This is a genomic window from Pseudomonas sp. NPDC096917 (assembly GCF_044762555.1).
In the GTDB taxonomy this organism is placed as follows: Bacteria; Pseudomonadota; Gammaproteobacteria; order Pseudomonadales; family Pseudomonadaceae; genus Aquipseudomonas.
The window spans coordinates 425,500-483,170 of record NZ_JBIWEO010000001.1 but is presented as its reverse complement, the minus strand read 5'-3'; the positions used below and the strand labels follow the sequence as shown (position 1 = coordinate 483,170).

The following is a 57,671-nucleotide window of genomic DNA, read 5'->3' as shown; positions in this document are numbered from 1 at the left end:
TGCCTGATGGGTTTGCTGGCGGTCAAAGAGGGCCGGGTGCAATGGGAAGGCAAGACCATCACCACGCTCAAACCCCACCAACGGGTGCACGCCGGTATCGCTTACGTGCCCCAGGGCCGCGAGATTTTCGGGCGCCTGACCGTAGAAGAAAACCTGCTGATGGGCCTGTCACGCTTCCCCGGCTCCGAAGCCAAAGAGGTGCCGGCGTTTATCTACGAATTGTTCCCGGTATTGCTGCAGATGAAGCACCGGCGCGGCGGCGACTTGTCCGGTGGTCAACAGCAACAACTGGCCATTGGCCGCGCATTGGCCAGCCGCCCGCGCCTGCTGATTCTCGACGAACCCACCGAAGGCATTCAACCCTCGGTGATCAAGGAGATCGGCGCGGTAATCAAAATGCTCGCGGCACGCGGCGACATGGCGATTTTGCTGGTGGAGCAGTTCTACGACTTCGCCGAAGAATTGGCTGATCACTACCTGGTGATGTCGCGCGGTGAAATCGTGCAGCAAGGCCGTGGTGAAAATATGCAAACAGAGGGTGTGCGCGGGCTGGTGACGATTTAATCTGTCACTCTTTCCGGGTAAAAAGTCCTACATATGAACGTGCCTGCCAACACCGCGCTGTTCACCCCCAACTGGCATGCCGAGCTGGAGCTGGGCTATGGCCGCTTCGGTGACAGCACACGCCCGACCCTGCGCCGCCACTTTGGCCCGCTGCGGGTGCAAAAGCACCTGTACGCCGAAGGTCCGCAGGTGTGCCAGCACATCATCGTGCACCCGCCCGGCGGGATTGCGGGCGGTGACCGGCTGGACATCCGCGCCAGTGTCGGCCCCGATGCCTGGGCGCAACTCACCAGCCCCGGCGCGGCCAAGTGGTATCGCGCGGCGGGCCCAGCCTATCAAACCGTCGAACTCAAGGTAGCGGCCGGCGCGACCCTGGAATGGCTGCCACAAGAAACCATCGTCTTCAGCGCGGCCCAGGCCGAAATCAGCACCCGCATTGAGCTTGAAGGCGATGCACGGCTGTTTTACTGGGACATGGTGGCGTTAGGCAGACTGGCCAGTGGCGAGCGTTTTGAGCGCGGGCACTTTCAGTCTGGACTGGCTATTCGCCGCGACGGCCAATTACTCTGGCATGAGCGCCAGCGCATTGTCGGCGACGACGGGCTGCTGGACTCGCCCATCGGGCTGGACGGCAATCCGGTGTTTGCAACGTTGTTGGTCACGGGGGAAATCAGCGCTGAGTTGCTGGAAGCCTGCCGCAGCTTGCCGAACCCGGTGCGCGGGGATTTGACCCAATTGCCGGGGTTGCTGGTGGCGCGGTGCCTGGCGGGCGAAACCTTGCAGGCGCGTGGCTGGCTGATTGATTTATGGCGCTTGCTGCGCCCGGCATTGCTGGGACGCGAGGCGCTGGCACCGCGAATTTGGAGCACGTGAGAGCAATACCCGCTCTCACAGGTTGAGTCATCACCACTTTTTAAAACTTTTCAAACACGGACGCCACCATGGACCTGACTCCACGCGAAAAAGACAAGATGCTGATCTTCACCGCCGGCCTGTTGGCTGAGCGTCGACTGGCCCGGGGCGTGAAACTCAATTACCCGGAAACCATCGCCTATATCTCTGCCGCCCTGCTCGAAGGCGCCCGCGATGGCCGCACAGTGGCGCAGTTGATGTACTACGGCACAACGCTGCTGACGCGTGAGCAAGTGATGGAAGGCATCCCGGAAATGATCCCCGACATTCAGGTCGAAGCCACTTTCCCGGATGGCACCAAACTGGTCACTGTCCACCAACCCATTGCTTGAGGCGGCACCATGTCTTATGTCATTCGTGATGCCGTCCCGGCTGACCTGCCGGCGATTCGCGAGATTTACAACGATGCGGTGCTCAACACCCTCGCCATCTGGAACGAGCAAACCGTCGACCTCGATAACCGTCAGCAATGGTTCAACGCCCGCCAGGCGCAGGGCTATCCGATTCTGGTGATTGTCGACGCCGCCAATATCCCTCTGGGTTACGCCTCGTTTGGTGACTGGCGACCCTTTGAAGGGTTTCGCCACACGGTCGAGCACTCGGTGTACGTGCACCCCGAGCAGCGCGGCAAGCGCCTCGGCCCACAGTTGCTGGCCGAACTGATCAAGCGCGCCCGAGCCTGTGACAAGCACGTGATGGTCGCGGCCATCGAAAGCGCCAATGCCGCCTCGATTCACGTGCATAAACAGCTGGGCTTCGTCACCAGCGGGCGCATGCCGCAGGTCGGCATCAAATTCGGTCGCTGGCTCGACCTGACCTTTATGCAACTGATGCTCAACCCCGGCGCACTGCCACCTCAGGAGCGCGGCCAATGAATGCCGAACACGTGATTCAAGTCACAGCCTCGACCTTTGCCCAATACCGTGAAGACTTGATCGTGTTGCTGCTCGACGCCGTGAAGCAGGGTGCTTCGGTCGGTTTTATGGACGACCTGGATCGGCCACAGGCCAATCGCTACTTCGACGAAGTGTGTGCACAACTGGATCAAGGCAACCTGCTGTTGTGGGTGCTGGTTGAAGAGCAGCGTGTGCTGGCCAGCGTGCAATTGGCGCTGTGCCAAAAGACCAATGGCCTGAACCGCGCCGAAGTGCAAAAGCTGCTGGTGCTCAACGAAGTGCGCCGCCGTGGCTTGGGCCAAGTGCTGATCCACGCCCTGGAGCAAGGGGCACGCGAGCAAAAACGCGGCCTGCTGCACCTCGACACCGAAGCCGGTTCACCTGCCGAAAACTTCTACAGCGCTTTGGGCTACACCCGCGTCGGCGAATTGCCCAACTACTGCCAAAGCCCCAACGGCCATTACAGCCCAACGGCCATCTACTACAAAACCTTGAGTGAGCCGCAATGATTCCTGGCGAATATCGGATTGAAGCGGGCGAGATCGAACTCAACGTCGGTCGCCGCACCCACAGGCTCAGCGTGTCCAACCGGGGCGATCGACCGATTCAAGTCGGCTCGCACTACCACTTTTTCGAAACCAACGACGCCCTGATGTTTGACCGTGGCGACAGCCGCGGCATGCGCCTCAACATCCCGGCGGGCACTGCGGTGCGCTTTGAACCGGGTCAGACCCGCGAAGTGGAACTGGTGGAACTGGCTGGGCTACGCCGAGTGTTCGGCTTTGCCGGGCGCGTGATGGGCAATCTGGATTGAGCCGCGCACGCAGTCGCTGACGAGGGCTGCGAAGGGTTGCACCGCAACCCGTTTTCCCAAATCCCTGACATATCCCCTCGCAGCCTTCGGCAGCGACGACAAAGCGAGTGACGCTTAGGAACACACCATGAAAATTTCCCGCCAGGCTTACGCCGATATGTTCGGCCCGACTGTAGGTGACAAGGTTCGTTTGGCCGACACCGAACTGTGGATCGAGGTCGAGCAAGACTTCACCACCTACGGTGAAGAAGTAAAATTTGGCGGCGGCAAGGTGATTCGTGACGGCATGGGCCAAAGCCAATTGCTCGCCGCCGAAGTGGTCGACACGCTGATCACCAACGCCCTGATCATTGATCACTGGGGTATCGTCAAAGCCGATGTGGGCCTCAAAAACGGTCGTATCCACGCCATCGGCAAAGCCGGTAACCCGGACATCCAGCCCAACGTGACCATCGCCATTGGCGCCAGCACGGAAGTCATCGCCGGTGAAGGCATGATCCTCACCGCAGGCGGCATCGACACGCACATTCACTTCATCTGCCCGCAGCAGATCGAAGAAGCGCTCAACAGCGGCGTGACCACCATGATCGGCGGCGGCACCGGCCCCGCCACAGGCACCAACGCCACGACGTGCACCTCCGGCCCGTGGCACATGGCGCGCATGCTACAAGCCGCCGATTCGTTCCCGATGAACATGGGCTTCACGGGCAAGGGTAACGCCAGCTTGCCTCAGCCGCTGATCGAGCAGGTCGAAGCCGGGGCCATCGGCCTCAAGCTGCATGAAGACTGGGGCACTACGCCCGCCTCTATCGACAACTGCCTGAGCGTGGCTGACCTGTACGACGTGCAGGTGGCGATTCACAGCGACACGCTGAACGAGTCGGGCTTTGTCGAAACCACCCTGGCCGCCTTCAAGGGTCGCACCATCCACACCTACCACACCGAAGGTGCGGGCGGCGGGCATGCCCCGGACATCATCAAGGCGTGTGGCTTGACTAACGTGCTGCCCAGTTCGACCAACCCGACCCGGCCCTTCACCCGCAACACCATCGACGAACACCTCGACATGCTGATGGTTTGCCATCACCTGGACCCCAGCATTGTCGAAGACGTGGCGTTCGCCGAAAGCCGCATTCGCCGCGAAACCATCGCCGCCGAAGACATCCTGCATGACCTGGGCGCATTCTCGATGATCAGTTCTGACAGCCAGGCGATGGGCCGTGTGGGTGAGGTGATCACCCGCACCTGGCAAACCGCCGACAAGATGAAGAAACAACGCGGCCCCCTGCTCGAAGACGCTCCCGGCAACGACAACTTTCGCGTCAAGCGTTACATCGCCAAGTACACCATCAACCCGGCGATTACCCACGGTGTGAGCCATGAAGTGGGCTCGATTGAAGTGGGCAAGTGGGCCGACCTGGTGCTGTGGCGTCCGGCGTTTTTCGGGGTTAAACCGACATTGATTCTCAAGGGTGGGGCGATTGCGTCGAGCTTGATGGGCGATGCCAACGCCTCGATTCCTACCCCCCAGCCGGTTCACTATCGACCGATGTTCGCCAGCTATGGCGGCTCGCGGCATGCCACCTGCCTGACGTTTATCAGCCAGGCGGCATTTGATGCGGGGGTGCCGGAAACTCTCGGGCTTCAAAAGCAAATCGCCGTGGTCAAAGGCTGTCGCGACGTGCAAAAAACCGACCTGATCCACAACGGTTATTTGCCCAACATTGAAGTCGACCCACAGACCTATCAGGTCAAGGCCGATGGTGTGTTGCTGTGGTGTGAGCCGGCAGACGTGCTGCCCATGGCGCAACGTTATTTTTTATTTTGACCTACTCACCTGCAGGCGTACTGAGGAGTAACTCCTGCAGGCCTATTCAAACGTCCGAATCTGAATCGCTATAACCCCAGATCGAATCCAGCGACGGCCTGCTGACGCTGGCTGTCAAGTCATACATCACCTCGCGCTCTTCAGCGACCAGCGCGTCCATGGCGATGTCGTAGACCATGTTGGACATCAGCCTGCCCGGCGCGACCTCATCGCTAGACTTACCCAATAACCGGCCAGCGGCTTCGATGGTGGTGCGTAATTCGGCCCGCTGTTGCTCCGTTAAACCCACCCCTTCTACCCAGTCACGTTGTGCAACTTGCAACTCGGTCAAGGCGAGTATTCTCTCCCTCACCGAGGCGAAAGCCGACGCATGCGCTCCTTTCACATACTCAGTCCATATGGGTTGGTCCAGCAACTGATCAACCAGGTCGCCCTCGTCCAGCGCTTTCACGCGTACGTAAGCACGCTCTACCATGGCGGGGGTTACATCAGCCTCCGGGAACGCCATTTCGGGGTATTGCCAAGGCAAATTCAGTCTTTCAGCCAACTGAGCGGTGTAGGTCAGGTAAATTTCCACCTCGTCGATGTCGCGCACTCGCCTGCCCTGACTATCGAGGTGGATAACCCGTTGACCGCTTGCATCATATTCCGGGTGTTGACGCCCCTGGGCTTCAAGCTCCCGCACGCGCGCCCTGGCAATTCGTCCCAACTCATCCAGACGAACCTTGCCTTTGGCCAGGGCCAAAATTTCTCCTCCCACCTCTGCTGCCGGGCCGCTATAGGCCTCATGCAACAGGACCTCGACCCCCATGGCATTGAACAACTGCGCTCCCGCATCCACGCAGAAAAAAGGGGCTGCGGCCATCTCGAACAAGGTGTCGCGCAGTTCAGCGCTTTGCGTTATCGCTTCCAGCATGCGCCAGACTTTGCCCCTAAGGTCTTGCTTGAACGCATCCGTGCGCAGCTCAAAGTGGCGGGCTTGATCGCGCAGCACATCGAAAAAGGGACCAGAGCCCGGTTGCTCCTCGACAAGGTTCCACAACGCCTGATGCGTGGCCACCTGATCGGGCGACAAGCCACTGATCCAGTGACGGCTATCACTTTCAACGCCCGCAGGAAGAAGTCGGGGCCGCTCTATACCCACCGACTCGCTATACAGGTTGTAACGTTCAAGCACCTCACGGGACACGTCATCGACGCTCAAATAAGTTCGCGCAACGGTCGCCGCTTTTTCCGACCCCGGCGCTACATCTGGAATATGACTGAGCGGGTTCTTGTCCAGATACAGCCTGAACTCCCGCGCGCGCGAGTGAGCCAGGAGCCCCACAGGCCAGCGGTCAAGGTTGCAATGGGTCAAGGTCAGCCGCGACAGGTCAGGCATACGGCTGATATCCGGTGGCAAGCCCAGGGGGCAATTCTCAAGGTTCAACTCACGCAGCCGGGTCAAGCCTCGTAACCGGGCGCCCGTCTGCGGGGTCAGAACAATCGCGCTGCCTTTGAGATTGAGCCTCTCCAGAAAGGACATGTCCGTTATGGCCGACGGCAAATGAGTCAAAGACGCCCCGGCCACGTCCAGTTCCCGCAACTGTTTAAAGTGGGAGAGGAACACGCCAATCGCGTCGGTTACGGCGGCGCCTGACACATTCAGCTTGCTGACATGGCTAAAGGGAGTGCCAAGCTGTGGCAGGCTTTGCAGAATCGGCCCCATGCCTTCAAGCGAAAAACTCAGATGCTGGCCCAGGTATTGCCCTGCCGAGTCAAAGTGCTGCGTGCCTGAGCGACGCCAGGCATGCTCAAGGCGCTCGCGCACTTGATGCCTGAGCCGCAGGGTGCGTTGCTGTATCGGGTTGGGGTTAACGCTGACTGGCTCACCGTCGATGGGTGAATAGACCCATTGCCAAAGCGTGGTGTCCAGGGATTCGAACTCCACTTCCAATGCTTGAAGCCGCAGGGGCGCGCCTGCACCGTGAAGCTGAAAAAAACCAGTGATATCGCCGTAGGTGAATGCAGGATAAAGCCGTCCCAATCGAACCTTCATCGCAGCGGCTTGAGCGTCGTCCTGAGCAAGCACGCCCGTACCACTGAGCAAATACCCCAACTTGCCACTGACCAAACGCCGAGGCGGCAGAAAAAAGGGGCGCGACTCAGGCTTGATCTTCAGCAGCCGTTGTAGCTGGGCACGGGGTAGCGCGTGGCGCGTCAAAATTTTCTTTAACTTAAGATCTTGATTGACGTGGGGCACCCCAAGCGCTTTTCGATAGTTATCTGGAAGGGCGTGCTGCAGGCTGCTGTAAAAATCGCACACACTGCTCAGATGATTGCCCTCTTCATCCAAAGCCCGGTATTTGCCATCCGATATTCTGGCCAGCACTTTTCGATGGTTGCTGTCCCTCGAGCCAATGCTGGCACGCAGAGCACCTGTGAAATCACCCTCGCGTACTTCCAGACGCAGGTCTCTTCTCCAGCCCGGCAAATTTTTCAAGGTATTCAAGACCAGAATTTCAGTGTCGGCCTTTACCAAGCCATCCAGAAACAAACCTAAATAAGCAGTGGATAGCCGGGTATTGCGCTGTAAGGTTCGGGCCAGTTCAAGCAGACGCAACGGCACCCTGCCCGTCGCCAGCCGTTTGATTTCGTCAGCACTCGCCTGCGCCAGCAGTCGACGAACCACTGTGGTCGAGAGGCTGGGAAATAGCCGCTTAATCAATTCAATCGCGGGTCGCGCAGGATCGCCTGCGGTTATCGGGGCCTCACTCAAGCTGGCAAACAGGCGCTGAATATTGTTTTCCATGTGCTCGCTGAGCAGCCCTTTGAACATGTTCAAACGATCTTCGCGAGTATGCGGTGCGCGATTGCCCATCAGGGTTTCAAGTTGCGGCAGGCTCAAAGCGTCAACCACGCGCGCCGGCAGTTCGCCTGCCATCAATTGAGTCCAGTTGAGTGTGAGCACATCCGCTTGCGCAGCTTGAGCGCTGCCATAACGCGTGACCTGGCCGTTGGGTTGAAGTGGATCAAACACGTCGATGGCTTTGGACGCCGGCCATCCCGGCATTTCAACCGTAAAAGCGGCCGCATAGCTGCAGAGTTCAAAGGACATACGAGTAGCACGGACTTCCTGGACCGCCTGTCTGGCCTTGGCGTAAGCCTGATACTGGCGCAGGTTTTCCAACAGCAAGACCGGTATCGGCTCACCCTCGGCATACATGCGCCGCAGATCAGCGCTTCGCACCTCACACACGTTGAGCATCAGCTCCAGCTCTTTGTCCAGCAGGCCTGTGGTTAATGGGCCCAAACGACGTTTCAGCGTGCGACGTTTCCAGGTCAGAGGTTGTTCGTCTTCAGCCACCCATACCCCATGCCCGCTGTGTTTGAACTCGGGCTTATACGCATCCGGCTCAAAGGGATGAAGGGCGCTGTAGTGCCCGGTAACGGGGTTGGACTCCAGCACATAGGTTTTACCGTCCAGCGGTAGCACCTTCTGCCCATTGAGGGTGTAAAGCCCCGACTCATCGGGCAAGGCGTCAGGAGAAATACCAATAGCGTGCTCATAGGGCCGCAGGTCAGTGTTCCAAAGCCTTTGCTTGCCGTTGGGCAAGGTGATTTTTTTGAGGTTTTCGATAATCGGCGATGCGACGTGAAAGACGCCGGCACCGATCACCAGGGTCGCTAAATTTTGAAGCACATCACTGATGTGCGCCCAAGCGGCGTCCCTCTCTCCATCAGCCCACTCATGGATTCCCTCGATGATTTCGTCCAGTAATTGGCTCACCATCACCACCATCATGACGTCCCCCAAGGGCGGAATCACCATAGACACCAGGTTGAGTGCAAACAGTCCGATGTTCAGGTAGTGCGTCGTACGCAACGAGTCGTTATTGGCATCAGCCAACGCAGTGGGCACCGCAGTGGCTGGCGCATTGGCAAAAGCCAGGGTGCGCATTTCTTTGAGCCTTGCGCTCCACAGATCAAGATCTACCCAGGGATCTTCGCCGTTCATCGTGGTGGCATTGACCTTGATGGACGGATGTTCAGCCTGAACGCGGCGTTTATGGACTTCAGGGTTGGGCGGTACGTAAATCGCCAGCGACACTTGCGGTGCTAATGCGCGGACCCAGAACTGGGTGTTTTCGGAACCTAACCACTCCACCAACCAAGGTTGATCAGGGGCGTCCTTGATCAGCTCGGTCAAGCGCTTGTAGAAATAAGGCCGATCACTTTGCTGGATAAACCGGCTAAGAAACGCCTGATAGGGGGTGAAACCAGTCTGCCTTAACGTCGTACTGCGCTCAGTGAGCTTGCGCACCAGCTCGTCGCGAAAATCATCATAAGAGGCATACCCCTTCAGGGGATGCTCAGGGTCGCCTGGAATCCAGGCAATGAGGCGCGTGGCGTATCGGTTTTTTTCACTAAAAGAAAACACCACACAGCCATGCAACAAAATCCCCATCACAGTGGGCGTTCGCATCCACACGTGCTGTTCGCCCACTTTGATGTTGCGCTCACCGTCGATCACTCGCTGCATCAAGCTATGGCTGCTGGCGTCAATATCGCCTTTGAGCAAGGCAATGTACGCATCCAGCTTGAGCATGGCTTTTTGCTGGGTGATGTAGCGGTGCTCCAGAATGCCTTGAGGCACGGGATCCTGGGGGGACAGGTGCGCTTGAAGATGCGCCAGGTAGTGAGCGCCAATATCAAGGTCACGACACAGTTGGGTAAACGCCTCTATCGTAAGCGAGGTACTAAAAGCATTAAATCGCCCCTGTGCATCAGGCCGAGTGATAAAACCTGAACCGTCAGCAAAATAATGAGCGTGCGTTTCAGAGCTCTCGAAGTTGTGCAGCGCCGCTTGCAGCAATGACATGGTACGCACGCCGTAGCCACCCGTTGTGACCCCAAAGACATCCACCGCGGGCGTATAAAGCCTTATATACACATCGTTTACGGGCAGGTTATAGCCTGCGGTTTTTAGTGCGGCTTCTAGCAAAGGTCGCGCAAAGGCTTGAGCCGGTTGCAGCCCTATCAAGTGCTGTTCCCACTTGTTATGAGAGACAAATTTGAGTTCGAACAAGGATTTGAGCTGCGCTTTTTGCGTCTTGGTCGAAGCGGTGTACCAGTCGATAACATCGGGCTTGATGTTTTTGAGCTGGGCCTTTCGCTTAATGCTGGCATCGATCAGCCATGGGGGAAATGAGCGTTTGAGGAAGGCATCATGACGCCCTTGGCGCGCCGGCTGCATAAAGATGGGTGACGCAGGAGGATTTGAATCAGTCATGGTTGACCCTCGAAATGTCTGAATCCTCAGCTTATCGAGGGGCAATCCATGTAAAGCGTTATCTATGTAGTGAAGTGGGAACGAGCAGGCGCCGATTCTTGCATTCGCCGTCGCAGCGGCCGCCAGGTGCTGCCTCTGCGCGATTCAAGCCCTTATTCGCGAGGCTTAATCACCTTATCAGTCAGAGATACCCTCAAGGCCTTTACCTCCCCATCTAGAGCGGTCAATTTCGCATAGTAATCATCATCACTGAGCACCTCACCCGGGGCCGCTTTGAGTGAAAGTGTGGCTGCGTCCGCCTGTATCTCCTGGCGCAGCACCGCCTTCTTTTTCTCGGACAACGAAGCGCCCTGCTCGACCAGTTTTTCTTGCGCGACCTTTAAATTAGTCAATGCGTCTATTTTCTTTTTCAAAGGCTCAAACGCAGAAGGTTCGGAACGTTCCAGAAAATCCATCCACATGGGCAGCTCAACCAATTGATTGCGCAACCCTGTCCCTTCTTCCAGAGCCCTTACGGTGCGGTATGCGGCCTCGATCATCGCGTCGGTCACAAAACTTTCAGGGAATACCATATCGGCGGTTTCCCAAGGTAGATCCAGCCTCTCTGCCAGTGAGGTGGTGTATTTAAGGTATATCTCGACTTCATCGATGTCCCTCACTCTGACTCCGTCACGCAGGTTAGGCTCAGGGTCGCCGTTCTCATCATAGATCGGCAGTCGATAGCCCTGATCCTCGAGCTCTTTAATCCGCGCGCGGGCAATTTCCCCTAATTTATTAAGGCGTGCCTTACCTCTTGCCAGGTCAAAGACCTCCAGTCTGACCAACCATGGCTGGGGTGCCCGGTAGGCGTCATCCAACAACACCTCGACACCCAAGGCATTAAAAAGCTGTGCGCCGGCATCTACACAGGTGGCGGGAGCCTTGGCCATCAGGAAAATCCTGTCGCGAAGCGTCTCGCTATCATCCAACGCGTTGAGCATCCGCCAGACTTTGCCCTGTATGTCCAGAATGGCCTTGCTTGGACGATATTTGGCGTTATCCGCCTGCTGCCTAAAGAGATTGAACAGAGGTTCTGAACCATGTTGATCCTCTATGCGGTTCCATACTTCTTGATTCGTCTTCACCTCTTCGGGCTTTAACCCACGCAGCCAATCTCCACTGCCCCCTTCATGAGCCGGGGGTAATTGGCGTTCAGGATCAAGCCCAAGGGCCTCCCTGTAGAGTTTCAACTTCTGGACAACTTCAAATCGCAAGTCATCGTAATTCACTATCGCTCGGGCCAAGGTGTTGGCTTTATGGGAGCCGGGCGCTACATCAGGGATCGTCGAAATGGGGTTGTCGTCCAGGAAAAGCTGAAATTCTCGCGGCCGTTCAGACGCCAATAACCCTTTAGGCCACTCACTGACCCTGCACTCTCTTAGGTCCAAACCCATCAGTTTTGGCATTTTACTGATGTCCGGGGGCAGGTTGATGAGGTTCTTCTGCAGCGTCAAATATTGCATAAGGTGCAGTCGACTCAACTGGCTCACAGACTCGAGCGTCAGCACGATGTGGTTGGACGACAGATCAAGCCTTTGCAAATGCCGCATCTGCCCGATCGCAGGGGGAAGGAGGGTCAATTCGCCCCTCGTGATATCCAACATTTTCAGTCGGCTAAATTGAGAAATAAAGCCATCAATGCCATCTGTCGCGCCTATATTGTCCAGGATCAATTGCGACACATGACCAAAGTCTGCTGTCAGGGGCGGTAAGGACTCCAGTACAGGCCCCATCCCCGGCTCCGTGAATTTCAGCGCCTGGCCTAAATAGCGGTTCCTTGCCGTGTCTATATGCGCGGCCCCTGATCGATGCCAGGCTCTTTTGAGCATGCTCTTCACCGCATGTCTATGTTTGAGGACAACACGCTGACGGTCCCATACACTGGCGTCTTCCCCTTCCCCTGGTTTTACCCCGTCAATATCCGAAGTGATCCATCGCTCGAGAGTGGTATCCAGGTCATTTAACTCTTTCTCCAACGCCCGAATACGTACATCAGGCCTTTCCCCTTCCTGGGTCATAAATTTCGATACTGCTTGATCACTAATCCCTGGGTACAGCTTCTTGACCCGGACTTTCAGGCTCTCTTCATGGTCGAGGGTATTACCCACTGCGCCACGGCCACTGAGCCCATAACCCAATCGACCATCTGGCCAGCGCGGATCTGGCCCAAAAGCAGGAGGATTATCCTGCGTGATGCGTAACACATTGCGCAGATAAGGGCGCGGCACTGGGTGCTGCTGGATCTTTTCTTTCAACGCCCCCCATTCACCCACGCTGGGCACCCCCAACGCTTTGCGGTAAGCATCCGGCAAAGCATGTTGCAGGCTGTTATACAGATTACCCTCGGCGGACAGTATTTCGCCCCTTTGATCATGCGCAACGTAGCGGCCCTCCCCGGTTCGGACCAGTACCTTTTTGTCACTCGCGTCACTCTGCCCGACACTGGCCCTCAACCTGCCACTGAAGGTGTTATTACGCACCTCAATACGCAGATTGTTTGTCCAGCCAGGCAGATGTTCGAGCGAGTTCAACACCAGATTTTCGGTATCGGCCGTTATCAAGCCCTCCAGATGCAACCCTGAATAAGCGGAAGACAATCGCGCTTCTCGCTGCCATCGGCGCCCAATCTCGAGCAGGCGCAGAGATATCCTTCCCTCTTTAAACCGAACAGTTTCTGCGGGACTGGCTTCAGCCACTAGCCGTTGCGCCATAGCCGTCGTCAGTCTGGAATACATCCGCTTGATCAGTCGCAGGGTTTCGCTGGCCGGCATGCTGTCCAGCACGGGCTCGTCATACAAACTGGTGAACAGGCGATGGATATTTTTTTCCATGTGCTGGGCCAGTTGCTTTTGGAAATCAAGTGCTCGCTGGCCCGCGTCAGAGGGCGTCTGCGACCCCAGCATCGCCTCCATTTCCGGCACACTCAGTGCCTTTGTCACCTGCTCCGGCAACTTTCCGGCCATCAACTCTTCTCGGCTGATAGTGATGACATCAATGCCCGTCGCGCTGGCACTGCCGTAACGCTTGGCTTTGACTTGAGGTAAAGCCGCGTCATAGACATCGAAGGCTTTGCCCGACGGCCAACCCGGCATCTCGGCGGTAAAGATGACGCTATACGTACACAGCTCCGGTGAAAGGCGCCCCGCCCGCGTTTCAGCAACGGCCTTCATCGCCTTGGCGTATGCCTTGAACTGGCCCAGGGTGTCCACCAACTTGCCGGGTACGGGTTCGCGCTCGACGTACATGCGCCGCAGACCACCTTCCTCAACATCACAGACCTTGAGAACGTGATTGAAATCGGTGTCGCTAATATCGGCGCTCAATGTCCCAAGGCGACTTTTTAGCTTCGCAAGGTCCCAGGTCAGCGGTTGTTCGCCCTCATGCACCCATACGCCATACCCCAGATGGGTGAACTCAGGGTTGTAGGCATGTGGGTCAGTGGGGTGCCGGGCGCGGTAATGATCGGAAAGGCGGTCGCGTTGCAGCACATAGTTTTTACCTTCGAGCGGTAGCACCGTTTGCCTGTTGACCGTGTACAGACCCGACTCATCCGGCAAGTCGGTCTGAGGAATTTCAATCGAGCGCTCATAGGGGCTCAGGTCCGCGTTCCACAGTTTGAGTGAGCCATCGGCAAACACGATCACTTTGAGCCGTTCAATCACCGGCGAAGCCACATGAAACACACCCGCGCCAACCGCCAGGGTCGCCAGGTTTTCCAGCACGTCGCTGAGGTGAGCCCACGCCGCCTCCTGATCGCCCTGGCTCCACTCAACAAACCCCTCCAGGGTTTCGTAGAGCAATTGCCCTGCCATCACCACCATCATGATCTCGCCCAATGGCGGAATAACCATCGCCACCAGATTGACTGCAAACAATCCGATGTTCAGGTAGTGCGAAACGCGTAATGAATGGTTATTGGCATCTGCCATCGCGGTAGAAATGGCCATGGTTTGCGCATCGGCAAAGGTTTTGGTGCGCATCTCTTTGAGCAGTTCGCTCCACAGATCAAGGTCGACCCAGAGGCCTGCGTCGTTCATCGTGGTGGAGTAGACATTGATCGACGGATGGTCTTTCAGAACACGTCGTTGATGGCGCTCAGGGTTGGCCGGGACGATCAGCGCCAACGACACTTGCGGCGCCAGAGCATGGATCCACCATTGCGTTTTTTCGGAACGGAACCACTCCACCCCCCAAGGCTGATCAGGAGCGTCCTCGATCAGCTCGGTTAGGCGCTTGTAGAAATAAGGGCGGTCACTTTGCGTGATGAATCGGCTAAGAAAATCTTGATACGGCGTAAAAGTAGTCTGCCTTAACGTTGTGCTTCGAGCCGTGAGCTTGCGCACCAGCTCGTCACGAAAATCATCATAAGAGGCATACCATTTGAGGGGGTGCTCGGGATCGCCAGGAATCCAGACAATGAGATCAGTGGGGTATCGGTCTTTCTCGCAAAAAGAAAACTCCACGCAACCATGCAACTTAATCCCCATCACACAGGGGGTGCGATACCACAGTTGCTGCTCATCAATTTGTATGTTGCGCTCACCGTTGATCACGAACTGGATGGCTTCATAGTCCTGGCGAGAAATATCCTTTTTGTACAAGGCAATCTGCGCATCCAGCTTGAGCATGGCTTTTTTTTGGGTGAAGAAACGGTGCTCCAGCACGCCTTGGGATACCGGTTCGTCCGGGGCCAGGAACGGTTTGAGATACGCCTGATATTGAGCGCCAATATCGAGATCACGGCACAGCTGGGCAAAGGTCTCGATTTTCAGTGAGGTGCTATAGAGCTGAAATCGCCCCAGGTGATCGGGGGGTGTAATAAAAGTTGACTCTGGACCAAAGTAATTCGCTTCAGTTTCAGGCTGTTCAAAATTGTGCAGTGCCGCTTGCAGCAATGACAGGGTGCGTGCGCTGTACCCTCCAGTCTTTACACCAAAGGCATCTACAGCGGGCACATAGAGCCGCAGGTACACCTGCGTCACGTCCAAGGTTAAGCCTTTGGCTTTTAGCGCAGCGTCCAGCAGCGGCTGCGCAAACGCCTCAAGGGATTGCACTTTACTCAGGTGCTGATCCAGGGCGTTTTGCGACGTCAATCGCGCGTCAATTAAGGGTTTGAGGTATTTTTTTTGCCCCGGGGTCATACTGGCATACCAGCTTGGTATGCGGGGTGAGAGGCTTTTGAGCGAGGCCCGTCGCTCAGCACTGGCATCCAGCAAGGACGCAGGAATGGCTTTTTTCAAAACATCATAATGGTGCCCTTCTGCGATAGGCGTGGCGCCGTCAGGCAAAATACGACCTGTGGATTCAGACATGGAAATCTTCTCGATAAATGATGAAGTCATCAGGTTATCGAAGCGCTTGAAGCCTCTAGCGGTATCTATATATCCGCTCTAAGAGGTCTGCGGAGGAGCGGTTGTATTACAAAATCACGTTAAAGGCTAAGATGCGCCACCTTTAAGACCACTGCTCCTGGAGCACGTACATGGCTATTCGCCTATCACCCTTCATCGTGCAAAACGTTGACCGCATCGTCGATGAATGGGAGCGATTTGCCGAAACCATCTCGCCCGCCGCACAGACGATGGACAGCGAAGCCTTGCGCGATCATGCCAAGGTCATTCTGCTGGCGGCAGCGCGAGACATGAACACCGCGCAAACAGCCAGCGAGCAACAGGCCAAGGCTGAGGGTGAAGATCTTGATAAAACGCCCGCGCTGGACATAGCCGCCGCCAGTCATGGCGAACTGCGCCACACTGTTGGCTTCGATCTGGTGCAAATGACGGCCGAATTTCGCCATTTGCGCGCCTGTGTGATCCGTCTGTGGGTCGACAGCCTGCAGGCGCCGGAGCCCGCCCACTTGCAGGACATGATTCGCTTTAACGAGGCCATCGATGAAGCGCTGGCCGAATCCACCGCGGCCTATGCCGAACAGGTCAGTCGTTCGCGCGATATATTTCTGGCCATTTTGGGCCACGACCTGCGCGCGCCGCTGCAGGCGGTGAGCATGTCCACTGAAATGCTGGTGCGTAAAGCCAAGCTGGACGCCGATGCCTTGAAATATGTGAGCGCAATCAAAAACGGTACGCGGCACATGGGCTCGATGGTCAGTGATTTACTGGCGTTTGTGCGCAGTCGCCTGGGCAGCCAATTGCCCATCGAGCCGGTGCCTATGGACTTGGGAGACGCTTGCCGCGCGGCCTTGGCGCAAGCGTGCGCCGGGCAGCCGGACTGCGAGCCGGTACTGACCATTGACGGGCCTGTCGAGGGAGAATGGGATCGCGGCCTGATCCACCAACTGCTGCAAAACCTGATAGGCAATGCGTTGCAACATGGCAGCCAGAGCCGTGTAGTGACCCTGACGCTGACCGGAGGCGCCCGGCAGGTGCTGTTATCGGTTCACAACCGCGGAATGCCCATCGATGAAGACTCGCTGGCCACCCTGTTTGACCCGTTGGTGCGCAGCCCGAGTGAAGACCCCAGCCTGCCGGGCACCTCCACCAGCCTGGGACTGGGGTTGTTCATCGTAAAAGAAGCGGTCAACGCCCACGGCGGCACTGTCGACGTCACCTCCACCGAGGCCGAAGGCACGACTTTTACTGTGATGTTGCCAAAACACGCATCACCACCTGGTCGCTGACGAGCCGAGTGGGCTGCGTCAGCGACCGGCCGCTCATATCTGAGGGTTACTGCCCACAAATCGCCCCAATTGCTGCTTCAAATGACGGTTTTCAGCACGCAGTTGCTGCACCTGCTCCAGCAGTTCAAGCGCCAGTGCAACGCCTTCCCATTCCAGATCAAGCTCCTTATGCAGCTTGGCTGCACGCTTTGCGATGACCAGTTCGTAGTCTTCAAAACGCCACGCATCGGGCGCGTGGCCCTGAGGTTCGATAATTCCGTGTTCGACGATCTCTATCACGTAAGTGGCCGGGATATTGGCCTCTTCGCAGAACCTTTCCATGTCCAGCTGAACGATCAGGGTGCTGCTCATGATCAATTACTCCATTGGGCTCTCGGATCAAAGGCTGCTTTATCAGCAAGCGCTTCCCACAGGGCTTTGGTCGATTCGTCAGTGTGTTTAGGCATGACCACTTTCAATTGGGCAAACAAATCGCCGCGTTGACCTTTTTTGTCCGCCAGGCCGTGGCCTTTGATGCGCAAACGCTGGCCGCTCTGGCTGTCCGGACGAATGGTCAGGTTGATTTTGCTGGTCAGGGTCGGCACAGCGACCTTGGTGCCCAGTGCCGCTTCCCACGGTGCGAGCGGCACAGTAATCACCAAATCGTGCCCTTCGACGTCAAACTTCGGATGCGGGGCAAAACGAATGATCAGGTAGAGATCGCCATTCGCGCCGCCACCCACGCCCGGACCGCCCTGACCTTTCAGGCGAATTCGCTCGCCGTCAGTCACGCCTGCCGGGATTTTCACGTTCAGGGTCTTGCTGACACCACCTATCTGGAAGCTGATTGGCTTCGATTCGCCAGACAGGGTTTCTTCAAGAAAAATCGGCAATTCCATTTCAACATCCTGCCCACGACGGCCCGCACTGCGGCCAGATTGCCCACCAAAGCCGCCGCCGCGCGATCCGAAGATCGAGCTGAAGAAGTCTGAAAAATCGCCTTGATCCTCGAAGCCACCGCTCGAGTGCCCCTGCCAGCCTGGCGGCCCCTGGAACGGTTGGCCATGCTGACCGTATTTGCGCATTTCATCGTATTCAGCGCGTTTATCGGCGCTTTTAAGCGCCTCATACGCTTCGTTGACGTCCTTGAACTTCTCTTCGGCGTCTTTTTCTTTGCTCACATCCGGGTGATATTTGCGCGCGAGCTTGCGATAGGCGGTCTTGATCGCCTTATCGTCAGCCGTGGGCTCGACACCCAGAATCTTGTAATAGTCTTTGAAGTCCATGTAAGGATCACCATCCGTTATCAATATCGCGCAGCTTTGGGCATCCCAGAATGCTCTGGATATTCAGCCTGATGATTGACCGATCTCAATCCTGTGACTGAACAGCGCTACAAAAGTTTATCGGCAGCCTACGGGCCTCACTGAATCGCCTTACAACTACCAAGCCATGTCTGGAAGTTTGGGGATGAAGGATAGTCTTTCAAGTGGATTAAAACCTGCGAATTATCGAATAGTGGCGCTTCGATTATGTGACTGACTGGCATACACTGCGCGGCCGTTTTTTAACCGGAACTCGAAAGACATGAAAAGCGCCTCTCCAGCACGTGCCTGCGGCATTGACTTTGGCACGTCCAACTCCACCGTCGGCTGGCTGCGTCCAGGCGTGGAAACGCTCATTGCGCTCGAGGACGACAAGATCACCCTGCCCTCCGTGGTGTTCTTCAACATTGAAGAACGCCGCCCGGTGTATGGCCGTCTGGCGCTGCATGAGTACCTGGAAGGCTACGAAGGTCGCCTGATGCGCTCGCTCAAGAGCCTGCTGGGTTCCAAGCTGATCAAGCACGACACCAGCGTCCTGGGCACAGCGATGCCGTTCAAGGACTTACTGGGGCTGTTTATCGGCCAACTTAAAAAACGCGCCGAAACCACCGCCGGTCGCGAGTTTGAAGAAGTGGTACTGGGCCGTCCGGTGTTTTTCGTCGATGACGACCCGCTGGCAGACCAGGAAGCCGAAAACACCCTGACCGACGTGGCCCGCGCCATCGGTTTCAAGGAAGTGTCGTTCCAGTACGAGCCGATTGCGGCCGCCTTTGACTATGAGTCGACCATCGAGCGTGAAGAGCTGGTACTGATTGTCGACATCGGCGGTGGTACGTCCGACTTCTCGCTGGTGCGCCTGTCACCCGAGCGTCGCGGTCAGGACAACCGCCAGGACGACATCCTGGCCACCGGCGGCGTGCACGTCGGCGGGACCGACTTCGACAAACAGCTGAGCCTGCAAGGCGTAATGCCGCTGTTCGGTTACGGCAGCCGCATGAAAAGCGGTGCTTACATGCCGACCAGCCACCACATGAACCTGGCGACCTGGCACACCATTAACTCGGTGTATGCACAGAAAACCCAGATCGCGCTGAACAGCATGCGTTACGACATCGTCGACACGGGCGGCATCGACCGCCTGTTCAAGTTGATCGAACAACGTGCCGGTCACTGGCTGGCGATGGAAATCGAAGAAACCAAAATCGAACTGACCCACAACGAAAGCCGCCATGTACCGCTGGACCGGGTTGAGGCAGGACTGAGCGTTGAGCTGAGCCGCGCGTTGTTTGAAGCGTCCATCGACAACCAGCTCGAACGCATCCGCAACAGCGTGACCCAGTTGCTCAACAGCGCCGGCGTGGGTGTCGAGCAAGTCGACACCGTGTTCTTCACCGGCGGTTCGAGCGGTATTCCGGCCTTGCGCCAGAGCGTCTCGGCCATGCTGCCAAACGCCCGCCATGTTGAAGGCAACATCTTCGGCAGCATCGGCAGCGGCTTGGCGATTGAAGCCAAAAAACGTTACGGCTAACGCCCTCTGTAGCCGCTGGCGCAGCCTGCGCCAGCGGCTACACGGTTTAATGTTCGCCGCTAGACAAGCTCCACCTGCTTGAGCTCGCTTTTCAAATACGCGTAATAGATCGGCCCAGCCACCACGCCCGGCAGGCCGAAGGCTGCTTCGAACACCAGCATCGCCAACAACAACTCCCAGGATTTGGCACTGATTTGCCCGCCCACAATCTTGGCGTTGAGGAAGTATTCCAGCTTGTGGATAACAATCAGGTAGCCCAACGCAGCCACCGCCACCCAGATCGACAGCGATAACGCGACGATAGTAATCAGGGTATTGGAGATCAAGTTGCCAATCACCGGCAGCAGGCCCAGCAGGAAAGTCAGCACAATCAGGGTTTTAGTCAGCGGCAGGTGCACGCCAAACAGCGGCAGGATCAACGCCAGAAACACCCCGGTGAACGCAGTGTTGAGCAACGCGATTTTGATCTGTGCAAACACGATATTGCGAAACGCTTGCACCAGCAGGTGCAAACGGTCGAACAGTGCGGCCGACAGCGGCTTGCGGCGGCTGATGTCGGGGATGCGCTGCAAGGCAATAATCGCCCCCAGCACCATGCCGATGAGCAAGGTCACGAACATGTGCGCGGCGTCTTTGCCCACCAGTTGCAGGTCGCTCAGGTGCTTGCTCATCCATTCGCTGAACGCGATGCGGAACTCAGCAGCGCTGGCAGGCAGGTAGCTGTCCAGAAACGGCGGCAATTGCCCACGCGCACGGTCTACCACCACCATGAATTTATTCAACGAGGCGCCCGGATTTTCGGCTTCATGCAGCAAAAAGCTGATGGCGCCGGCAAAGATCAACGCCAGGATGCTGACCACTAGAGTGCCCAGCAACGCCACGGCGAGCCAGCGCGCACGCCGCCCGGCAATCAAGCGCTGCAGTTGTGGGGTGAGCATGTTGACCAGTTCGTAAACCAACAACCCCGCCAGCAGACTGGGTAACAGGCGCAGCGGAAAAACCAGTAACAGCCCAACCACCATGAGGATGTAGCTGGCAAACAAAATGTGACGCTGAGAAAACGATGGCATACAGCCTCAAACCAAGCAGCGCGAAGGGATTGGCAGTCTGCCAGCCTTCGGCGGGGATCACTACAAATTGTGACTGAAGGAGAATCTTGCCCCGTGCGAGCTGCCGCAGGCTACGATCTTTTGACGATCAAAAGATCGCAGCCTGCGGCAGCTTCCAGGGTGTCGAGTTATTTCTTCTTCAGGCAATCACTCATGAAGGCTTTGCGCGCGTCGCCTTTAAGGGCTTGGGTGGTGGCGGTGGCGTTGCAGCTTTTCATCCGTTCTTGTGGGGTCATGGCCGCCGCAGGTGTCGCTTTGAGGCAATTGCTCATGAAGGCTTTGCGCTCATCGCCCTTGAGGGCCTTGGCGCTGGCGTCCGCATTACAACGGGTCATTTTGTTTTGTTGGGCGGTGTCGGCAAACGCGTGAGAACACAGCAGCAAACCCACCATCAGCAGAGGAACGCGCAGCATCTTCATGGAGTTTTCTCCTTATTGCCGCACCGATTGGCGGCGGTCGCCCTTCAGTGTAGACAAACTCTGTTACATCAACCGCCAGGCGTTCAAGGGTGTCGCGCTTGCCGACGATACTGCTCTGGCGTGCACCCGGCCTGGCGCTGAAACATCGCAATAAACGCCGATGAGGTGCTGTAGCCCAAGTCAAAACCCACCTCTTGCACGCTGCGGGTGAACTCTAGCGCTTCAATTGCGGCCAAAAACCGCAGGCGCTGGCGCCATTCGCCAAAGCTCATGCCCAATTCGCGCAAAAACAAGCGCGCCAGGGTTCGCTCGCTGACATGCACCTGATCGGCCCACTGCCCCAGCGGCCGGTTGTTACCGGGCTGGGCTTGCAGGGCTTCAAGCACCCGTTGAAGCCCCGGATGGCTGGCATAGGGCAAATAGCATTGATGCACCGGTGCCAGACGCAGTTGATCGACGAGCACCTGCGCCAAACGAATGTCGGCCTCGCTCTGTGGGATGTGAATATCACGACGCGCAAAGTCGCTGAGGATGCTCTTGAGAATGTCGCTGATGGCCAGCGTGACGGGCTCTCGTGGCAAATGCTGGCAATGCACGGCATCGAGGTAAACCGAGCGGTAAACAATCGCCTTGGCGTTGTAGGCGCTGTGCTCGGTATGGGGTGGCACCCAGACCGCGTACTGGGGTGGCGACATAAAGCGCCGCCCTGCTACCTCAAAGCGCATGACCCCACTGGCCACGTAGTCCAGCGCCCCCCAGGCATGCTGGTGCGACACCGCGTGGCTGTCAGCATCAAATTCGGCGTAACGGAAGTAAACCGGTGCGGGCAAGCCGTCGAACTCGGGAACGCTGATCAGATTTTTGCGCATGCTGTCTGGATTCACGGTGAGGTTGGCTGGATCGAAGTATAGGCTTGCAAACAGACAGACGGATAATCACCGCTCTCTAACCTTGTGGTCGTTTCTGATGCAATACGCTTACCCGCTGCTGGCCATTTTCATCTGGGCTGGCAATACCGTGATCAACAAACTGGCGGTCGGCGCCATCTACCCCACCGAGATCAGTTTTTACCGCTGGCTGCTGGCGGGCCTGTTGTTTACTCCGTTCCTGCTCAAACCGGTGATCGCCAACTGGCCGGTGATCCGCCCTAACCTGGGCAAGATTTTCACCCTCGGCCTGCTCGGCATGGTGATTTACCAAAGCCTGGCGTACTTTGCCGCCGCACTCACGTCGGCCACCAACATGGGCATCATCCTGTCATTGATGCCATTGATGGTGCTGACCCTGTCGATCATCAGTCTGGGGCAACGCCTGACCGCCGGGGCGCTGGTCGGTGCCGTGCTGTCGTTTGCCGGGGTGCTGGTGGTGGTCTCGAACGGCAGTTTGGGTGTACTGCTCGCCCACGGCTTGAACCTGGGCGACGCGATGATGCTGATCGCTACCCTGGCCTATGCGATTTACAGCACGTTGTTGAAAAAGTGGCAGTTACGCCTGCCGCCATTGCAGATGCTGTACCTGCAAGTGCTGGTGGCGATTGTGGTGCTGTTTCCGTTGTACCTGATGTCGCCCAAGGTCGGCCCCAACCTGCACAACATCGGTTTGGTGCTGTATGCGTGCGTGCTGGCGTCCATGCTCGCACCGCTGGCCTGGATGAAGGCCGTCGCGGTGCTGGGTCCGAGCCGCACCTCACTGTTTTTCAACCTGCTGCCATTGATTACAGCGCTGATTGCGGCGGTGGTGCTCAACGAACACCTGCACGCCTACCACTTGATTGGCGGCGCACTGACGTTGGGCGGGGTGATTCTGTCGGAACGTTGGCGCACGCCGCTGCGGGCAATAAAGGATTAACCCCAGGATCGAGATCGCTTGTACACGCCAGACAAAATTAGATAAAACTTTCTCGGCGCGCAGAACTCACAACTAACGAACTGACCTCGCCAACAGAGCAAGGCAGCCACTGGATTAGTGAGGAAAATGAAATGACCGAGATACAACTGACCGATAAAAACACCCTGCGTGAGCGCGCTCGCAAGAACGTCGAAGACGGTGCTGTGACCCAAGGCTATAGCGCTGACCGCGAAGAAATCCTGCGTCTGCTCAACGAGTCATTAGCCACTGAACTGGTGTGCGTGCTGCGCTACAAGCGCCACTATTTCATGGCCAACGGGCTCAAGGCCAGCGTCGCCGCCGATGAGTTTCTGGAGCACGCCAACCAGGAAATGGAACACGCCGACAAACTGGCAGAACGCATTGTGCAACTGGGTGGCGAGCCGGAGTTCAACCCCGACCTGCTGTCCAAAAACGCTCATGCGCAGTACGTGGCGGGTACAACCCTAAAAGAAATGGTTTACGAAGACCTGGTCGCTGAGCGTATTGCTGTCGACAGCTATCGCGAAATCATTCAGTACATCGGTGATAAAGACCCGACCACACGCCGGATTTTCGAAGACATCCTGGCCCAAGAGGAAGAACACGCCGACGACATGGCGGATATTCTGCAAGACCTCTAAACCCAACCCCCCTGTAGGCGCGAGCAAGCTCGAGCCTACAGGTGCGCGGCTATTTCATTTCACTGTCTTGGGCACTTTGCCCTGTTGCATTTGTTGCAGCAGCGGCGCGCATTGGTTGGGCTCTCCTGCACTCGGGGCAATCAAGGCCAACAGACCCGCCGCCGGGCCGGCAATCACGCCCAGTGCAACCATCCCCGCACCGCGCAACAACAAGGGCACCGCCTGTACGCCGGCATCGGGATGTGCAAACGAGCCCCGCACGTACAGCGGGGATCGCAGTGATAACAAGCGCAGGCCTTTGGACTCAGGGGTGATCTTGAGGTCCAGCTGTTCGGTGGCGAAGTTAGCCGTGCCGTCGATGTAGATGATGGCGTTCTCGGTATCGAACACAAACAGGCGGGTACTGGCCAGGCCGTCTTTAATCCCGAAGTCAGCCGCCGCGCAGTTGATCTTCACGTCTTCGTCACCAAAGATTTTGCCCACCACGTAATTGCCGACGTTCAACCCGGCAATTTCCATCAGGCTGCGGCTGATCGCGCCGTCATTGATGATCATCTTCAAATCGCCGTTGGCGGTGCCCAGCAGCTTGGCCACCGAGTTGCCGGTACCGGCAATCGTGGCATCGCCATTGAGCTCACCGAAGCTGGTTTTCATCGGTTCAAAGGTCGGGAACAGCTGCTTGAGTTTGAAATTGCGCGCGGTCAGCTTGGCCCGGCCCTTCAACGGCGTGTCGCGGCCATTGAGGTTGATTTGCGCATCCAGTTTGCCGCCTGCCACGCCAAAGCGCAGCGGTTCGAGGCTCAATTCGCCGTCCTTGAGCACCAGGTGGGTGTAGAGGTCGGTGAACGGCAGTTCCGCGCTCTGGACAATGCGTTTGCCGGTGAATTCAACATCGGCGTCCATGTCGCGCCAGCGCTCTGTGCGGAACTCTTCAACGGGCAGCACTTTGTTCGCCGGTTGCTTGCTTTCGCCACCCCGAGCCTTTTGCTTGGCGTTGGAGTCCGCGCCAATCAGCGGCGCCAAGTCGACCATCAGTAACTGGTTGGAAACCAGCTTGCCGGTCAACATGGGCCGTGGCTTGCTCGCCACATACCCCACGTTGCCGTGAATATCACTGCTGCCGATTTTGCCGTTGAAGTTGTCGTAGGTGAACGTCGCACCGCTGGCCTCGCGCAGTTTGGCGGTCAGGTGGCCATCGGTGGTGTAAGGCGGCGAATCAGGCAAGGTCACGCCTGTCAGCGGGTACAAATTGCTCAAGCTGCTGCCGGCCAGTTTCAAGCGCAGGTCCAGCGCCCCCAGATTCAACGGGTCGGTCAAGGTTCCGGCCAGTGCCACTTTGGTGTCGGCAATGTCCACCTGCGCTTGCAGCGGGAACGGCTGAGTCGCGTCCTGCAACGCCAGCAAGCCGCCGATTTTGCCGGAGCCATTGAGTTTCTGACCGTGGTACTCGCCTTTGACCTTCAAGGCAAACGCATAGTCTTGAGGGGCCGAGCCCTTCTCTTGAGCCTTTTTCGCCTCGCTTTCGCCGACGATCTCGCTAAATGGGATGGGCTTGCCCAACGAGTCAATCAGCACATCCAGCCGGGTTTTAAGGGTTTGGTCATTCAGCGTCACATGGCCCTTGTCGAAACCAATAGCGCCTATATCGACCTTCCAGTTAGACGGCTCGGCGTTTGGATCTTTGGGGTCGAAGGTAAAGGTCCAGTTCGCCCGACCATCGGCCAAACGCTCAAGATTGGCGCTGGGCTCGGTGAGATTAATCCGCGGGATGACCACGGTCTGGCTCAGCAGCGCCAGCGGCGACAGGCGCAATTCCACCTGCTTGAGGCTGGCCATTTGCGGGGTTTTCAACCACTCAGGGTTGCCCAGGGTCAGGTCTTGCGCAATCACGTGGGGCCACGGCACCCAGGCACGCCAGCCACCTTGATCCTCCTCTCGCTGCCAGCGCACGGCCAGATCCCCGTTGATGGCAAACGGGCGATGCAGAATCTCGGACACTTGGCTATTGATGGTCGGCTTGAGGCGGTTCCAGTCGAAGGTAGACAGGATCACCACCAACACGACCACCAGCAGAACAAAAATGCCGACAATCCAGGCCAGGGTTTTACGGGTGCGCGTCATGCTGCGGCTCCTTAAATAACGACTGAACGTCCTGATGGCTATGTGGGTACGACTGGCGAAGGCAGCTCAAGGTTTAACTCAAAAGCTGTTTTCGTGGAAAAAACTCAGGGTTACCAACACCTACCCCCGCTCTCTTATAGACCCTGCCCGCGCCAAACGCGCCCTGAGCGTGCAGCTTCACGCCTCCAAGACCCGCTGACTAGAGCCTTCAACCCGGAACAATCAATTTTGTCGATTATCACCATTGCCCGTATGAACTTTGATATCAATTTTCCAAGCGTAGCATTACCAACATTCCTACTTAGTTGCACTGCTACGGAGCACAACACCATGAAACGTCCTGTCCTGTTTGGTCTTTCCCTTTCCCTGATCGCGTTTAACGCCTTCGCAATGCCTGCGGACGATGAACCAACCCCGATGGTACAACCGGCTTCAAGCACGTTGAGCCAGCCGCTTGATTCGGTTGCCGAAGACGGTGCGCAACGTACGCTCGATCAGCAAAACCGCGTGGCTGAAGATGGTTACGATCGCACCCAACGCAATGCCAAAGTGGTCGCTGAAGGGGGCGCGGATCGTCTGGCCGAGCGCAATCAACGTGCGAGCTAATGCCCTACGTGCAGCCGCTGCGGCCAGGCGGCGATAAGGGCCGCAGGCCCTTCAAGACCCTGGGGCTGCTACGCAACCCATCGCAGCCTTCGGCCGCGGCTACACATGACTGAATGCTCAGACCGTTCGACGTTATCAAAGCCGATTTGCTAGAGTGCCCCGCTGTACTTGTCTGGAACATCAGCCCCCATGCTGCCTCGCGCCGAACAGAAGCAACAAACCCGCCTAGCGCTGATGGATGCTGCCCGCCACTTGATGGAATCGGGTCGCGGCTTCGGCAGCCTGAGCCTGCGTGAAGTGGCTAAAACCGCTGGCATCGTGCCCACCGGGTTTTATCGCCACTTCAGCGACATGGACCAACTGGGCCTGGCGCTGGTCAGTGAAGTCGGCCAGACCTTTCGCGAAACCATTCGCCTGGTGCGTCACAACGAGCTGTTTATGGGCGGTGTGATCAACGCCTCGGTGCGTATCTTTCTCGACGTGGTCGAAGCCAACCGCTCACAGTTCTTGTTTCTGGCCCGCGAGCAGTACGGCGGTTCACAGCCGGTTCGCCAAGCCATTGGCGCACTGCGTGAAGACATCACGTCAGACCTGGCGACCGACCTCGGTTCCAAGCCCAAGTTGCAGCACTTGAACCACGCGGGCCTCACCGTGATCGCCGATCTGGTGGTTAAAAGCGTGTTCGCCGCCTTGCCTGACGTCATCGACCCGCCTGCCGAAGCGCTGCCCGAGTACCTGCAGCCGCAAGCCAAAATCAGCCAGCAACTGCGCTTTATCTTTATCGGGCTCAAGCACTGGCAAGGCTTGGGCAGCACTGAATAATGGCGCGCGCACCCCTTTGGTGCGAAGCCGTCATGACCCCGCACTTATTTAGAACATCTTGATCTTTGTGCACCGTGTTTGGGCCTAGCGTTTGCTGCCTGCCCAAGGTTGGCAAGCCCCTTGCTGTGCCTCACGTATTGTTCATTGCAGGAAGCCTTCTAATGTTGGTGATTCATCGCAGAGTCGAAACCCACCCCGTGTGGAGCGCCGAGCTTCACCTCAACTTTGAAGCCCGCAGCAAAAGTCGCCTGCGCTGCTTCAGCAGTGAAGGCGAAGACGTGGGCCTGTTCCTTGAGCGCGGCCAGCCGCCCCTGCACGATGGCGAGTTTCTTCAAGCCCAGGACGGGCGCATCGTGCGCGTGTGTGCCAGCCCCGAACAGTTGCTGCACGTGACCTGCCTCAACGCCTTTGAACTGACCCGCGCCGCCTATCATCTGGGCAACCGCCATGTGGCCTTGCAGGTCGGTGATGGTTGGCTGCGCCTGCTCGACGATTACGTGCTCAAGGCCATGCTGGAGCAGTTGGGCGCGAGCACCGAAGCCATTGAAGCACCGTTCCAACCTGAACACGGCGCCTATGGTGGCGGGCATCATCACTCACGCGCGGGTGAAGAAGACTTCAACTACGCCCCCCGCCTGCATCAGTTTGGTGTGCGTTTGTGAATCCGGCATGGGCGCTGTTGCGCCTGGCAAGCCCGCAGTTGCCGATTGGTGGCTACAGCTATTCCCAAGGGTTGGAAATGGCCGTCGACAATGGCCGGGTGAGGGATCCGGCGACGGCTGCGCGCTGGATCCGCGATCAGTTGCTGCTCAATCTGGCGCGTTTTGAAGCACCGTTGTTGCTCGCCCATTGCCAGGCCGCGGTCGACCAGGACTGGGGCGCCTTGCAGCGCTTATGCGACGAACACCGCGCCAGCCGCGAAACCCGCGAACTGCATCAGGAAAGCCGGCAAATGGGCTATTCCTTGCAGCAGTTGCTCACCGGTTTACCCGAACTGGACGACCCTGCCCGCCTGTTTCTCAGCCAACAAAACGAGCCGCATCTGGCCCTCGGCTGGGCATTGGCTGCCCGGGCTTGGGGCATCAGCCCGCAGGATGCGCTCGCTGCCTGGCTGTGGAGCTGGCTGGAAAACCAATTGGCAGTGTTGATGAAAACCTTGCCACTGGGTCAACAGGCCGCTCAACGCATGACCAGCGAATTGTCACCCGCCTTGCAGCAGGCACAACAACACGCCAGCTCTCTCGACTTATCCCACATGGGCAGCGCCGCTTTCGGACTGTCTTTGGCAAGCATGGCTCACGAGCGCCAGTACAGCCGCCTGTTTCGTTCCTAGGAGAATGTAATGAACACACAACCTTTGCGTGTCGGCATCGGTGGCCCCGTGGGCTCCGGCAAAACCGCGCTGACGCTGGCCCTGTGCCTTGCGCTACGCGACAAGTACAACCTGGCCGTGGTGACCAACGACATTTACACCCGCGAAGACGCCGACTTTCTGGTGCGCAACGAAGCGCTCGCGCCGGAACGCATCATCGGCGTCGAAACCGGCGGCTGCCCGCACACGGCGATCCGTGAAGACGCGTCGATCAACCTTGAGGCCGTCGACCAATTGAATCGACGCTTTCCTGGCCTGGACCTGATTCTGGTCGAATCGGGTGGGGATAACTTGTCAGCCACCTTTAGCCCGGAGCTGTCTGACCTGACGATCTACGTGATCGACGTATCGGCGGGCGATAAATTGCCGCGCAAGGGCGGGCCGGGGATCTGCAAATCCGACTTGCTGGTGATCAATAAAATCGACCTTGCACCGCTGGTTGGCGCCTCGTTGGAGCTGATGGACAGCGACACCAAACGCATGCGTAACGGCAAACCGTTTGTGTTCAGCAACCAAAAGACCGGACACGGCCTGGACACCATCGTCGCGTTCATCGAGAAGCAGGGGTTGTTGATTTAAAAACGAACCTGTAGCCGCTAGCGCAGACTGCGATAAGGGCCCAAGGACCTTCGCTTTTGTTTAAAAGCAGGGTCGCCGCGCAACCCATCGCAGCCTGCGGCAGCGACTACAAGTTTTGCGTGTATCATGTCGCGCAAACGCCCCAGCCGTGACGACGCCCGCCGATGCCTGATGTAACCCACTCCGCCCTTTCGCCTGAACTGACCGCAACCTTTGCGGCCGTACAGCAGCACTTCCGTCAGGTCATTGTGCCGCTCTGGCAAGGCCCAGGCTGGAATGCCGAACTGGCGCTGCCTTACGAGGCGCTCAGCCCCACGCATCAACCGTTGCCGCCCCAGTGCTATCGCGCCATGGCCTGCGCCCGTCAGTTGTATGTGTTTGCCAGTTTGATCGACGACCCGGCCTTCCCCGATGCCGCCGAGCGCGCTGCAGCGCTGTTCCGCTCGTTGCAGGGCCGTTTCCACGACGCCGAATACGGCGGCTGGTTCTACAGCATCGACCCGCAAGGCGCGCCGCTGGATCAACGCAAAGACCTCTACACCCACGCCTTCATCATCTTCGCCTGCGCCCATTACTGGGCCAAAGTGCGCGAGCCGTTGGTGGAGTCGGTGCTTAATGCCGCGCTCAACGTGGTGGCCGAGCGGTTCAGTGATGGCAACGGTCTGTATGAAGCCAGCCTCAATCAGGACTGGTGCTCACTCAACAGCGGCCCGCTGCAAAACCCGCTGATGCACTTGGCCGAGGCCTTTTTGGCCACATTGTCGGTGCGCGACGATACCCCGACGCAAGCCGCCTTGCTGGCGCTGGTCGAAGGCATGCAACAGCGCTTCATCGAGCCTGTGCATAAAGTGATGCTCGAGAAACCGCACGGGGCTGTGGATAACTGGTTTGAGCCAGGCCATCAGTTTGAATGGTTGTTCTTGCTGGCGTCCTCGCCCCTGCTGCGCCAGACCGCCTTGCATGGCTCGCTGGATCGCGCCTTCGGCTTTGCCGAGCAGGTCGGGGTTGACCCGCAGACTGGGGCGGTGTGCGGCATGCTGGCCCCGGACGGCACTTTGCGTGATGGTACCCAGCGCATCTGGGCTCAGGCCGAATACTTGCGTGCCCTGACCTTGCGCCCCGATGGCGAAGCGCGTGTGCAACGCCAATTGCTGGCGTTGCAGCAGCGCTTTTTGCACGCGAGCGGCTGGTACGAATGCCGGGATGGCGCGGGTAACGTCAGCCGCGACGACATGCCGTCGACCACGCCCTATCATCTGGCCACCTGCTACAGCGGCTTGATGCAGTATTTCAGAACCTGACATTCATCCGTGGGAGCAGCCTGCGGCCGCTCCCACGGGGGTTAATTGCCCGCGCCTACGCAATCCACTTGCGGTCCCCGGTAAAACTGATAGTCAGCCAACGTGCGCTGTCAGCTGCGCCCAACATCCCCGAGATTTCTTCACGCAGCGCATCCAGGGTCTTGATGCTGACCAGTGGATAGCCCGCAGGCAGCATAATGTGGATCTCGATAAACCGGGCTCGCCCGTGCTTTTGCACATAGGTTTTGTAGCCTTCAAAGCCATGCCGCGCCGAGATGTGTTCCAGCACATCGCGCACTTTGTCATCCAGCGCATCCGGGGCAATGCCCAGTACGTCACGCAAGGCAGGCTTGAGGATCTTGAACGCCGGTGCCAGCATGCTGACTGCCAGCAAGATCAAGATCACCGGGTCAACATACGCCGCCCACTGTGCATAACCCTGCTGTTTGAGCACCAAAGCGCTGACAAAACTTATCAACAGCCCCACCGACAACATGGCGTCGACCAGCCAACTGATGTTGTCGAACTGGATCAAGGTGGATTTGAGTTTTCGATTTTTTCGGCGAACCCAGAAGTAGTAGCCGAACTCGATGACGGTAAACACCGCCGCGTAAACGATCACCAACCCCAACTCAATATCGCGCCCGCCATTGATGATGCCGAACACGCCGTTGAGGAAGGCGTAGATGGCAATCAACAACAAAAAGCTGCCTTCGATCAGTAGCACCATAGGCTCAAGGTGCCAGAAGCCGAACTGGAAACGCCGGTTGCTTTCTTTGGCTATCAGCTGCGCCGTGATCAGCATCAGCACTTTGATAAAGGTCGCGATCAGCGAGAAGAAGCCATCGAACAAGATGGACTGGGAACCCGAAATAAAGCCGGTCACGATGCCTGCAACGGCCACCGCGAACATTAGAACAGTCGATTGTTTGAGCAGTTTTTGCTCACCACGGTTACTCACAAAAACTCCTTTCAGCCCGATTGAATGCGACCTCCTCAAGAGGTCGCGGGTAGGCTGGCAGGCGCCAGTTTACTCTTTGGCGTGGCGTTCGATGGCGAAACCGCTCCACGATTGAGTGACGGGCATCAGTTCAAGGCGGTTAATGTTGATGTGGGCCGGGGTGTTGAGCACCCAGAAAATCGTTTCGGCAATGTCTTGCGGCTGGATCGGCTCGGCGCCCTGGTAGGTCGCATCGTAACGGGCTTTGTCGCCGCCGAAGCGCACCATGGAGAATTCGCTTTCGCACAAGCCCGGTTCAATGTTGCTGACCCGTACGCCGGTGCCCTGCAAATCGCAGCGCAGGTTGAGCGAGAACTGCTTCACGAAGGCCTTGGTGCCGCCATACACGTGGCTGCCAGGGTATGGATAGCTGCCCGCGATGGAGCCCAGATTAACGATGCCGGCACCGCGCCCGTAGGCAATCAGGCGTGGCAGCAGCAAGCGTGTGGTGAACAGCAGGCCTTTGATGTTGGTGTCGACCATGGTTTCCCAATCGTCGAGGTCACACTTGGGCGCCGGGTCTGTACCCAAGGCCAACCCTGCGTTGTTGATAAGTCCACGCAACTTGCTGAACGAAGGCGGCAGGTTGGCAATAGCGTGTTCCATCGCGGCACGATCACGCACATCCACGACCAGGCCATGCACTTCGGTGTGTTGGGATAACTCTTCGCACAGCGCTTTTAAACGATCCTCACGACGGCCGGTAAGGACCAGTTTCCAACCGGCTTGCGCAAACTTGCGCGCACACGCCTCGCCAAATCCTGCAGTCGCGCCGGTAATAAACAACGTGGAAGTCATCGCGTTCTCCTTGGCTGGCGGGATTGAGCCGCCGACGAATAAAATCCACAGCAGAATGCACGGCTCCAAAGCCAGCATCAAGGCCGGACACCTGTACGAAAAATAACCAAAGCTGTGCAGGCCAGGCTGGGCATGGGCTAGCGCGGTTTACACTCACCTTATCCACAGGGCCGCCCACAGTCTTTGGGGGCAACTCAAAATGCCAAGAGCCTTTATAAGCAAGGCTTACAGCGCAGCTTGAAGGTTTTTTAACTTGACCGGGACATACCAAGCATGCAGGCGCCCCAAAAAGGTGCGAGCGGCTAAATCAGACAGATAGCCAGAGGCCAGTCACTGCGCCGCCTGGCGCGTTCTTTCCAGAGTTTAACCACAGACTTATCCACAGGTTAGTCAGACCAATTTATCGTCACTAAAAAAACAATAAACCTGTTGACAAGTTACGCGAACCGCCACGCATAAATCGCTGATCAAAAAACAACCATAGCGCTGAAAGGCTTATAAACAAAGGGCTACAGCCAACTACTCCCACGTTACCCACAGCCACCTCCACAGCAAACGGGGACAAGTCTAAACGATGACAAAACAGTGATTTGCAGCGTCTTTATGTCGCGCTTTCGCAGGGTTGCAATATTGTTTTCCACAATTTGCGGGGATCACCCGTGGGAGCTGCCGAAGGCTACGATCGTTTGATTTTTAAGCTCAAGAGATCGCAGCCTTCGGCATTTCCCACTGAGTGGTGCAACTGCTTAATGGCCACCCAGATAGGCATTGCGCACTTCTTCGTTGCTCAGCAGTTCCTTGCCGGTGCCGGTCAGGCGAATTTCGCCGTTAACCATCACGTAGGCTCGGTCCGACAGACGCAACGCGTGGTTGGCGTTTTGTTCGACCAAAAAGATAGTCATGCCGGTCTTGGCCAGTTCACGCAGGGTGGCAAAGATCTGTTTCACCACAATCGGCGCCAGCCCCAAGCTAGGCTCGTCCAGCAACAGCAATTTAGGCCGACTCATCAACGCCCGGGCGATGGCGAGCATTTGCTGCTCGCCACCCGACATGGTCATGGCCCGCTGGGTACGGCGCTCCTTAAGCCGCGGAAACAGCTCAAACATGCGCTGCATGTCTTCGCTGGCATGCTTGTCGCCTATGGGAATGGTGCCCATCAGCAGGTTTTCTTCGACGGTCATGTCCGGGAACACGCGCCGCCCTTCCGGCGACTGGGCAATGCCGTTGGAGGCGATGTAGTGCGAGGACTTCTGGGTGATGTCCACGCCCTGATAAATGATGTGCCCACCACTGGCCCGAGGTTGACCGAAGATCGACATCAGCAGCGTCGACTTGCCCGCGCCGTTTGAGCCGATCAGGCTCACGGTTTCGCCTTCCTCAATGTGCATCGAGACTTTTTTCAGGGCCTGAATCGGCCCGTAGTGCACATCCAGCTCCTTGAGTTCGAGGATCGTGCTCGTCATATCAGCTCCTCTTCGTCTGCGCCAAGGTAGGCGGCGATCACTTTCGGGTCGTTGCGAATCGCTTCTGGCCCTCCCTCGGCGATCACGTTGCCATGGTCGAGCACCACGATGTGGTCGGAAATACTCATGACCATGCCCATGTCATGCTCAATCAGCACCACGGTCAGGTCGTGCTCGTCACGCAGCAGGCGAATCATCGCGCTCAGGGCTTCGGTTTCCTGAGGGTTAAGACCCGCTGCGGGCTCATCCAGGCAGATGATCTGCGGGCGCGTGCACATGGCCCGGGCGATCTCCAGGCGCCGTTGCTGGCCGTACGACAACTCACCGGCCAAACGGTTGGCACAGTCCACCAGGTCCACCACCTCCAGCCAGTAAAAGGCGTGGTCCAGCGCGTCGCTTTCGGCCTTGCGATAACCCTTGGTGTTAAGGATGCCCGCCACCATGTTGCGGTTGACCCACATGTGTTGTGCCACCAGCAGGTTTTCCAGCACCGACATTTCCTTGAACAGGCGAATGTTCTGGAAGGTGCGGGCCAGGCCTGCGCGGTTGACCAAGTGAGTGCCGCCGAACATTTTGTAATACAGCCGGCTGACGAAGGCTGTGGGCGACACGAAGTCAGTGAGCTTGAACGGCTCGCCCAGCAGTTTGATCACATTGGTATGAGTACCACGGGCGGTGATTTCGATCTTGCCGCCGGTCGCTTTGTAAAAACCGGTCAGGCAGTTGAACACCGTGGTCTTGCCCGCGCCGTTAGGGCCGATGAGGGCAAAGATCGAATTACGTTTGACCTTGAGGCTGACATCACTCAGGGCTTTGATCCCGCCGAAGTGCATCATCAGCTTATCGACCGAGAGCACCACGTCTTTATCCATGGAGGGATTGTTCATGGCGCGACTCCCTTGCGTGGTGTGACCCCGACACGGCTAATACGGATCAGACCTCGGGGTCGCCAGATCATCATCAGCACCATCAATACGCCGAACAGCAACACCCGGTATTCGGCAAAGCTGCGCAGCAGTTCCGGTGCCACCGTCAGCACGAACGCGGCAATCACCACGCCCACCGTCGACCCCATGCCGCCGAGCACCACAATGGCGAGGATCAGTGCCGACTCGAAGAAGGTGAACGAGGACGGGTTGACGAAGCCTTGGTAGCTGGCAAAAAACACACCGGCCAGGCCCGCCGTCGAAGCGCCAAGGGTGAAGGCCGAGAGCTTGACCAGGACGTGGTTCAGGCCCATGGCGCGACAGGCGATCTCGTCTTCACGCAGGGCTTCCCAGGCGCGACCAATCGGCATGCGGGTCAGGCGGTGCTTGATGTAGAGCACCAGCAACACCACCAAGAACAGCACGATGTAGATGAACAGGAATTTGATGTTGGGGTTGTAGTCCAGACCAAAGAACTGATGGAACGGCACCCCGCCGTCTTTGGCGACGCGGCCGAACTCCAGACCGAGAAAGGTCGGTGACGGCACAGGCATGCCGTTTGGCCCTCCGGTGAACGACAGCCAGTTGTTGAGCACCAATCGGATGATTTCACCAAAGCCCAAGGTCACGATGGCCAAGTAGTCGCCGTGCATTCGTAAGACCGGGAACCCGAGAATGCACCCCGCCAACGCAGCTGCAATGGCCGCCAGCGGCAGCACCGACCAGAACCCAAGTCCCAGATACTGATAGCCCAGCGCCAGCCCGTAGGCCCCGATGGCGTAGAAAGCGACGTAACCCAGGTCGAGCAACCCGGCTAGACCCACCACGATGTTCAGCCCAAGGCCAAGCAACACGTAAATCAAGCCGAGAATGACGACGGTCAGGATGTATTTGTTGGCAAAGAATGGGAACACGATGGCAATCACAATCAGTGCCGGAATGATCCAGCGCAGTCGCGATTTGTAGTCCGGTGGCAGTACGTGTACGCCAGAGCCGGTGGACTCAAAGCCCTGAAGGATTCTCAAGCCCCTGGGCGTTTGCAAAAACAGGCTCAGGACAAAACGCCCCACCATCACAATCCCCACCAGCCAGCCAACCCGGGCCGGTTGCAGGTTAAAGCTGTAGCCGTCGAGCACGACCCCCACGATAGGCCCGAACACAATCAGTGAGATCAACCCGGCCAGTATCGAATCGACCAGGCTCTTTTTAATATCAATCGGTTTATTAATGGCTGCAGACATACTTACACCTTCGCCACGAGAGGACGACCCAGCAGGCCTTGGGGACGGAAAATCAGAATCACCACCAGCAGTGAGAAGCTGAACACGTCCTTGTAGTCAGAGTTAACCAAGCCTGCAAAAAGCGACTCGGAAATCCCCAGGATGAGCCCGCCGAGCATGGCCCCGGGCAGTGATCCAATTCCGCCGAGTACCGCAGCGGTGAACGCTTTGATGCCGATGATGAAACCGGCGTAAAAGTCGAAGGTGCCGTAATTCATAGTGATCAGCACACCGGCCAGTGCGGCCATGGCAGCACCGATCACAAACACGTAGGAAATGACCCGATCGGTGTTGATGCCCAGAATCGAAGCCATCTTGCGGTCTTGCTGGGTAGCCCGGCACATGCGGCCCAGCTTGGTGTACTTGATGATGTAGGTCAGCAGGCCCATGCCCACAAAGGCCGCGATCAGAATGAAGACTTTGGTGTAGGTGAGTTGCACAAAGCCACTGCCGATATCGACACGCCAGGAACCGCTAAGCAGGGTCGGAACGCCTTGCTGACGGGAGCCTTGGGCAATTTGCACGTAGTTTTGCAGAATCAGCGAAATACCGATGGCGCTGATCAGCGGCGCCAGCCGTGTGGAGTTACGCAGAGGTTTGTAGGCCACGCGCTCGATCACCCAGCCATACACGCCTGTGACGACCACGGTGAAGATTAACGTGCCCAACATCAGCAGTGGGAAGGATTCAATACCGAAGTACGCCAGCAGAGCCAGACTGATTGCCGCGAGATAAGCGGAAATCATGTACACCTCGCCGTGGGCGAAGTTGATCATGCCGATGATGCCGTAGACCATTGTGTAGCCGATGGCAATCAGGCCGTAAACAGACCCGAGGGTCAGGCCGTTCAGCAGTTGCTGCAGGAAAATACCGTCCATAACGCAATCTCACGCATTTGAGCCATTGCGCAAACACGCGCCCGCCACACCGCCAGAAAGCGGCCTGGGTGGTGCGGTTTACGCAGCTCCTGGAAAAGAAGACAGGTTGTGCAGATTCACTCCCGTGTGAACGGACGCCAAGCGCCGTTCACACAGGGAATTCATCTCACTTCTGTTTTTCCAGTTGGTGATACTTGCCGTCTTTGTCCCACTGGTAGACCACGTAGTCAGAGACTTTGAGGTCGCCTTTGCTGTCCCACTCTTTCTTGCCCATCACGGTTTCGATCGGGTGAGCTTTGAGCCACTTGGCAGCCTCTTCGCCTTTGTTGGACTTGGCGCCATTGAAAGCATCCGCCAGGGCTTGAAGCGAGGCGTAGGCGTACAGGGTGTAGCCTTCTGGTTCTTTACCGGCTTTGCGGAACTCTTCAACGACCGCTTTACTGTCTGGCAGTAAGCGAGGGTCTGCACCAAAGGTCATGTACACGCCGTCTACGTACTGTTTGCCGCCAGCCGTTGCCACCAGTTCGTCGGTTACAACGCCATCATCGGACATGAACTTCACGTCTTTGAGGCCAGCTTCCCGCAGTTGACGCACCAAAGGACCCGCTTCCGGGTGCAGGCCGCCGAAATACACGACGTCAGCGCCCGTGGCGCGGATTTTGGTGACCAGAGCGCTGAAGTCTTTCTCGCCACGGGTCAAGCCTTCTTCAAGAACAGGTTTCACGCCGCGCTTGGTCAGTTGGGCACTGGTGGCATCGGCCAAGCCTTTGCCGTAAGTGTCCTTGTCATTGATGACCGCGACTTTCTTACCCTTGAGCACGTCGACAATGTAGTCGCCCGCCACAATGCCTTGCTGGTCATCACGTCCACACATGCGGAATACGGCGTCCATTCCGCGCTCGGTCACCTGCGGGTTGGTCGAGCCAGGCGTGATCATGATCACGCCGGCATCGGCGTACACCTCAGACGCCGGAATGGTGTTCGATGAACAGAAATGTCCGATAACCCCAATTACTTTGTCCTGATCGACCAAACGGTTGGCTACCGCTACCGCTTGCTTCGGCTCGCAGGCGTCATCGCCAGGGACCAATACAATTTTTTCGCCATTAATCCCGCCCGCTTTGTTAATGACATCTGCCGCGGCCTTTGCTCCTGTCATGTACTGCTCACCAAATGCCGCGTTGGCCCCGGTCATCGGGCCCGCCACACCGATTTTCACATCAGCTTGAACAAACGAAGAAACGCCCAACGCAGTAGCCACTGCGAGGGCCAGAAACCCTTTCTTGTAAAACGTCTGCGACATGAGGTGGTGCTCCTGAGTTTTTTTAGTTGGCACTGCGACTTCACACAAAGTGCTGAGCAAGGCGCGTGCCATTGGTTTTTTATTCTGTGAAAAGCCGTTGTTCTATTGTTATGTCGACTGTTTCGAGCCCATTTTCATTGGACGTGCAACCGTCTAAACCGAGGAAGGTAAAACCATTTGTTTCCCGCTGGCGCCACCCAGCATGGCAAATGTTGCAACCGGGTTGCCCTACGCCGTGCAACCACCTTGTAACCACACACGTCACCGAACTGCACACTCTCGGTGCGTAACTGCTACAAGCCGCACCACAAGAGGCTAGTCGCTGTACGCAAAACCGCAGGGCTGGCGATTGAATATCACGTTTAGATAACAATTCTCAGGCATTGACCCGCGTGATACAGCGAGAACCCGGCTTCATATAAACAGCTGCGCAGCCCCGCGCCAGACACTGGCTGCATGGGTGCAAAGGGGATGGGTAACGCTTTGGCGTCGCCGTTACACAGGTAGTCGGCAAACGCTTTACCCACGACTGTGCCCGTGGTCACGCCCCGGCCGTTATAGCCGGTAACTGCCACTAAACCGGGCGCAGGCTGAAATAAACGCATCAGGTGGTCGGGAGTAAACGCAATACAGCCGGTCCAGGTGCACTCCCATTCCACGCCTTTCAAATAGGGGAAGTAGTGCTGTTGCACACGGTCTGCCCAGGCTTTGAGAAACCAGGCCGGTTTTTGATTGCCGTTGCCCAGACTGCCGAGCAGCAAGCGGCCTTCGGCATCGCGGCGAATGCTGCTGAGCACTTGGCGCGTGTCCCACGACCCTTGGCCGCCGGGCAAGATGCGCTTGGCGGTATCATCGGTCAGGGGTTTGGAGGCGACCTGATAGTAGTAACCGGGGAAAAAATTACGCCGCAGCTCGGTCCACTCGCCCTCGGTGTAAGCGTTAGACGCCAGCACCACCTGCTCGGCACTGACCGCTCCGCGTGCGGTTTGCACCGACCAGCGCTGGCCTTGGCGCTCAAGCCCGGTGACAGGGGAGTGGTCAAACAAATGCCCACCCAGGTCGCTGGCAGCGTTGGCCAGACCCGAGGTGTAAGCCATCGGGTTGAGGGTGCCGGCGCGCCGGTCGAGCAAGGCGGCGGCAATTTTTGAGGTGCCGGTTGCAGCTTCGCACGCCGCGCCAGTGAGCAGTTCGACAGGCGCGCCGCGGCGTTTCCATTGTTGTTCCCGGCTGCGCAAATCGGCTTCGCCACGGGCGTTATGGGCCATGTGCAGCGTGCCTTCGCGGCGCAACTGACAGTCGATGCCGTACTTGTCGATCACGCTGAACACCAGCGATGGCGCGGCACCGAGCATACGATTGAGCTGGCTGCCGATGGCCTCACCAAAACCGGCTTCGATGTCGTCGGGCGGGATCCACATCCCGGCGTTGACCAGCCCTACGTTACGCCCCGAACCGCCGTGTCCGGTGCGGTGCGCTTCCAGCACGCACACACGTTTGCCCTGTTCCAGCAGATGAATAGCGGCTGAAAGGCCGGTGATTCCAGCGCCGATGACGCACACATCAACGTTCAATTCGCCTTTAAAGGCAGGAGCTTGAGGACGCTGAGGGGTCAGGGTTTCCCATAAACATTGTTCTTGTAGAGGCATGCCAAGCTCCAGAAATGAAACCCTTACCAAACGCAAGCCACCTGTAGCCGTTGCCGCAGGCTGCTATAAGGTCGCAACGACCTTCAACTGTTTTAAAGCACGACGGCTTCGCAGCCTTCGGCAGCGACTACAGGGTTGGTCATTCACGTCCTCAATCGAAGGTAATGCCCTGAGCCAGCGGCAGCTCCAGTGAGTAGTTCACGGTGTTGGTCTGGCGCCGCATGTAGCCGCGCCACGCATCGGAACCCGACTCGCGTCCGCCACCCGTCTCTTTTTCGCCGCCAAACGCACCGCCGATTTCAGCCCCGCTCGGCCCGATGTTGACGTTGGCGATGCCACAGTCACTGCCGACCGCCGACATGAATTGTTCGGCCTCGCGCACGTCGGTGGTGAAGATGCACGACGACAAACCTTGCGGCACGGCGTTGTTGAGGCGCAGCGCTTGGGCAAAGTCGTTGTAGCCAACCACATACAGGATCGGGGCGAAGGTTTCGTTGCACACCACTTCGCTCTGTTCCGGCATTTCGACAATCGCCGGGGCCACGTAGTACGCATTCGGGTATTCGCGGGCCAATTGGCGTTCGCCGCCGAACACCCGCCCGCCTTCGCTCAAGGCTTGCTCCAGGGCATCTTGCATGTTTTCAAAGCTGTGTTTGTCGATCAGCGGACCGACCAGGTTGCCTTCCAGCGGGTGGCCAATGCGCACTTTGGAGTAGGCCGCCTTGAGCCGGGTGACAATCTCTTCTTTGACCGACTCATGCGCGATCAAGCGGCGCAGGCTGGTGCAGCGCTGACCGGCCGTCCCCACGGCGCTGAACAGGATGGCGCGCACGGCCATATCCAGGTCGGCGCTTGGGCCGAGGATCATCGCGTTGTTACCGCCTAGTTCAAGAATGCTGCGGGCAAAACGTGCGGCAATTTTTGGCGCCACTTCGCGGCCCATGCGGGTGCTGCCGGTGGCACTGATCAGCGCCACACGCGGGTCATCAACCAAGGCTTCGCCCGCCTCACGGCCGCCAATGACCACTTGGCTCAGGTACTTGGGCGCATCAGTAAACGTATTCAGTACTCGGTCAAACAGCGCCTGACAGGCCAGCGCAGTGAGTGGGGTCTTTTCGGAGGGTTTCCAGATCACTGCGTTGCCGCAGACCAGCGCCAGCGTGGTGTTCCATGCCCACACGGCAACCGGGAAGTTGAACGCACTGATCACGCCGACCACGCCCAGTGGATGCCAGGTTTCGCGCATGTGGTGGCCAGGGCGCTCCGATGCGATGGTCAAGCCATAGAGTTGGCGCGACAGACCGACAGCGAAGTCGCATATGTCGATCATTTCCTGCACTTCGCCCAGCCCTTCCTGGGTGATCTTGCCCGCTTCCCACGACACCAGCTCGCCCAGATCGGCCTTGTACTCACGCAGCAAATCACCAAATTGGCGCACCAGTTCGCCACGGCGCGGGGCTGGCACCTTGCGCCAGGCTTCAAATGCATGTTCGGCACGGGTCACGTGTTGCTCGGCCTCAGCGGCCCCTTCCCACTGCACGGCGCCAATCTGGCTGCCATCAATCGGTGTGTGTACCGGCTGTTTGCCCTGTTGGTACAGCGCGGGGTTCACACCAAGACGATCCAGTAATGCAGCAACCATGGGGCACTCCTTCAACATAAAAATGGTTTTCAGGCCTTTAGTTGTAGCGGGCTACCTCGGTGGTAACAAACGACCTTTAAGCGAGATATCATTCCGAAAATTCATGCTGCGCGAGTAAAGTCGGCAAATAACAAGAACCTGGGGGTCTGTATGCTCAACAAGCGCTATCTGCCATCGATCACCGCCTTGCAGTGTTTTGAGGCAGTGACCCGGCACCTGAGCTTCACCCGCGCGGCCGAAGAACTGAACCTGACCCAGAGTGCAGTCAGCAAGCAGGTCGCCCAGCTGGAAGAGCTGCTCCAGCATTTGCTGTTCCGCCGCGTACGTCGGCGCCTGCAGCTCACACCTGCCGGGGATCTGTACCTGGTAGAAGTCCGAAAAATCCTGACCCAAGTCGAGATGTCGACTCACACCCTGCGCTCTTACGGCGGCGAAACCGAGGTGCTGCGCGTGTCCACGCCTTCGACCTTCGGCGCACGCTGGCTGATGCCGCGCCTAAAGGGTTGGCGATTGCGCCATCCCAACATTCATCTGGATGTGTGCAACGAACAGCAGGCTGACGAATTGCTGCAAGGGCGCAGCGATCTGGCCTTTTATTTTGGCCAGGGCTCACGGCCCGGCACCGAGTGCGTGAAGCTGTTTGGCGAAGACCTGGTGGCGGTATGCGCGCCTTCCAGTTTGCCAAGCCATCCGTTCACCGACCCGACGCAACTGACTGATCTGGTGCTGCTGCAAAACGCCTCGCGCCCACAGGCGTGGCATGAATGGTTTGAAAGTCAGGGTTATCACACCGACCACAGCTATCACGGGCCGCGCTTCGAAACCTTTTATATGTGCATTCGCGCAGCCCAGGTCGGCTGTGGCGTGGCGCTGCTGCCACGGTTTTTGGTCGAAGAAGAATTGACTGACGGCAAGCTGGTCATTGCCTGGCAGCATATGCTGCCAAGTCGCGACGCGTATTACTTGGCCTACCCCGAACATTCGGCGGCCGTGCCCAAGGTGAAGGCGTTTGTGACCTGGATGGTGGAACACATGGATGGTGTGTAGGCGCGAGCGAGCTCGCGACCTTTTCAACGATCAAAAGATCGCGAGCACCCGGGCTCCAGAAAGGGGATTGCAGCAACGGGACAAAAACCGGTGGCAAAAGAGCCTGCGGATATGAGCCACTAGCGTCTGTTCCCGTTTCATTGAAAAAAGCTGAACGCCGTGGCAATCAAGACACGCACAGCATGGAGATTGCCGTTATGAGCGAGAGTGTGTTTGCCGATCGCATCGTGCAGAACCTGCTCGACACCGACTTCTACAAGTTGACCATGATGCAGGCGGTGCTGCACAACTACCCCAACGTTGAAGTCGAATGGGAGTTCCGCTGCCGTAACAGTGAGGACTTGCGTCCTTACCTGAACGAGATTCGTCACCAGATCGAACGGCTGGCCGAATTGAGCATGACGCAAGATCAGCTCGGCTTTCTGGAGCGGATCACCTTTATGAAGCCCGACTTCATCCGCTTTCTGGGGCTGTTTCGCTTCAACATGCGCTACGTGCACACCGGGATCGAAAACGGCGAGCTGTTTATCCGTCTGCGCGGGCCGTGGCTGCATGTGATTCTGTTTGAAGTGCCGATGCTGTCAATTGTCAGTGAGGTGCGCAACCGCTCACGCTATGCGGGCACCGTGCTGTCACAGGCCCGTGAGCAGTTGTATCGCAAGTTCGACTGGCTACAGGCCAATGCCAGCGATGACGAACTGTCCGAGTTGCAAGTGGCCGATTTCGGCACGCGTCGCCGGTTTTCGTACCGTGTGCAAGAAGAAGTGGTCACGGTGCTCAAGCATGACTTCCCTGGCCGCTTTGTCGGCACCAGCAACGTCAATCTGTCCCGTGAACTGGACATGAAACCGCTGGGCACCATGGCCCACGAATGGATCATGGCGCATCAGCAACTGGGCCCACGACTGATCGACAGCCAGAGCGCCGCACTCGATTGCTGGGTGCGTGAATACCGCGGCCTACTGGGTATTGCCCTGACCGATTGCATCACCACTGATGCCTTTCTGGCTGATTTTGATCTGTATTTTGCCAAGCTGTTTGACGGCTTGCGCCACGACTCGGGCGACCCGGTCGTGTGGGCCGAAAAATGCATCGCGCACTACCACCGGCTGGGCATTGATCCGATGAGCAAGACCTTAGTGTTTTCCGACAGCCTGACCTTGCCCCGTGCACTGGAGATTTTCCGTGCGTTGCGCGGCAGGATCAATGTCAGCTTTGGCATCGGGACTAACTTGACCTGTGACATTCCGGGTGTTGAGCCGATGAGCATCGTGCTTAAAATGACCGCCTGTAATGGCTCGCCAGTGGCCAAGATCTCGGATGAACCCGGCAAGACTCATTGCTCCGATCCGAATTTCGCCGCCTACTTGCGCCACGTTTTCCATATTCCTGAACAATCCTCCAAGGAGTGAATCATGCAGGCCGTACAGCGTCAGATTGCTGAAGAGCTCAAGGTCCAACCGCCGTTCAAAGACACCGACGCCCTTGAGGCCGAGGTTGCACGGCGTATTACCTTTATTCAGTGCTGCCTGCACAACGCCAGGCTCAAGACCCTGGTACTGGGCATCAGCGGCGGCGTCGACTCGTTGACCGCAGGGCTGATGGCTCAGCGGGCCGTTGAGCAGTTGCGCGAGCAAACCGGCGATAAGGACTACCGTTTTATCGCTGTGCGCCTGCCTTACGGCGTGCAGCACGATGAAGTCGATGCCACTGCGGCGGTCGACTTTATCAAGCCGGATGAGCGCCAAACCGTGAACATCGGCCCGGCGGTCAAAGCACTGGCTGGCGAGGTCACAGCGTTCGAAGGCAAGCCACCTGCGACTGTGGATTTCGTATTGGGCAACACCAAGGCGCGCATGCGCATGGTGGCGCAATACACCATCGCTGGCGCGACGGGCGGGCTGGTGATCGGTACCGACCATGCGGCAGAAGCGGTGATGGGCTTTTTCACCAAGTTCGGCGATGGTGCTTGCGATCTGGCACCGCTCAGCGGGTTGGTGAAGAACCAGGTTCGAGCTATTGCGCGGTATTTTGGTGCACCCGAGTCGCTGGTCGAGAAAGTCCCGACGGCGGACCTCGAAGACCTGGCGCCGGGCAAACCTGATGAAGCGTCGCACGGTGTGACCTATGCCGAGATTGATGCATTCTTGCATGGCGAACCGGTGAGTGAAGAGGCGTTCAACATCATTCGCAGCACGTATGAAAAAACCCACCACAAGCGTGAGATGCCGTTCGCACCTTGATGCGTGACGCAATCTTTGTAGTCGCTGCCGCAGGCTGCGATAAGGGCCGCTGGACCTTCGCTCTTGAAAAAAGCGCCCCCAGCAGGCTCGATCGCAGTCTGCGGCAGCGACTACAGCGTTTTTTGCACATGAAATAACGGAATGAACCCCGCATTTTTTTTCGCTTGTCGCTCCTCCTCTCAAGGTCTTTGATAGACGCCTATTTCATCGCCAGAGCCCTGCCCCATGTCTTCTTTTGATGGTTTGTTCTCTCTGGTCGAGTCTGCACTCGATCAGCCAACAGCTCATTGGTTACGTGAGCATGTCGAGGTGCCAGAAGCTTTACAGCGTTTTAACTGGAGCGAACAGGCGCTGCATCGCGTGTGGCTCGCGCAAGCGCTGAATCTGTGTCTGTTTCATACGCTCGTGAATGCCGTGCCGGACGGCCGACGCTATGTCGAAGAACAAGCCCGGCAAGGGCGCAAGGTGGTGTTTGACCACGGAGCGATTCGCACGGTGGACTGGCCCAACAACGGCCAACTGCCGCGCGGGCGTCAGGCTTTTTCACGCTTGCTGGAGCCGCTGGGCTTTACCGATGTCAGAACCTATCCGCTGACCAAGCTGAATATGACGGGCTGGGGCTATCGCCAGATGGATTTGCCGGAAGATATTGCGCAGTTCTTTGTCTCGGAACTACATCCGGGGCGTTTTAGCGAGGTGTTTCAGCAAGCGGTCAGTCGCGTGGTCAGCTCCAGCCTCGACCCGCTACAACCCGAACACCTGAGCCTGCTCAATCGTCTGAGCCTCACCCGCCATTGCAGCCTGGACGAAGCCCGCAGCCTGTTGCCAGTGTTGCATCGGGCCTTTGGCCGCCAGCATGGTGTGGTACACGACGCAGACTACCAGTGCCTGCTCAACGAAAGCGCGGAAATGGCCTGGATTGCCACCGAGGGCAATAGCTTTAATCACCTGACAGACCGCGTGCAGGATCTGGAGGTGTGCGTCGCCCAGCAGCGCGATTTGCAACGGCCAATGAAAGACAGCATTGAAGTTTCGGCCTCGGGACGGGTCATGCAGACCGCTTATCGCGCCTGCACCGTCACCCGTGAGTTGATCGATGCCCAAGGCCAAAGCCGCGAACATCAGGTACCCGGTTCGTTCGTGGAGTTTATTCAGCGCAAGGTCGACCCGGACAACGGGCGAATTGATCTTAACTTCGACAGCAGTAACGCCCAGGGAATTTTCAAGATGACGGACTCAAAAGCCTGACCCTGAACGTCAACAGCCCTGACGGCGCAAGGCTCGTCAGGGCTGTTGAGTCAGCACCTCAGACGTTTATTTAAGGGTGACAGTGCCTTTCATCATCGAGATATGGCCCGGGAACGAGCAGAAGAAGCCATATTTCTCATCAGCTTTGAGCTTGGAAACATCGAAGGTCACAGAGTCGGTCTCGCCAGCACCAATGACCTTGGTGTGCGCGATGATGCGCGTGTCGCCGTCTTTGAGGTAGCTCTTGTCGATGCCAGCGCTGAGGCCATCAGTGGCAATCGGCTGCATGTCAGCTTCTTTGCTCAGTACCCAGTTATGGCCCATCACGTTTTTTGGCAAGCTGCCCGAGTGCTTCAGTTCTACGGTGAACGTTTTACAGGACTTGTCGATCTCGATAGCTTTGGTGTCGAACGACATTTGGTCAGTCGAGTCGACAGTGACCTTGCACTCTGCAGCAAGCAATTGGCCACTGGCCAGAGTCAAAAGGGATACCGCAACAACTTTGGCAAACATGGGTTTTCTCCAAGGTAGGGTACAAAAAATCCATTATTTGTATACAGGATGCATGAAAACCGTCGCAGTTCCAATGATCCACGTCACGTTATGACGTTTTTGTGATGACCTTCTATCAGGCAAACGAACACAGGGCCAGCAACCTTAGGCCTTTCCTTTGCTTTCTGAGATTTATTCCACATCGCTCTTTTTGACCGGTGTAGAGTCGAGTTCTCAACACAAACAGCCACCTTGCAAAAACCCAGCTAACGGCTAAGCACTAATACAGGGCAGAATACGCGCCGCTTAACCTCACCTTCGACCCCCAGAGGATCGCCCATGGCCAAACCAAACTATAACTTCGCTAAGCGTCAAAGAGACTTGGCTAAAGAGCAGAAGAAAGAGGAAAAGCTCGCGCGCAAGAAAGCAGCAGCTGAAGGCGGTACCGTAGAACAGGATCAGGAAGTCGACGCAGAACATGAAGTCGCCGAAGACGACACCGGCGTAACAGAAGAACAAGCACCAAAAGAGTAACGCCCTCGGCCCGGTTATCCACAACCCGGCCCACAGGATCTGTGATCAGGATCAGCAGCCCGGCTGTTGATCCTCGCAGCAGTCCTACCCCCCTTATAACGCCCTCAGACGCTTTTAACCTTCTACCCCCTACTGGCTGATGCGAAATAACCTGCCTGCGCGTGGGAGGGCTCTCAGTGGGCCAGAATGCACAACGCCAGCCCGAAGGCTGGCGTTGGTTTTGCCCTCACCGATCTCCGTGTGAGCTGGCTTGCCAGCGATGCAGACACCGCGACCTGCCTTAGACAGCGCGCGGAGACTATCGCCGGCAAGCTGGCTCCCACAGGATTGAGGTGATCGGTTGTTTTAGCGCGGCACTACCGGTTTGCGGGTCGGCTTTTTGCCTTTACCGCCTTTGGCGGCTTCCTGACGCTCTTTGGCAGCCTGCTTGTTACGGGCAAACGCAGCGGCCTTGGCCTGCTCGCGCTTGTCCCACGGGTTGCCGCCATCGCTGGCACGCGGCGGCAGGCCAGTGTGCTGGGTCAGGATTTTGGTGGTTTTCTCACCCCCAACCTTGTGACTGCCTGCAGGTGTCGAGTTTTTACGGCGCGCACTCTGGTAGCTGTCAGTCGCTGGCTGATGCAGCGGAATCAGTTGGTCTTTGCCCGAACCGATCAGGTCAGCACGGCCCATGCGGGTCAGCGCTTCACGCAGCATCGGCCAGCCTTTGGGGTCGTGGTAGCGCAAGAACGCCTTGTGCAGACGACGCTGCTCTTCGCTCTTGACGATCACCACCGAGTCGCTCTTGTACGTGACCTTGCGCAACGGGTTTTTGCCCGAGTGGTACATTGCGGTGGCGGTGGCCATTGGCGACGGGTAGAACGCCTGCACCTGGTCAGCACGGAAGCCATTCCCCTTGAGCCACAGCGCAAGGTTCATCATGTCTTCGTCTTTGGTGCCAGGGTGAGCGGCAATGAAGTACGGGATCAGGTACTGCTCTTTGCCTGCTTCCTTGGTGTACTTCTCGAACATGCGCTTGAACTTGTCATAGCTGCCAATGCCCGGCTTCATCATCTGGTTGAGCGGACCTTCCTCGGTGTGTTCCGGGGCGATCTTGAGGTAACCGCCCACGTGGTGGGTCACCAGCTCTTTCACATACTCCGGCGACTCGACCGCGAGGTCATAACGCAGGCCGGAGGCGATCAGGATTTTTTTCACACCCGGCAAGGCACGCGCGCTGCGGTACAGCTGAATCAGCGACGAGTGGTCAGTATTCAGGTTCGGGCAAATGCCAGGGAACACGCACGATGGCTTGCGGCACGCGGATTCGATTTCCGGCGTTTTGCAGGCGATGCGGTACATGTTCGCGGTCGGGCCGCCGAGGTCGGAAATGACGCCGGTAAAACCTGGCACTTTGTCGCGGATCTCTTCGATTTCGCGAATGATCGACTCTTCGGAACGGTTCTGGATGATGCGGCCTTCGTGCTCGGTGATCGAGCAGAAGGTGCAACCACCAAAGCAGCCACGCATGATATTCACCGAGAAGCGGATCATGTCGTAGGCCGGAATTTTTTCCTTGCCGTACGCAGGATGCGGAACGCGCGCGTAAGGCATGCCAAACACGTAGTCCATTTCTTCAGTGGTCATCGGGATCGGTGGCGGGTTGAACCACACGTCCACTTCGCCGTGCTTTTGCACCAGGGCGCGGGCGTTACCCGGGTTGGTTTCAAGGTGCAGCACGCGGTTGGCGTGGGCATACAGAACCGAGTCGTTACGCACCTTCTCAACCGATGGCAGACGGATAACCGTCTTGTCACGAGTCATACGCGGGCTGGCCAGAATTTGCACAACCTTGGCTTCGTTCGGGTCTTCAACCGGGCCTTTTTCTTGCTCGATGGCACACGCCTGAGTGTCTTGGGTGTTCACGTACGGGTTGATGATCTTGTCGATCTTGCCCGGACGGTCGATACGCGTGGAATCGACTTCGTACCAGTCTTTTGGTGTATCACGACGGATGAACGCGGTGCCGCGAACGTCGGTAATGTCTTCGATCTTGTGGCCGTACGACAGGCGCTGGGCGACTTCAACAATCGCGCGCTCGGCGTTGCCGTACAACAGAATGTCGGCGCAGGCGTCGATCAGGATCGAGTTGCGTACGCGGTCTTGCCAGTAATCGTAGTGCGCGATGCGACGCAAGGAGGCTTCAATGCCGCCGAGTACGATCGGCACATGCTTGTAGGCTTCTTTACAGCGCTGGCTATAAACCAGGCTTGCGCGGTCCGGACGTTTGCCAGCCATGCCACCGGGGGTGTAGGCGTCATCAGAACGGATCTTTTTGTCAGCCGTGTAGCGGTTGATCATCGAGTCCATGTTGCCGGCAGCGACGCCGAAGAACAGGTTCGGCTCGCCCAGCTTCATGAAGTCGTCTTTGGATTGCCAGTCAGGCTGGGCAATGATGCCTACGCGAAACCCCTGGGACTCCAGCAAACGACCAATGATGGCCATGCCGAACGAAGGATGATCGACGTAAGCATCACCGGTCACGATGATGATGTCGCATGAATCCCAGCCAAGCTGATCCATCTCCTCCCTGCTCATCGGCAGGAATGGCGCTGGTCCGAAACATTCGGCCCAGTACTTCGGATAGTCAAATAAAGGCTTGGCTGCTTGCATGTCGATGACCGGTGTTGAGTGCAAAAAGGAGCGCGTCATTTCACAAGAAATTCGCGGGCGCGGAATATAGCACAAAAAATAACCAATTCCGACGGCAATGGTCGGCTTTATTACAGCCCGGGCTCAGGGGGGGGCACATACACGATTAGCCAATTTAACGGGCCTACATAGCTGAACGTTTATTAGAAAAAGCGTGGGTAACCTCAGTGCAACACTCATGACCCCAGGCTAAAACCATGACCCCGTCTCGCTCGACATCCGGGCTGCATCCTGTATCCCCCCACGCCGACTTTATAAAGACATGCTTACCCGGCTGGGCAACAAGTGCCAGCCCGATCGTACTCGCAGAACTGCGTAGTAGTCTGATCAGAAACAATCAATCGCGGCATGACCTCAATGAATTATTAGCGCGAGTGCAAAATCCTGAGACCTTCGTCCGCCCGCTTTTCAGAGAAGCCCTTAGAAGATATTTAAGAGGGCTTGACGCCGAGAAAACACTTTTTGTTCGCGAATGGCGCAATCAGCACCTGCTCGGGCTGTACAGCACCCATGACCGAACAACTGAACAATCATTATTCGAAGCGGCCCTGCAAAATTTTGAGCCCTCGGAAGCAGAAAGTGGTGGCATTGAGGAGGGTTCGGGTCTGTTTCTGCCGACGGCTACCGGGCGTGTGCGAGCCCAAACCACGCCGATTGTTTTTGCTCAATTTTGCCGCCATATTGATTTAGGCAGCCACTATCAGCGACATCTGAATGAATTTTTCGATCCTCCTCTTGCCGCGGGCGCCTTACAGGCTTCGCCCAATCCGCGTGAGGTTTTAAGAGCATATGAACAAAGCAGCTTTGAGAGCGCCTTGCATTTGGCGCTCCTCAAAGGCGAAATCAGTAATGCACAGTACCAGCAATTATTTAACCTGCAGCGCGAAGGACAGCATGCGGATTTAATCTGTAATCATCTGACCATTGACGACGTCACGCTGCCCGGAATTCTGGTAATCCGGGACCGTCAGCTCGACAAAAACCAGATCCTTTATACCCCCCACGATCCAGTGGCGATATTTCGCACACATACCTCAATGGACGTACTCAAGGACGAGCTGGCCGTGCGCTTGCGCAACGCTCACTACCTAAATTTTTTTAACCGATTCGTCCCCTTGCGTTATCGTGGCCACCTGATCACCGTCACCCCCGCACGAATTGATTCACGGCCTGGAGGGCCCACCCCCCCCTTTTTGCCCGCCAAAGTAGATCAACCGATCAGCCGCACGCCTATCACGGGCAATATTTTCCATGACATCGCTGAACACCGTATTAACCACATCAAAAGTGATGCTCGTGTGCTGGTTGTACCTACTGCAGAGGCAGACTTGCGAGGTCGCGAGGCACGCCTGCTGCGCTATAAAGAAATCGGAACTTCCCTATTACTTTTCGCTGCATCGTTCATTCCGGTTGTGGGCGAAGTACTGTTGACTGTGACAGGGCTACAGCTGATTAGCAGTGTTTACCACGGCTTTGCTGCCTGGAGCCGAGGCGATAGCGATCAAGCGCTAAAAGAGTTGCTGGATGTCATGGATACGGTCGCTCTAGGGCTGGCCACCGAAGGCGCCATAAAGACCGCTGGCTTCACAGCTAAACTGGTGAAAGTGCAGCTCAAGAATCAGGCATGGCGGTTGTGGAGTCCAGATTTGACGCCTTACCGTAGCCTTCATGAGTTGCCCGAAGGTTTGCCTGTAAACGCGCAAGGACTCTATGAATACAACCAACGGCACTATTTGAAACTACACAAGGATACGCTGCATGAGGTTAAACAGGATCCGCAAACACAGCAGTGGCATGTAGAACATCCTGTCCATGACACGGCATTCACCCCCCCTCTACTCACCAATGGCGTGGGGGCGTGGCGGCACGCGCATGAGGCTGTCAAGAACTGGGATGATGCAACACTCATAACCCGGTTGGGCCCCGAGGCCTTAAGTATTGATCAACCTGCCTTCGACCCCCTTCTTAAAATCAGCAGTGTAAACATCAAGCAACTGCGTCAAGTGCATGAGGACCTGATTCGCCCCCCACCTCAACTGCGAGACACGCTAAAACATTTCAACTTTGAACAAGAAATCAATCAATTCACTATGACTCGTGCCGAAGGCATAACGGTGTCTGCTTACTCACCGCTCATCCAATTCCATCTGCTGGGCTCGCTGCCCGATTGGCCCGCAAATACCGTGCTGAAAATTGTCGACCACAAGCAAAACACCGTGATGAGCTTTGGGGCGCAGGGCACGGATATCTTGATTAGTGAAGAACAATTCAGGAAAGGTCAGCTGTTGCAGGCACTTGAACAGAAAATGCCTGCGAGTGTGTTTGAGACATTGGCACAAACAGACTCAATACCGTACGAAGCCAGGCGATACTTCAACAACGTCTCAAGACTGGCGTCTCGGTTAAGTGAAGAGGCAGCGCTTCACAAACAACGGATATTCACCTGGTTATGTGAATACAGCGAAAAACCGGTCACACCAGTCGAGAAACAACTGAGCGAAATAATCCCACTGCTCACAAAAAGCCAGCTGGAAGAGATGTCAGCCGTGCTCGGTGAACATGAAAAGAGCCGATTGTTACTGGAACAAAGCCTGACGTCAGAACAACGCTGGGAAGCCGACCACTATATTCGGCAATCCGAGACACTGCGGATTCGCGAAGGTCTTTACCTGGATTCGGTCAGCACACCTCAAAGCTTGAGCATGACGCTGTTCACGCTCGAACAGCTTCCTGGCTGGCCCGCCTCTCACTGCATAGAAATCCGGGACCAGACATTCCATGGAGATCTTCTTGGCCGTGCCGGGCCTGGCAATGCTGGAACGCTGTATACCCTTACGCGCGAAGGTGAACTATACGGTGTATTTTCTTCGGCAGGTGTACGCCTAAGTGAACCGACTGACCTGTTCAGCGCCGTTGAACACACGCTCTCCGGCACACAACGCCAAGTTATTGCCTCCCGCACCAACACGGCTTCAGTTAAGCAAGCTGCACGCGAACTCAGCATCGCGTTACTGGCGAACTCTGCCCCAACGGCCAGAGGAAAACTTAACGAGGTTAAAATCCCACCCAAACCTTTGCAGCCCATCGATCCTCTTTTTGCAGAACACATACGCCCGGTGATGAACACACTGCGTAACGACGGTATTTATGAAAGCGTGCCGTCGAGTGGCGGAGAAAACCGCTACTACGTGCTGCAAAACGCCCGCTATTATCAAGTCAAGAGGAACCCAGTGGGATGGCAACTGGTGGATGCTCGCAGCCCGTTCAGGGCATACAAGCCCTACGTGAGCAAAAACGCACAAGGCGAATGGCGTATTGATCCAAATATTGGGGCGCTTTTTGGCGGAATGCCTGATTCCCCCCCCAGGCGCAATAGTGTAGAAGCTGACGTTGATTCGCGATATTCGCCGGCAAAGGCTCAAGCAAGTGTCTCGGAGCACAGCTCAGGAACTGATTTCGCTTCAATGGTCTCTGCCGAAGAGTTCCCCCGCTCACTACCTTCTGAAAGCTCTTACCAAACGGGCGAAGATGCCTCGCACCCTGCTCCTTATACACAGCAGGAACTTGAGAAAATGCACTCCAGAGCGGGCTATCAACACAGCCAGAATTATCGGCACCAATACGATCGCGGCAACAATGGGCGTTACCCACTGCGAGATGTAGACGGTCAATCGTTACGTATCAAGTTCATTCAAGCGATGGCAAAGTCTCACACCACAGAAACAACAATCCATAAAGATCTAGTCTTGCCCTATATCAAATGGGAAGGTTATGAAGAAGTAGCGCGTCTGTACGACGAAAAGATGGAAGTGGTCCCTTTCACAGCAGAACATCAAAAGTTCCCTCAAGAGTCGAGCTTGATTGGAGAATCCACGGTCATTAGCCGCAGGGTCATTCAAAAAGGTGAGATTCTGGGCGTCTATGGCGGCGAGTTGCTACCAACCCCGGTTGCGACCTTTCGTAAAGACCCTTATTTAATGGATGTAATGGCAAAAAACTTGCCCAAAGATGACGCGCCAGGGCTCCCCTCGATGATGACCCGTGAGGTGATGTTGTCGGGTGACAACATCACCTCACGTATCAATACGATTTTTGAATACGAAGACGGACGACCTGTCAGACAAGCCAGGTCGGGTTATAACGTCGAGAGTGCACCTTTTGACGTGGACGTCCAGAAAGGCAATGCCCCCTGGAAACGAATGAGCTTGAGTATCTTGTTTGCCAGCGAGCAGATCGAAGCCGGTGCAGAATTGCGCTGGAATTATTGCTACCCGGAATCATCCGTTAGAAAGCTATTTGGAGCACCTGTCGCGAGCAGTTCATCAAGCGTGCCGAAGCCTTAGTCATCGTCGAAGTTGTAACTACCCGGCGCCAGGTTTTCGAAGCGCGTGTATTTGCCGATAAACGCCAGACGTGCGGTCCCGATGGGGCCGTTACGCTGCTTGCCGATGATGATTTCGGCAATGCCTTTGTGCTCGGTCTCGGGGTGATACACCTCGTCCCGGTAAACGAACATGATGACGTCGGCGTCCTGCTCGATGGCTCCGGATTCACGCAAGTCGGAGTTGATCGGGCGTTTGTTCGGGCGTTGCTCAAGGGAGCGGTTGAGCTGCGAGAGCGCCACTACCGGGCAATTGAATTCCTTGGCCAGGGCTTTCAAGGAACGCGAGATCTCGGAAATTTCGTTGGTGCGGTTATCACCGCCCGAGCCCGGGATCTGCATCAATTGCAGGTAGTCGATCATGATCAGGCCGATGTCGCCGTGCTCACGCACCAGACGGCGGGTACGGGCGCGCATTTCCGAAGGGCTGATGCCCGCGGTGTCATCGATGAACAGCTTGCGGTCGTTGAGCAGGTTGACCGCCGAGGTCAGACGTGGCCAATCGTCATCCTCGAGGCGACCGGCACGGACCTTGGTCTGGTCGATGCGCCCCAGCGACGACAACATACGCATGATCAGCGATTCACCTGGCATCTCCAGCGAGTAAACCAGTACCGCTTTTTCACTGCGCAACACCGCGTTTTCCACCAGGTTCATCGCAAAGGTGGTTTTACCCATCGATGGACGACCGGCGACGATGATCAAGTCCGCAGGCTGCAAGCCGCTGGTCATGCCATCCAGGTCGGTGTAGCCGGTGGACAGGCCAGTGATGGCGTTGTCGGTGTTGAACAGGGTGTCGATGCGGTCGATAGCTTTGGTCAACAGGTCGTTGACGCTGACCGGGCCGCCGGTTTTTGGCCGGGCCTCGGCAATCGCAAAGATCTGCCGCTCAGCTTCGTCGAGAATCTCTTCAGCACTGCGCCCTTCGGGGTTGAACGCGCTGTCGGCGATCTCGGTGCTGATGCCGATGAGCTGGCGCAAGGTCGCACGCTGACGCACGATCTGCGCATACGCCTTGATGTTGGCGACCGACGGCGTGTTTTTGGCCAGTTCGCCGAGGTAGCCCAGACCACCGACTTGCGAAGTCTGACCTTCCTTGTCCAATTGCTCGGCAAGGGTCACGACGTCAATCGGGGAGTTCTGGTCTGCCAACTTGGCGATGGCACGGAAAATCAGGCGGTGGTCATGTCGATAGAAATCACCGTCCGATACCTGATCCAGCACGCGTTCCCAGGCGTTGTTGTCCAGCATCAAACCACCGAGCACGGCCTGTTCGGCCTCGATGGAGTGCGGCGGCACCTTCAGGGCAGCGGTTTGCAGGTCGTATTGCTCAGGAGCGGAGATATCGTTCATGGCCACTTGGTTGTTCAGGAAAAGCAGGAATTTGAAAATCGGGTACTGCACAAAGACAAAGGGCACGACCTGTAAACAGGATCGTGCCCGATGTTAACCGTCCAGCACACAAGGTGCCAGTCAGTTAAGACTGCTTAAGCAGCTACCACAACAACGCGTACGGTTGCTTCAACTTCGGCGTGCAGGTGCACAGCCACGTCGAATTCGCCAACGTTGCGGATAGTGCCGTTCGGCAGACGAACTTCGCTTTTTGCAACTTCAACGCCAGAGGCGGTCAGTGCATCAGCGATGTCGTGGGTGCCGATCGAACCGAACAGCTTGCCTTCGTCACCAGCGGTGGCAGTGATAGTCACTTCCAGCTCAGCCAGTTGGGCAGCGCGTGTTTCAGCCGAAGCTTTCTTGTCAGCTGCTGCTTGTTCCAGCTCAGCGCGACGCTCTTCAAACGCAGCCAGGTTGGCAGCGGTTGCAGCGGTAGCTTTGCCGTACGGCAGCAGGTAGTTACGACCGTAACCGGCCTTAACATTTACTTTGTCGCCCAGGTTGCCCAGGTTTGCGACTTTTTCCAGAAGGATCAGTTGCATGTGAAAATCCTCTTAACTTTTAACCTTCACCGTCCGCAGAGCCCTTATCAGCGTCTTTCGGCGCCAGACGTCCGCGAAAATCAATCAGGCTGTCGACAATGGCCAAGACCACGAGCAACGGATAGATCAGCTGCATAAACAGCAACAGCGTGACGTACAACCCCACCAGCCAAAACTTGGCCAGTCGCTTTTGTGCCACCAGCCCGTGTATCAGGGCCAGCCCGGCGAAGAACAACGCTACGCTGCACAACGGCGTAAGCATGGCCATTTGTGGACCAAAGTTCGGTCCTACAAGCATGCACGCCAGCAACAGTAACGCTGGACCTAGCGGTAGGCGGATGCTGCGAAATTCGCTGGCAAAACCACCCGGGTTGTACAACAGCGCTTGCCAATAACGCCCAAGTATCAGGCTTAGCACGCTGACGACCTGCATCAAAGCTGCAATCAAACCGGTGAGGACGGGTGCAATCAGTGCTCCAAGGCGCGCTCGCTCTACGTCAGATAACTTGTCGTAGAGACCATTGAGGACCTGCGGCAGAAGTTTTTCCAACTCCTGCGCCATCGCACCAATGGGTTCGCGGAAAACCGTACCCAGGATCACGCCATACACCACACCCAACGCTACGCTGACCAGCAGCACGCGATACCAAGGCTGACCGGCGCGTAACATCATCGCCAATCCCAGGGTTCCCAGCAGCACCATCAAGGTGCGCGGTTCGCCCATAAACCACCAGACCAAGGCCGGCAGTAAAGCCCATGAGAGGATGCTCAAGGCATCTCTCGGACCGCGCCGCAGGAGCACAAGGCACCCTGCAGCAGCACTCAACCAGAACAAAAACGGCAATGCCGCACATCCGGCCACGATTAACGCGGCCTGCACACGGCCTCGCATGATGAACTCAGCTAGGGCACGCATGCATTCAATCCTTTACTACCTGTCGACTGCCCGGTCTCAGCGGCCGTGGCTGTCGGTGTAGGCCAGCAGGGCCAGGAAGCGGGCGCGCTTGATAGCGGTGGCCAGCTGACGCTGATAACGAGCTTTAGTACCGGTGATGCGGCTTGGAACAATTTTGCCGGTCTCGGATACGTAAGCTTTCAGAGTGTTGAGATCTTTGTAATCGATCTCTTTCACTTCTTCTGCAGTGAAGCGGCAGAATTTACGACGACGGAAGAAACGTGCCATGTAATTGGCTCCTCAAAAGGTCCGTGGATTACTCGTCAGCGTTATCGCTGGCGTCGCTGTTATCGCTGTCATCGCCATCGGCGCTGTCAGAATGCTCAGGACGGTCACGACGCTCACGGCGCTCACTGCGGTTCTCTTCAGCCTTGAGCATCTCGGACTGGCCAGTTACGGCTTCGTCGCGACGGATGACCAGGTTACGGATCACAGCATCGTTGTAACGGAAGTTGTCTTCCAGCTCAGCCAGGGCTTTGCCAGTGCACTCACCGTTCAGCATCACGTATTGAGCCTTGTGAACATTGTTGATTGCGTAGGCCAGTTGACGACGGCCCCAATCTTCCAGACGGTGGAT

47 protein-coding genes (1 of these 47 running past the window's edge) are annotated in these 57,671 nt (G+C 57.1%); 23 read left to right on the top strand and 24 right to left on the bottom strand.

Annotated features, from left to right (window positions below; translation table 11 throughout):
- The 7 genes from urtE to ureC form a co-directional block, all read left to right on the top strand.
- Nucleotides 1–564 carry the 3' portion of an urea ABC transporter ATP-binding subunit UrtE gene (urtE, locus tag ACIQYF_RS02115; RefSeq protein ID WP_402856113.1) on the top strand. The gene continues 135 nt to the left of window position 1, outside the view, so only the last 564 of its 699 coding nucleotides appear in the window; the start codon falls outside the window, past its left edge; its stop codon occupies nucleotides 562–564.
- A gap of 33 nt (nucleotides 565–597) precedes the next feature.
- Nucleotides 598–1,437 (top strand): urease accessory protein UreD, encoded by an 840-nt coding sequence (locus ACIQYF_RS02110; RefSeq protein WP_402856110.1) that lies wholly within the window; start codon nucleotides 598–600, stop codon nucleotides 1,435–1,437.
- Between the two features lie 68 nt (nucleotides 1,438–1,505).
- The gene (gene ureA / locus ACIQYF_RS02105) at nucleotides 1,506–1,808 is read left to right on the top strand and encodes an urease subunit gamma (protein ID WP_402856107.1); all 303 of its coding nucleotides are present in this window, start codon (nucleotides 1,506–1,508) and stop codon (nucleotides 1,806–1,808) included.
- Nucleotides 1,809–1,817: 9 nt separating this feature from the next.
- Nucleotides 1,818–2,351 (top strand): GNAT family N-acetyltransferase, encoded by a 534-nt coding sequence (locus tag ACIQYF_RS02100; RefSeq protein WP_402856104.1) that lies wholly within the window; start codon nucleotides 1,818–1,820, stop codon nucleotides 2,349–2,351.
- Nucleotides 2,348–2,881, top strand: coding sequence for a GNAT family N-acetyltransferase (locus ACIQYF_RS02095; RefSeq protein ID WP_402856101.1), 534 nt, complete (start codon nucleotides 2,348–2,350; stop codon nucleotides 2,879–2,881). Before ACIQYF_RS02100 ends, ACIQYF_RS02095 begins: the two co-directional genes overlap by 4 nt.
- On the top strand, nucleotides 2,878–3,186 hold the full coding sequence (locus tag ACIQYF_RS02090; RefSeq protein ID WP_402856098.1) for an urease subunit beta: 309 nt from the start codon (nucleotides 2,878–2,880) through the stop codon (nucleotides 3,184–3,186). Before ACIQYF_RS02095 ends, ACIQYF_RS02090 begins: the two co-directional genes overlap by 4 nt.
- A 127-nt stretch (nucleotides 3,187–3,313) precedes the next feature.
- Nucleotides 3,314–5,014: an urease subunit alpha gene (ureC, locus tag ACIQYF_RS02085; RefSeq protein WP_402856095.1), complete on the top strand. Its 1,701-nt coding sequence runs from the start codon at nucleotides 3,314–3,316 to the stop codon at nucleotides 5,012–5,014.
- A 46-nt stretch (nucleotides 5,015–5,060) separates the two neighbouring features.
- Here the strand turns inward: ureC and ACIQYF_RS02080 are convergent, their stop codons facing one another.
- Nucleotides 5,061–10,286 (bottom strand): dermonecrotic toxin domain-containing protein, encoded by a 5,226-nt coding sequence (locus ACIQYF_RS02080; protein ID WP_402856093.1) that lies wholly within the window; start codon nucleotides 10,284–10,286, stop codon nucleotides 5,061–5,063.
- Between the two features lie 152 nt (nucleotides 10,287–10,438).
- On the bottom strand, nucleotides 10,439–15,637 hold the full coding sequence (locus ACIQYF_RS02075) for a dermonecrotic toxin domain-containing protein (RefSeq protein ID WP_402856091.1): 5,199 nt from the start codon (nucleotides 15,635–15,637) through the stop codon (nucleotides 10,439–10,441).
- Between the two features lie 176 nt (nucleotides 15,638–15,813).
- Between ACIQYF_RS02075 and ACIQYF_RS02070 the strand changes: the two genes are divergently transcribed.
- Entirely contained in the window at nucleotides 15,814–16,962 is a 1,149-nt protein-coding gene (locus ACIQYF_RS02070) for a sensor histidine kinase (protein ID WP_402856202.1), read from the top strand.
- Nucleotides 16,963–16,995: 33 nt separating this feature from the next.
- Here the strand turns inward: ACIQYF_RS02070 and ACIQYF_RS02065 are convergent, their stop codons facing one another.
- Together ACIQYF_RS02065 and cbpA are read right to left on the bottom strand one after the other, a co-directional pair.
- On the bottom strand, nucleotides 16,996–17,313 hold the full coding sequence (locus tag ACIQYF_RS02065) for a chaperone modulator CbpM (RefSeq protein ID WP_402856088.1): 318 nt from the start codon (nucleotides 17,311–17,313) through the stop codon (nucleotides 16,996–16,998).
- 2 nt (nucleotides 17,314–17,315) lie between these two features.
- Nucleotides 17,316–18,227: a curved DNA-binding protein gene (cbpA, locus tag ACIQYF_RS02060; RefSeq protein WP_402856085.1), complete on the bottom strand. Its 912-nt coding sequence runs from the start codon at nucleotides 18,225–18,227 to the stop codon at nucleotides 17,316–17,318.
- A 301-nt stretch (nucleotides 18,228–18,528) separates the two neighbouring features.
- Here cbpA and ACIQYF_RS02055 point away from each other — a divergent pair, with 301 nt between their 5' ends.
- Entirely contained in the window at nucleotides 18,529–19,794 is a 1,266-nt protein-coding gene (locus ACIQYF_RS02055; RefSeq protein WP_402856082.1) for an Hsp70 family protein, read from the top strand.
- A gap of 59 nt (nucleotides 19,795–19,853) precedes the next feature.
- On the opposite strand, the gene ACIQYF_RS02050 is transcribed toward ACIQYF_RS02055, so the two are convergent.
- The 3 genes from ACIQYF_RS02050 to ACIQYF_RS02040 all read right to left on the bottom strand — a co-directional run bounded on the left by ACIQYF_RS02050 (nucleotide 19,854) and on the right by ACIQYF_RS02040 (nucleotide 22,191).
- Nucleotides 19,854–20,864: an AI-2E family transporter gene (locus ACIQYF_RS02050; protein WP_402856079.1), complete on the bottom strand. Its 1,011-nt coding sequence runs from the start codon at nucleotides 20,862–20,864 to the stop codon at nucleotides 19,854–19,856.
- 167 nt (nucleotides 20,865–21,031) lie between these two features.
- The gene (locus ACIQYF_RS02045) at nucleotides 21,032–21,322 is read right to left on the bottom strand and encodes a PsiF family protein (RefSeq protein WP_402856076.1); all 291 of its coding nucleotides are present in this window, start codon (nucleotides 21,320–21,322) and stop codon (nucleotides 21,032–21,034) included.
- 83 nt (nucleotides 21,323–21,405) lie between these two features.
- Nucleotides 21,406–22,191, bottom strand: a complete 786-nt coding sequence (locus tag ACIQYF_RS02040) for an AraC family transcriptional regulator (protein WP_402856073.1) — start codon at nucleotides 22,189–22,191, stop codon at nucleotides 21,406–21,408.
- A 97-nt stretch (nucleotides 22,192–22,288) separates the two neighbouring features.
- Here ACIQYF_RS02040 and ACIQYF_RS02035 point away from each other — a divergent pair, with 97 nt between their 5' ends.
- On the top strand, nucleotides 22,289–23,170 hold the full coding sequence (locus tag ACIQYF_RS02035) for a DMT family transporter (protein WP_402856071.1): 882 nt from the start codon (nucleotides 22,289–22,291) through the stop codon (nucleotides 23,168–23,170).
- Nucleotides 23,171–23,301: 131 nt separating this feature from the next.
- Entirely contained in the window at nucleotides 23,302–23,832 is a 531-nt protein-coding gene (locus ACIQYF_RS02030) for a bacterioferritin (RefSeq protein ID WP_402856068.1), read from the top strand.
- A 54-nt stretch (nucleotides 23,833–23,886) separates the two neighbouring features.
- Here ACIQYF_RS02030 and ACIQYF_RS02025 read toward each other — a convergent pair whose 3' ends face one another.
- On the bottom strand, nucleotides 23,887–25,953 hold the full coding sequence (locus ACIQYF_RS02025; protein WP_402856065.1) for an AsmA family protein: 2,067 nt from the start codon (nucleotides 25,951–25,953) through the stop codon (nucleotides 23,887–23,889).
- Nucleotides 25,954–26,283: 330 nt separating this feature from the next.
- Here ACIQYF_RS02025 and ACIQYF_RS02020 point away from each other — a divergent pair, with 330 nt between their 5' ends.
- The 6 genes from ACIQYF_RS02020 (at nucleotide 26,284) to ACIQYF_RS01995 (ending at nucleotide 30,633) form a co-directional block, all read left to right on the top strand.
- The gene (locus tag ACIQYF_RS02020; protein ID WP_402856062.1) at nucleotides 26,284–26,559 is read left to right on the top strand and encodes a hypothetical protein; all 276 of its coding nucleotides are present in this window, start codon (nucleotides 26,284–26,286) and stop codon (nucleotides 26,557–26,559) included.
- A gap of 189 nt (nucleotides 26,560–26,748) precedes the next feature.
- Nucleotides 26,749–27,381 (top strand): TetR family transcriptional regulator, encoded by a 633-nt coding sequence (locus ACIQYF_RS02015; RefSeq protein WP_322235517.1) that lies wholly within the window; start codon nucleotides 26,749–26,751, stop codon nucleotides 27,379–27,381.
- 161 nt (nucleotides 27,382–27,542) lie between these two features.
- Entirely contained in the window at nucleotides 27,543–28,043 is a 501-nt protein-coding gene (gene ureE / locus ACIQYF_RS02010; protein ID WP_402856058.1) for an urease accessory protein UreE, read from the top strand.
- A complete protein-coding gene (locus ACIQYF_RS02005; protein ID WP_402856055.1) occupies nucleotides 28,040–28,714 on the top strand; it encodes an urease accessory protein UreF in 675 nt (224 codons plus the stop codon). The genes ureE and ACIQYF_RS02005 overlap by 4 nt, the downstream gene beginning before the upstream one ends.
- Before the next feature lie 9 nt (nucleotides 28,715–28,723).
- Nucleotides 28,724–29,332, top strand: coding sequence for an urease accessory protein UreG (gene ureG, locus ACIQYF_RS02000; RefSeq protein WP_402856052.1), 609 nt, complete (start codon nucleotides 28,724–28,726; stop codon nucleotides 29,330–29,332).
- A 164-nt stretch (nucleotides 29,333–29,496) separates the two neighbouring features.
- A complete protein-coding gene (locus ACIQYF_RS01995) occupies nucleotides 29,497–30,633 on the top strand; it encodes an AGE family epimerase/isomerase (RefSeq protein ID WP_402856049.1) in 1,137 nt (378 codons plus the stop codon).
- 55 nt (nucleotides 30,634–30,688) lie between these two features.
- Here ACIQYF_RS01995 and ACIQYF_RS01990 read toward each other — a convergent pair whose 3' ends face one another.
- The 9 genes from ACIQYF_RS01990 to ACIQYF_RS01950 all read right to left on the bottom strand — a co-directional run bounded on the left by ACIQYF_RS01990 (nucleotide 30,689) and on the right by ACIQYF_RS01950 (nucleotide 41,569).
- Nucleotides 30,689–31,594: a cation diffusion facilitator family transporter gene (locus ACIQYF_RS01990; protein WP_402856046.1), complete on the bottom strand. Its 906-nt coding sequence runs from the start codon at nucleotides 31,592–31,594 to the stop codon at nucleotides 30,689–30,691.
- Nucleotides 31,595–31,663: 69 nt separating this feature from the next.
- On the bottom strand, nucleotides 31,664–32,431 hold the full coding sequence (locus tag ACIQYF_RS01985) for an SDR family oxidoreductase (protein ID WP_402856043.1): 768 nt from the start codon (nucleotides 32,429–32,431) through the stop codon (nucleotides 31,664–31,666).
- Between the two features lie 746 nt (nucleotides 32,432–33,177).
- Nucleotides 33,178–33,894, bottom strand: coding sequence for an ABC transporter ATP-binding protein (locus ACIQYF_RS01980; RefSeq protein WP_402856041.1), 717 nt, complete (start codon nucleotides 33,892–33,894; stop codon nucleotides 33,178–33,180).
- Nucleotides 33,891–34,766, bottom strand: coding sequence for an ABC transporter ATP-binding protein (locus tag ACIQYF_RS01975; RefSeq protein WP_402856199.1), 876 nt, complete (start codon nucleotides 34,764–34,766; stop codon nucleotides 33,891–33,893). Before ACIQYF_RS01975 ends, ACIQYF_RS01980 begins: the two co-directional genes overlap by 4 nt.
- 11 nt (nucleotides 34,767–34,777) lie before the next feature.
- Nucleotides 34,778–36,061 carry a high-affinity branched-chain amino acid ABC transporter permease LivM gene (gene livM, locus ACIQYF_RS01970; protein ID WP_402856038.1) on the bottom strand — a complete coding sequence of 428 codons (1,284 nt, stop codon included), beginning with the start codon at nucleotides 36,059–36,061 and terminating at the stop codon, nucleotides 34,778–34,780.
- A 2-nt stretch (nucleotides 36,062–36,063) separates the two neighbouring features.
- Nucleotides 36,064–36,978 carry a branched-chain amino acid ABC transporter permease LivH gene (locus ACIQYF_RS01965; protein WP_402856035.1) on the bottom strand — a complete coding sequence of 305 codons (915 nt, stop codon included), beginning with the start codon at nucleotides 36,976–36,978 and terminating at the stop codon, nucleotides 36,064–36,066.
- Nucleotides 36,979–37,144: 166 nt separating this feature from the next.
- Nucleotides 37,145–38,281, bottom strand: a complete 1,137-nt coding sequence (locus tag ACIQYF_RS01960) for a branched-chain amino acid ABC transporter substrate-binding protein (protein WP_402856032.1) — start codon at nucleotides 38,279–38,281, stop codon at nucleotides 37,145–37,147.
- 362 nt (nucleotides 38,282–38,643) lie between these two features.
- A complete protein-coding gene (locus tag ACIQYF_RS01955; protein WP_402856028.1) occupies nucleotides 38,644–39,927 on the bottom strand; it encodes an NAD(P)/FAD-dependent oxidoreductase in 1,284 nt (427 codons plus the stop codon).
- A 151-nt stretch (nucleotides 39,928–40,078) separates the two neighbouring features.
- The gene (locus ACIQYF_RS01950; protein WP_402856025.1) at nucleotides 40,079–41,569 is read right to left on the bottom strand and encodes an aldehyde dehydrogenase family protein; all 1,491 of its coding nucleotides are present in this window, start codon (nucleotides 41,567–41,569) and stop codon (nucleotides 40,079–40,081) included.
- 150 nt (nucleotides 41,570–41,719) lie between these two features.
- Between ACIQYF_RS01950 and ACIQYF_RS01945 the strand changes: the two genes are divergently transcribed.
- The 4 genes from ACIQYF_RS01945 to ACIQYF_RS01930 all read left to right on the top strand — a co-directional run bounded on the left by ACIQYF_RS01945 (nucleotide 41,720) and on the right by ACIQYF_RS01930 (nucleotide 46,107).
- Nucleotides 41,720–42,616, top strand: a complete 897-nt coding sequence (locus ACIQYF_RS01945; RefSeq protein WP_402856022.1) for a LysR family transcriptional regulator — start codon at nucleotides 41,720–41,722, stop codon at nucleotides 42,614–42,616.
- Between the two features lie 197 nt (nucleotides 42,617–42,813).
- Nucleotides 42,814–44,028, top strand: coding sequence for a nicotinate phosphoribosyltransferase (gene pncB / locus ACIQYF_RS01940; protein WP_402856019.1), 1,215 nt, complete (start codon nucleotides 42,814–42,816; stop codon nucleotides 44,026–44,028).
- 3 nt (nucleotides 44,029–44,031) lie between these two features.
- Entirely contained in the window at nucleotides 44,032–44,859 is an 828-nt protein-coding gene (gene nadE / locus ACIQYF_RS01935; protein ID WP_402856016.1) for an ammonia-dependent NAD(+) synthetase, read from the top strand.
- Between the two features lie 225 nt (nucleotides 44,860–45,084).
- A complete protein-coding gene (locus ACIQYF_RS01930) occupies nucleotides 45,085–46,107 on the top strand; it encodes a DUF1338 domain-containing protein (protein WP_402856013.1) in 1,023 nt (340 codons plus the stop codon).
- 66 nt (nucleotides 46,108–46,173) lie between these two features.
- Here the strand turns inward: ACIQYF_RS01930 and azu are convergent, their stop codons facing one another.
- Nucleotides 46,174–46,620, bottom strand: coding sequence for an azurin (gene azu / locus ACIQYF_RS01925; protein WP_019408319.1), 447 nt, complete (start codon nucleotides 46,618–46,620; stop codon nucleotides 46,174–46,176).
- 318 nt (nucleotides 46,621–46,938) lie between these two features.
- Here azu and ACIQYF_RS01920 point away from each other — a divergent pair, with 318 nt between their 5' ends.
- Nucleotides 46,939–47,133 carry a hypothetical protein gene (locus ACIQYF_RS01920; RefSeq protein ID WP_402856009.1) on the top strand — a complete coding sequence of 65 codons (195 nt, stop codon included), beginning with the start codon at nucleotides 46,939–46,941 and terminating at the stop codon, nucleotides 47,131–47,133.
- A 345-nt stretch (nucleotides 47,134–47,478) separates the two neighbouring features.
- Here the strand turns inward: ACIQYF_RS01920 and ACIQYF_RS01915 are convergent, their stop codons facing one another.
- The gene (locus ACIQYF_RS01915; protein WP_402856196.1) at nucleotides 47,479–49,785 is read right to left on the bottom strand and encodes a YgiQ family radical SAM protein; all 2,307 of its coding nucleotides are present in this window, start codon (nucleotides 49,783–49,785) and stop codon (nucleotides 47,479–47,481) included.
- 236 nt (nucleotides 49,786–50,021) lie between these two features.
- Here ACIQYF_RS01915 and ACIQYF_RS01910 point away from each other — a divergent pair, with 236 nt between their 5' ends.
- On the top strand, nucleotides 50,022–54,167 hold the full coding sequence (locus ACIQYF_RS01910; RefSeq protein ID WP_402856006.1) for a dermonecrotic toxin domain-containing protein: 4,146 nt from the start codon (nucleotides 50,022–50,024) through the stop codon (nucleotides 54,165–54,167).
- On the opposite strand, the gene dnaB is transcribed toward ACIQYF_RS01910, so the two are convergent.
- The 5 genes from dnaB to rpsF all read right to left on the bottom strand — a co-directional run.
- Nucleotides 54,164–55,558 carry a replicative DNA helicase gene (gene dnaB / locus ACIQYF_RS01905; RefSeq protein WP_402856003.1) on the bottom strand — a complete coding sequence of 465 codons (1,395 nt, stop codon included), beginning with the start codon at nucleotides 55,556–55,558 and terminating at the stop codon, nucleotides 54,164–54,166. The genes ACIQYF_RS01910 and dnaB overlap by 4 nt on opposite strands.
- Nucleotides 55,559–55,692: 134 nt before the next feature.
- Nucleotides 55,693–56,139: a 50S ribosomal protein L9 gene (rplI, locus tag ACIQYF_RS01900; RefSeq protein ID WP_003439047.1), complete on the bottom strand. Its 447-nt coding sequence runs from the start codon at nucleotides 56,137–56,139 to the stop codon at nucleotides 55,693–55,695.
- A 19-nt stretch (nucleotides 56,140–56,158) separates the two neighbouring features.
- Nucleotides 56,159–57,055: a hypothetical protein gene (locus ACIQYF_RS01895; protein WP_322235557.1), complete on the bottom strand. Its 897-nt coding sequence runs from the start codon at nucleotides 57,053–57,055 to the stop codon at nucleotides 56,159–56,161.
- Nucleotides 57,056–57,091: 36 nt separating this feature from the next.
- Nucleotides 57,092–57,322, bottom strand: a complete 231-nt coding sequence (gene rpsR, locus ACIQYF_RS01890) for a 30S ribosomal protein S18 (protein WP_003171373.1) — start codon at nucleotides 57,320–57,322, stop codon at nucleotides 57,092–57,094.
- 28 nt (nucleotides 57,323–57,350) lie between these two features.
- Nucleotides 57,351–57,671, bottom strand: a 321-nt coding sequence (gene rpsF / locus ACIQYF_RS01885; RefSeq protein WP_402855998.1) for a 30S ribosomal protein S6, incomplete at its 5' end; no start/stop codon positions are given.

Coding starts and splice junctions, on each gene's coding strand:
- rplI (WP_003439047.1), bottom strand. CDS start 56,139: ATGCAACTGATCCTTCTGGAAAAAGTCGCAAACCTGGGCAACCTGGGC.
- ACIQYF_RS02025 (WP_402856065.1), bottom strand. CDS start 25,953: ATGACGCGCACCCGTAAAACCCTGGCCTGGATTGTCGGCATTTTTGTT.
- ACIQYF_RS02110 (WP_402856110.1), top strand. CDS start 598: ATGAACGTGCCTGCCAACACCGCGCTGTTCACCCCCAACTGGCATGCC.
- ACIQYF_RS02095 (WP_402856101.1), top strand. CDS start 2,348: ATGAATGCCGAACACGTGATTCAAGTCACAGCCTCGACCTTTGCCCAA.
- ACIQYF_RS01950 (WP_402856025.1), bottom strand. CDS start 41,569: ATGGTTGCTGCATTACTGGATCGTCTTGGTGTGAACCCCGCGCTGTAC.
- ACIQYF_RS02015 (WP_322235517.1), top strand. CDS start 26,749: ATGCTGCCTCGCGCCGAACAGAAGCAACAAACCCGCCTAGCGCTGATG.
- ACIQYF_RS02065 (WP_402856088.1), bottom strand. CDS start 17,313: ATGAGCAGCACCCTGATCGTTCAGCTGGACATGGAAAGGTTCTGCGAA.
- ACIQYF_RS01895 (WP_322235557.1), bottom strand. CDS start 57,055: ATGCGTGCCCTAGCTGAGTTCATCATGCGAGGCCGTGTGCAGGCCGCG.
- ACIQYF_RS01960 (WP_402856032.1), bottom strand. CDS start 38,281: ATGTCGCAGACGTTTTACAAGAAAGGGTTTCTGGCCCTCGCAGTGGCT.
- livM (WP_402856038.1), bottom strand. CDS start 36,061: ATGTCTGCAGCCATTAATAAACCGATTGATATTAAAAAGAGCCTGGTC.
- ACIQYF_RS01920 (WP_402856009.1), top strand. CDS start 46,939: ATGGCCAAACCAAACTATAACTTCGCTAAGCGTCAAAGAGACTTGGCT.
- cbpA (WP_402856085.1), bottom strand. CDS start 18,227: ATGGACTTCAAAGACTATTACAAGATTCTGGGTGTCGAGCCCACGGCT.
- pncB (WP_402856019.1), top strand. CDS start 42,814: ATGAGCGAGAGTGTGTTTGCCGATCGCATCGTGCAGAACCTGCTCGAC.
- ACIQYF_RS01915 (WP_402856196.1), bottom strand. CDS start 49,785: ATGCAAGCAGCCAAGCCTTTATTTGACTATCCGAAGTACTGGGCCGAA.
- ACIQYF_RS02100 (WP_402856104.1), top strand. CDS start 1,818: ATGTCTTATGTCATTCGTGATGCCGTCCCGGCTGACCTGCCGGCGATT.
- ACIQYF_RS02090 (WP_402856098.1), top strand. CDS start 2,878: ATGATTCCTGGCGAATATCGGATTGAAGCGGGCGAGATCGAACTCAAC.
- ACIQYF_RS02040 (WP_402856073.1), bottom strand. CDS start 22,191: ATGCGCAAAAATCTGATCAGCGTTCCCGAGTTCGACGGCTTGCCCGCA.
- ACIQYF_RS02080 (WP_402856093.1), bottom strand. CDS start 10,286: ATGACTGATTCAAATCCTCCTGCGTCACCCATCTTTATGCAGCCGGCG.
- rpsR (WP_003171373.1), bottom strand. CDS start 57,322: ATGGCACGTTTCTTCCGTCGTCGTAAATTCTGCCGCTTCACTGCAGAA.
- ACIQYF_RS01985 (WP_402856043.1), bottom strand. CDS start 32,431: ATGACTTCCACGTTGTTTATTACCGGCGCGACTGCAGGATTTGGCGAG.
- ACIQYF_RS02030 (WP_402856068.1), top strand. CDS start 23,302: ATGACCGAGATACAACTGACCGATAAAAACACCCTGCGTGAGCGCGCT.
- ACIQYF_RS01930 (WP_402856013.1), top strand. CDS start 45,085: ATGTCTTCTTTTGATGGTTTGTTCTCTCTGGTCGAGTCTGCACTCGAT.
- nadE (WP_402856016.1), top strand. CDS start 44,032: ATGCAGGCCGTACAGCGTCAGATTGCTGAAGAGCTCAAGGTCCAACCG.
- ACIQYF_RS01995 (WP_402856049.1), top strand. CDS start 29,497: ATGCCTGATGTAACCCACTCCGCCCTTTCGCCTGAACTGACCGCAACC.
- azu (WP_019408319.1), bottom strand. CDS start 46,620: ATGTTTGCCAAAGTTGTTGCGGTATCCCTTTTGACTCTGGCCAGTGGC.
- ACIQYF_RS02035 (WP_402856071.1), top strand. CDS start 22,289: ATGCAATACGCTTACCCGCTGCTGGCCATTTTCATCTGGGCTGGCAAT.
- ACIQYF_RS02050 (WP_402856079.1), bottom strand. CDS start 20,864: ATGCCATCGTTTTCTCAGCGTCACATTTTGTTTGCCAGCTACATCCTC.
- ACIQYF_RS02020 (WP_402856062.1), top strand. CDS start 26,284: ATGAAACGTCCTGTCCTGTTTGGTCTTTCCCTTTCCCTGATCGCGTTT.
- ACIQYF_RS02045 (WP_402856076.1), bottom strand. CDS start 21,322: ATGAAGATGCTGCGCGTTCCTCTGCTGATGGTGGGTTTGCTGCTGTGT.
- ACIQYF_RS02055 (WP_402856082.1), top strand. CDS start 18,529: ATGAAAAGCGCCTCTCCAGCACGTGCCTGCGGCATTGACTTTGGCACG.
- ureC (WP_402856095.1), top strand. CDS start 3,314: ATGAAAATTTCCCGCCAGGCTTACGCCGATATGTTCGGCCCGACTGTA.
- ACIQYF_RS01965 (WP_402856035.1), bottom strand. CDS start 36,978: ATGGACGGTATTTTCCTGCAGCAACTGCTGAACGGCCTGACCCTCGGG.
- ureA (WP_402856107.1), top strand. CDS start 1,506: ATGGACCTGACTCCACGCGAAAAAGACAAGATGCTGATCTTCACCGCC.
- ACIQYF_RS01910 (WP_402856006.1), top strand. CDS start 50,022: ATGACCCCGTCTCGCTCGACATCCGGGCTGCATCCTGTATCCCCCCAC.
- dnaB (WP_402856003.1), bottom strand. CDS start 55,558: ATGAACGATATCTCCGCTCCTGAGCAATACGACCTGCAAACCGCTGCC.
- ACIQYF_RS01975 (WP_402856199.1), bottom strand. CDS start 34,766: ATGGATAAAGACGTGGTGCTCTCGGTCGATAAGCTGATGATGCACTTC.
- ACIQYF_RS01955 (WP_402856028.1), bottom strand. CDS start 39,927: ATGCCTCTACAAGAACAATGTTTATGGGAAACCCTGACCCCTCAGCGT.
- ureG (WP_402856052.1), top strand. CDS start 28,724: ATGAACACACAACCTTTGCGTGTCGGCATCGGTGGCCCCGTGGGCTCC.
- ACIQYF_RS01980 (WP_402856041.1), bottom strand. CDS start 33,894: ATGACGAGCACGATCCTCGAACTCAAGGAGCTGGATGTGCACTACGGG.
- ureE (WP_402856058.1), top strand. CDS start 27,543: ATGTTGGTGATTCATCGCAGAGTCGAAACCCACCCCGTGTGGAGCGCC.
- ACIQYF_RS01945 (WP_402856022.1), top strand. CDS start 41,720: ATGCTCAACAAGCGCTATCTGCCATCGATCACCGCCTTGCAGTGTTTT.
- ACIQYF_RS02075 (WP_402856091.1), bottom strand. CDS start 15,637: ATGTCTGAATCCACAGGTCGTATTTTGCCTGACGGCGCCACGCCTATC.